Origin of the sequence: Marinitenerispora sediminis (assembly GCF_003336425.1) — a bacterium.
GTDB lineage: Bacteria > Actinomycetota > Actinomycetes > Streptosporangiales > Streptosporangiaceae > Marinitenerispora > Marinitenerispora sediminis.
The window spans coordinates 1-57,671 of the sequence record NZ_QEIO01000002.1; the positions used below are offsets into that span (position 1 = coordinate 1).

Genomic DNA, 57,671 nt, shown 5'->3' on the forward strand with positions numbered 1-57,671 from the left:
CCGCCCGCCCACCCCACGCGTAACCCGCCTGTGCCTGGAGGAACCAGTGCCCGATTCCGCGCCCCGACGCCGACTGCTACCGCTCATCTCGCACGCCGGCGGGAGATCCCGAACCACCTGCCGTTTCCGCTGCGGTGACGCCTGCTTCCACGAGGCGCCCAACACGAGCGCCAACGAGTACTTCGGCGATGTCTTCACCGCCGCGCTGTCGCGCCGCAACGTCCTGCGCGCCGGGGCGGTCAGCGCCGGTGCCTCCGCCCTCGCGTTCGGGGTCGGAGCCGCCCCCGCGACCGCGGCTCCGCGCAACCCCCGCCTGGGCTTCACCTCCGTGGCGCCCAACACCGCCGACGCCGTGACCGTTCCGCAGGGCTACGACCACCGCGTCGTCGTCCGCTGGGGCGACCCCGTCGTCCCGGGCGCGCCTGAGTTCGACTTCGCCGGCCAGACCGCCGAGGCCCAGGAGCGCCAGTTCGGCTACAACTGCGACTACGTCTCGTTCGTCGAACTGGACAACGGGCGCGGCCTGCTGTGGGTCAACCACGAGTACACCAACGAGAACATCATGTTCGCCGGATACAGCGACGGCGCCGCCGCCGACCTGGAGCAGATCCGGATCTCGATGGCCGCGCACGGCGGGTCGATCGTGGAGATCGAGCGGGTCGGCCGCACCGGGGCGTGGAAGCTCGTCACCTCCGGACGGCGCCGCTACAACCGGCGCATCACCGCGTCGACCCCGATGCGGCTGACCGGACCGGCCGCCGGCGACGCGCTGCTGCGTACCGCGGCCGACCCCGAGGGCACCGAGGTGCTCGGCATGCTGAACAACTGCTCCGGCGGCATGACCCCGTGGGGCACGGTCCTCACCTGCGAGGAGAACTTCAACCAGTACTTCGTCGGCGGCGAGGGCGCTCCCGAGGACGTCAAGCCCAAGCTGCGCCGGTACGGCATCGCCGTCCAGGGCGACACCCGCGCCGGCAACCGGCGGTTCGACCGGGTGGACGAGCGCTTCGACCTGTCCAAGCACCCCAACGAGGCGAACCGGTTCGGCTACGTGGTCGAGATCGACCCCCTCGACCCCGACTACCAGCCGCGCAAGCGCACCATGCTCGGCCGGTTCAAGCACGAGGCGGCCAACACGAGGATCACCGCCGACGGCCGGGTGGCCGTGTACATGGGCGACGACGAGCGGTTCGACTACATCTACAAGTTCGTCAGCGAGAAGCGGTACCGCAAGGGCTCCCGCCGGCACAACGACACGCTGCTGGACTCCGGCACCCTCTACGTCGCGAAGCTGACCGGCAACAGCCCGGCCGAGGAGATCGACGGCTCCGGCGCGCTCCCCGAGGACGGCGAGTTCGACGGCTCCGGTACCTGGATCCCGCTGTGCGACGCCACCACCTCCTACGTCGACGGCTTCACCGTCGCGGAGGTGCTGGTGCACACGCGCCTCGCCGCCGACGCCGTGGGCGCCACCAAGATGGACCGCCCCGAGGACTTCGAGGCCAGCCCGGTCACCGGCAAGGTGTACTGCGCACTGACCAACAACTCCAGCCGCACCCCCGAGCAGGCCGACGAGGCCAACCCGCGCGCGAACAACCGGTACGGCCACATCCTGGAGATCACCGAGCGGCGCAACGACGCCGGCGCCACCGCCTTCGGCTGGAAGGTGCCGGTCGTCTGCGGCGACCCGGAGGACCCGAGCACCTACTTCTCCGGCTACGACAAGTCCAAGGTGGCGGCGATCTCCTCGCCGGACAACCTCACCTTCGACGCGAGCGGCAACCTGTGGATCGCCACGGACGGCCAGCCCGGCACGCTCGACCACAACGACGCGCTGCACGCCGTCCCGGTCGAGGGGAAGTACCGCGGCGAGCTGAAGACCTTCGCCACGGTGCCCTACGGCGCCGAGTGCTGCGGTCCGTTCATCACCGAGGACCAGAAGACGGTGTTCATCGCCCCGCAGCACCCCGGCGAGGACGGCACCGTGGAGCAGCCGCAGAGCACCTGGCCGAACGGCGACTTCCCGCGCCCGTCGGTGGTGTCCATCTGGCACACCCGCGGCCGCAAGATCGGATCGTGACCCCGGTCTGACCGCACTCCTGGTCCCGGCGCCGCCCGCGGCGCCGGGACCTCGTCGTCGGGGGCCCTCGCCGGCCTCAGTGCCGCTGCGCGGCGAGTCCGCCCGCCATGAGCAGGAACGCCCCTCCGGTCGCCTGGTCGAACCGGCGGCGCACCCGGGCGGTGAGCCGCAGCGCCGACAGCCGGCCGCCGGCATAGGCGTAACCCAGCGCCGCGGCGAACTCCACGGCGAGGTAGCCGGCCGCCAGCGCGAGCAGCTGCGGGAGCAACGGGCGGGCCGGGTCAGCGAACTGCGGGAGGAACGCGGCGAAGACCAGCATCGCCTTGGGGTTCGTCATCGCGACGAGGAACTCCTCGCGGACCAGCCGGGCCCTGCCGCGGTGCCGTCGCCGTTGCGACGGGGACGCCGCCGCCTCCTCCTCGTCGGGCGTGCGCGGGGCTCGCGCGCCCCACAGCGTCCGCAGGCCCAGCACGAGCAGGTACCCCACCCCGCACCACTTGAGCGCGGTGAAGGCGGTCTCGGACGCGAGCAGCAGCGCACCGAGCCCGGTGGCGGTCGCGGCGGCGAGCAGCGCGAACGCCGTGAACCGCCCGGCCAGCCCGACCACGGCGTCCCGGGCACCCTGCTGCAGCGCGGTGCGCAGCGAGAGCAGGTTGTTGGCGCCGGGTGAGACGGCCACCAGCGAGGCGGCGGCGAGGAAGGCGGCCCACTGCTCCACGGACATACCCCGATCGTAGGCGGCGGCGGAGCGGCCGCGCGACCGTGCGTAGCATCCATGGCGCGGGGGCGATCGGCGCCTCCGGCGACGGCAGGAGGACAGCGGTATGGCAGCGACGGTACGCCCGGCCCGGCAGCAGGACGCACAGGCGATGGACGAGCTGTTCCGTGCCGCCGCACTCGCCGCGTGGTCGCATTTCATGCCGGAGGAGGAACTGCGCGCCGAACCGCCGCGCCCCGAGGTCTACCGCCAGGCCGTGCGGGCGCCGGAGGTCACCGTCCTCGTCGCCGAGGAGGGCGGCCGCGTGCGCGGCTTCGCCGTCACCCGGGAGAGCCGGGACCCCGACGGCGGCCGCGGGGTCGGCGAGCTGCACATGTGCTACGCCCACCCGGAGGCGTGGGGGACCGGGGTCGCCTCCGCCCTCATGGCCGAGGCGCTGGCGCACCTGCGTGCGTGCGGCCACCGCACCGCCACGCTGTGGGCCGCCGAGCCGAACCACCGCGCCCGCGCCTTCTACCGGCGCTGGGGATGGCAGCCCGACGGCGCCCGCCGGTCCAAGACCCGGTTGGGCGCCACGTTCACGGAGTACCGGTACCGGCACGGGCTCGGCGCCGAGCCGGAGGGAGGCCCCGGTAGCGCGGCCGGATGAGCCGGGCTCACCCCCCGCGCAGGTGGCCGGTCTCGCGCAGGTAGCGGAGCAGTTCGGCGGCGGCCTCCTCCGGGGCGGCCGCCACGGTCCGCCGCGGCGGGCGGCCGGCCGGCGAGGTGGTGACGGCGATCGCCCGGCGCAGCGCGTCGCCGGAGGGGTCGGGACCCGGGAGCGGACGCGGTCCGGGGCGGAACGGCTCCGCGCGCTGCGGGAACCCGGAGACACCCGTGCGCGGCGCCGGGGCCAGCGCGGTCTCCACCCGGCCGTCGGTGCTCTCCAGCAGCGCGGGCAGCGGCGCGCGGCGCAGCTCCGCCGTTCCCGCCTCGACCGACATCACCGCGGGGAGCGGGACCCGCAGCACCTCGCGGTGTCCGCGGTCCAGCCGGCGCACCGCGTGCAGCTCCCCGCGCTCGCCGGGCCGGGCCGCGCCGTCGGCGGCCGCCGAGACCGCCACCAGGCCGAGCGCCTGCGCGGCGCCGAGCTCCTCGGCCAGGAAGGCCGGCACCGCGCCGCTGCCCCGGTCGAGGCTCGCGTCGCCGCACACGACGAGCTCGGCCGGCGCGGGGCCGTCCGGGCCGACCACGGAGGCGAGGGCCGCCGCGACCGTCGCGCTCGACGCGGACCCGTGCGGGCCCGCGGTCGGCAGCTCGACGCGCACCGCGCGCGCGGCACCGACCGTGAGCGCCTCGCGCAGCACCGCCTCGGCGGCCGGCGGGCCGACGCTCACCGCCGCCACCTCGCCGCCGCGGGCCTCCGCGATCCGCAGCGCGGTCTCCAGCGCGGCCTGGTCGGCGGGGGAGACACCGAGCGTGTGCGCGTCGCGGCGGTGGCTCTCGCGGACCACCCCGGTCAGGGGGTCGACGTCGGGACGCAGGTCGACCAGTTTCAGCGCGGCGGCGACACGCACCGCAACCTCCTCGGGCGTGGGTTCGGCGGAGACACGGGGCGGGGCGTCAGGACCAGCGCAGTACCACGCCGTGGCCGCCGCGCGGGTAGGACCAGGTGATCGCGTCCCCGCCCGCGCCCTCGCAGACCAGCCGGCACAGCCCGCACTCGAAGCACTGCTCGTGGTTGAACACGATGCCGCCGTCGGCCGTCGGAGTGAACAGGTCGGCGGGGCAGGCGGTCACGCAGGGCTGGCCCGGGCAGGCCTGGCAGGCGGCGGTGTCCACCACGATGTGGGGCTCGTCCTGCACCCGGAACTCCACCGTGGCCATGCGGTCGCCGAAGGCGTACTCCGACCACTCCGGCCGCCGGCCGGCGGCCGGGTCGGCGCTGCCGCGTCCCGGACGGAGCGGAGCGTCCCCGCGGCCGCCGGCGTCGCGCTCCGGCCGCGCGCCCGCCTCCCTCCGGGCGCTCCGGCGGATACGGCGGCGGCGCAGGCGGTCCAGCATCGACATCGTCATGGCTATCCGAAACTCCTCAGCAGCTGCCATCCGTCGCGTGCGAGGTCGCGCATCCGGGCGCCGTGCGCGGCGGCGACCTCCCGCAGTACCGTGGTGACGCCCGGCTTGGGCCGCGGGTTGTCCACGGTGAGCAGCCGCTCCGCTGCGTCGCAGGCCAGTCGCGGATAGCGACGCATCCGCTCCGAACGCATGAGGTGCGGCACGTCCCGGAAGCGGTGCAGGTCACCCAGGACGAACGACGACTCCAGCCGCGAGCGGTACCCCGCGAGAGCGGCCGCGCCGGTGTCGCCGGCGCGCACGGCCGCGGCGGCCGCCTCACCCGCCGCGATCCCGGACCCGATCGCGAAGTTCACGCCCTCCAGCCACGGCCCGGCGGTGAGGACCAGGCCGGCGGCGTCGCCGCAGACCAGGATTCCGGGCCCCGCCAGGCGGGGCAGCACGGCCCGGCTGCCGTCCGGCACGAGGTGCGCGGCGTACTCTTTCAGCTCGGCGCCGCGCAGGTAGGGTGCGATCGCCGGGTGGGCCTTGACCTCCGCGATCAGCTCCTCCGGCCGGATCCGGCTCCGCGCCAGATCGGCGGCCGGCACCAGCACGCCGACCGAGACGGTGTCCAGAGCGGTGTGCAGGAACGCCGACGCGGGCACATCCGCGGTGCAGCCGAGCACCTCCATGGCGGCGCCCTCCCGGCCGGTCAGCCCGAACCGCCGGTCGATCTCGTCGCGGGGGAGCGCGAGCACCTCCTTCGCCCCGAGGGCGAAGTCCTCGGCCGAACCGCTCGGGCGCAGGCCGGCCTCCCGCGCCAGCAGCGAGTTGGCCCCGTCGCAGGCGATCACCACGCCCGCCTCGACCTCTCCGCCCTCGCGGTCCGTCCGCACCCCGCGGACCGAGCCGTCCGGGCCGCGCAGCAGGGCCGTCGCGGTCGTGGAGCAGACCAGCCGCGCGCCGGCGCGCTCGGCGACCCCGGCCAGCCAGGAGTCGAACTCCGACCGGTAGGCGATCGCCCCGTTGTAGGGCGGTTCGGCCCACGCGCCGTTGCGGTAGTCCACCGACAGCGCCTGCGCGCCGGTCGCCATCATCAGCGAGCGGCGGGTGACCCACCGCTGGATCGGGGCCTGCTCCCACCACCGGGGGACCAGGTCGTCGAGGACCCGGCCGTAGATCACGCCGCCGTGCACGTTCTTGGCACCCGGGAACGGCCCGCGCTCCAGCAGAAGTACCGACGCCCCGGCCTGCGCGGCGGTGAGAGCGGCCGCCGACCCGGCCGGCCCCGCGCCGACCACCACCACGTCGAAGCGCGTCACGCGCCGCTCCCTTCCTCGCCTCGTCCTCAGCCGTTCAGCCGTCCCCGACGGCGTCCGCGGCCGTCCCCGGCGCGGCTTCGTCCCGCAGCATCCGCGCCAGCGCGGCCAGCAGTCCAGGCGCGTCCGTGACCAGCCCGAGGTCGGCCGCCGCCATCATCGGCGAGCCGGGATCCCGGTCCACGGCCACCACGTGCGCCGGGTCCCCGGTGCCCGCGAGGTAGCGGGGCGCGCCGGAAACCCCGACCGCGATGTGCAGCTCCGGGCTCACCCTAACGCCGGTCGCGCCGACCCGGCGCTCCGGAGCGACCAGACCGGCCTCGGCGGCGGCGCGGGTCCCGCCCACCGCCGCGCCGAGTGCCCGCGCGACCTCGGACAGCGCCGCGAACGCCGCCGCGCCGCCGTCCGGACCGCCCAGCAGACCCGCACCGCCGACGACCACGCGCTCGGCCTCGGAGAGGTCCGCGGCACCCGGCTCCGGGACGCGGACGGCGACCACCCGCGCCTCCCCGGGGTCCCGCGCGGCACCCGCCGGACCGATCCGGCGGACCGAGCACCGGGCTTCGGGGCGCACCGGGGCGGCACCGCCCACCCCCGGCCGCAGCGTCACCACGGCGGGCCCGGTGATCCCCACCCGGACCGCTCGGCGGTCCCCGTCGCGCGGCAGCACCGCATACCCCGGCCCGACCCGGACCGCGCCCGCCAGCAGCGGCCGCCCGAGGCGGGCCGCCAGCCGGGGCGCGAGGTCGCGGCCGTCCGGACACGCCGGCAGCAGCACCAGGTCCGCCGCCGCGCATGCCCCGGCGACGGCGCGCGCCCACCGGCCCGGCTGGAACTCCGGGCTCTCCCACACCAGGAGCAGCCGGGCGGAGCCGCGCAGCTCGGCCGCCGCGTCCTCCGCCCCGCCGCCCGCGAGCAGCGCCACGCCGCCGGCCTCGGCGACGGCCTCGGCGCCGCCCGGTGGCAGCGTCGCGTCCCGCACCGGCACCACCGCCATCGTCCTGCCCCGGTCCGCGGTCACAGCCGTCCTCCGATCCGCTCACCGTCCGCCACGGCCGCGTCCACGCGGCGCGGCGCCACGCAGTCGCCGGCCCGCAGCACCCGCACGGCCGGCCCGCCGGGGGACCGGAGCCGCCGGTACAGCTCGTCCCGGGGCGCCTGCGGCAGCGCGCAGACCATCCAGTCCACCGTGCGGGTCGCGCCCGTTCCGGTCGGCTCGTGCTCCAGCGACACCGCCACCGGGCCCCCGGTGCCCTCCGCGACCGCCCCCGTGACGCGGTGCTCGCACGTCTCCGCGATGCCCCGGGCCGCCGCGCGGATCGACCAGCCCTCCAGGTCGAGGGTTCCCGCGAGCTCCCGACCGACCAGCGGCGCCGGCGTGACGATCTCCACGGAGCAGCCGCGTTCGGCGAGGAACTCGGCGGCGCCCGTGGCCTCGTGGAAGCCGAGCCCGTCCACCACCAGCACCGACCCCGACGGGCGGACGGCCCCCGACAGCACGTCGCGCACGTCCACCACCCGCCGCAGCCCGCCCGCCCACGCGGGCCGCTCCGGGCGGGCGCCGGTCGCCACCACGAGCACGTCAGGCGCGGCCAGCCGCACGAGGCCCGCGTCCACCGCGGTGCCGTAGTCGACCACCACCCCGCGTCGCCGGCACTCGGCCAGCTGGTTGCGGACGAGTTCGCCGAACTCCGCGCGCCCGGGCGCCGCCGCGGCCAGCCGCACCTGGCCGCCCGCGGCGTCCGCGGCCTCGCACACCCGGACCCGGTGCCCCGCGCGGGCGGCGGCGATGGCCGCCTGCAGGCCGGCCGGCCCGGCACCGGCCACCAGGACGTCGCGCGGCCGCGGCCCGGGCGCCGCGACGCGGGCGCGGCGCGGCCACCGGCCCGAGCCCGGACGGCCACCCTGGATCGCCGACGCGGCGGCCGGCGCCGGGTCGGGCTCGGACTCCCGGCCGACCCGCGGGTTCTCGGCGCAGGCCAGCCGGCCCTCGCCCGAGGGACCGCCGACGCCGGGGACGCAGCCCTGGTTGCAGGACAGGCAGCCGCGGATCGCCTCCGGGAACCCGGCGCGGGCCTTGGCGGCGAACTCGGGGTCGGCGATCTGGCCGCGCACCACGCTCACCAGGTCGCAGTGGCCGTCGGCGAGTGCGCGGTCCGCCTGCAGCGGGTCGGTGAACCGGCCCTCGCCGATCACCGGCAGGTCCACGGCGCGCCGCACCGCGTTGGCGAGGTGCAGCGCGTAGCCGGCCGGGATGTGCATGGACGCCTGCGACACGTGGCGGGTCGCCGCCGTCCCCAGGGCGGTGCCGAGGTAGTCGACCTTGCCGGTGGCCTGCAGGACGCGCGCCAGCTCGACCGCGTCGGCGAGGGTGCTCCCGCCGTCGAGGAGCTCGTCGCCGCACAGCCGGACGCCCAGGACGCGGGCGGGCCCGATGCGGCCGCGCACCTCGCCGATCAGCTCCAGGAGCAGCCGCGCGCGGTTGGCGAGCGGCCCGCCGTAGCGGTCGTCGCGCCGGTTGGTCGCCGGCGACAGGAACGCGGCGACGATCGAGGGGTGCGCGCACTGCAGCTCCACCCCGTCGAAGCCGCCCTCGACGCTGAGCTCCGCCGCCCGCGCGTAGCCGTCGATGATGGCCGAGATCTCGTGCCGCTCCACGGCCTTGGGGACCGTCCGCGCGACCGGGTCGGCCACCGGGGACGCCGCCCACGCCGGCCGCCGGACGTAGGGGGCGGCGGCGGGCACCACGATGTGCGCCAGCTGCACCAGGACCGGCACCCCGGCACGGTGCACCGACTCGGTGATGGCGCGGTAGCCGCGCAGTACCTCGGGCCGGTACCCCTGCACCAGCCGCTCGTGGTGGCCGTCGGTGGGATGGGTCGCGTGCGCCTCGGTGATGACCAGCCCGGCGCCGCCGCGCGCCCGCGCCGCGTAGTAGGCGGTGTGCCGTGCGCTCGGCAGGCCGTCCTCGGCGAAGTCGGTGCGGTGCGCGCCGAACACCACCCGGTTGGCCACCGTGACCGGGCCGACGCGCAGCGGCCGGAACAGGTGGGAGTAGCGCCCGGCGACGGTCATCCGGCCACCTCCGCGTCGTCGAGGTCGAGCGCCGCGCGCCGGCCGTCGAGGACCGCCTCGTACACCCCGCGCGGTGCCACCGCGTCCCCGGCGCGGGTGAACCCGAGCCGGGGTCCGCGCCACAGTTCGTCGGCGGGGAGCCGGAACCCGCAGTCGACGAGCACGTCGGCGCGGACCTCGGACGTGCCGCCGGCGTACACGTGCGTCACCGCCACCACCCCGTCGCCCGCCGCGTGCGGCCGGGACCGCCGCACCACGGTCACACCGGCCCGGGCCAACCGGGCGGAGGCGGCCGCCTGGTCGCCGGTGTGCGCCAGCCGCGCGCCCGCCTGGTGGTCCGGCGTGATGAGCGTGACCTCGCGGCCTGCGGCTGCCAGTGCCTCCGCCACGCTCACCGCGACCGGCCCGCCCACCGGGTCGTGGACCGCGACCGGCCCGGCGGGGACGCCGCGCCGCAGGGCCTCGGCGGCGTCCAGCACCACGACGCCGGACCGCACCGGGAAGTCGATCCGGCCGGGCAGCCCGCCGGTGCACAGCACGACCGCGCCGCCGGTGGCCAGCCGCGCGTCGATATCGGAGGGCCCGGCCCGGTGGCCGGTGTCGATGCGCACGCCCAGGCGGACGCACTCGGCCGCGAACCAGTCGGCGAGCAGGGCCAGCCGCTCCCGTCCGGCCCCCGCCGCGGCGACGCGGAGCATGCCGCCGGTCCGCTGGGCGGCCTCCACGACCCGCACCCGGTGCCCGGCCGCGGCGGCGACCCGCGCGGCCTCCAGCCCGGCCGGCCCGCCGCCGATCACCAGCACGTCCCGCGGTCGGGCGGCGGGCGCGGTCTCCGGCGGGTCCTCGGTCTCGTAGCCGCTGCGCGGATCGGCCAGGCAGGAGACCACCGGGCTGCCCGGACGCCGCACCTGGCAGGCCGCGTTGCACAGCACGCAGGGCCGGACACGCTCCGGGGTTCCGGCGGCGAGCTTGCCGCCCAGTTCGGCATCGGCGATCTGTGCGCGGGTCATCTCCACCAGCTGGGCGGTGCCCTCGGTGACGAGCCCCTCGGCCGTCTCCGGATCGACGATCGACCCCTGCGCGCACACCGCCACCTCCCGCGGCAGCCACGAGCGCATCCGGCGGGCCGGCGTCGAGGCGAAGCCGGGGGCGGTGTGCCCGTCGGGACGGTCGGCGTCCGGGGCGAACGTGGAGCCGCGCACCACCGTCACGTAGTCCAGCCCGGAGCGGGCGGCGAGCTCGGCCGCGAGCCGGGCCGCGGCCTCCGGAACGAGCCCGCCGGGCGCCAGCTCGTCGCAGCTGAGCCGGAGCCCCACCACGGCGTGCCGCCCCACCTCCGAGCGCACGGCACCGAGGATCTCGTGGGCGAAACGGGCGCGGTGCCGCCCGCCGTAGCCGTCGTCGCGCAGGTTGGTCAGGCCGGAGAGGAACTGCCGGACGAGCGCGCGCGGTCCGGCGTCGACCTCCACGCCGTCCAGTCCGGACCGCACCGCGAGCCGGGCGGCCGCCGCGAACGCCGCCACGGTCGCGGCGATGTCCTCGGCGTCCATCTCCACCGGGACCTCGCCGCCCACGGGGCCGCTCACCCGCGACGGCGCCCAGAGCGCGGGACCATCCCCGCTCACCCCCTGCTGCCCGCTGTGGCCCAGCGCGCCCAGCACCAGCGTCCCGCTGCCGTGGCAGGCGTCGGCGATCGCCGACCACCCGGCGCCGCATTCGGCCGCCAGGGGGGCGCGTTCGTAGGGCCGGTCGTTCGGGAGCACGGAGGCGGTCTCGGTGACCACGATCCCGGCGCCGCCGGCGGCGCGTCGCCGGTAGTAGGCGACGTGCCGCTCCGACAGCGCGCGGCCGCGTCCGAGGTTCGTCGCGTGCGGTCCGAAGACCAGGCGGTTGCGCGCGGTCGTCCCGCAGGCGAACCGCAGCGGGGACAGGAGCTGCATCTGGGGGAGGGGTCCCTTCTGGTCGTGCGCGGCCGGCGGCGCGGTCCGGGACGAGCGCCGCCGTCCATGATGTCGGTTGCGTACCGGTCGCGCGATCCGGCCGCGGGGGTGCCGGGTGCGGCGGGAACGGCTGCGCCCCCGGCGGTTCCGAACCCGGGCCCGCCGCCGCCCGAAACCCCGCGGACGGATAACCGGTGTTACAAATTGGCGGGAATGAATACCGTCCGCTGAAACATCTCTGCCGAAAAGGCGATACGTGCCGCCTTTGGGCGGCCCTCGGGCGGATTCGATTGGGCGGGCACCGAAAACCGGTGCCCCGTGCGGTGCGGACAAACCTGGGAGCGCTTTCTCCGCAACGCGAAGCGCGTTCCGTCGGGATTTGATTGCTTACGGTTACCCTTGTCGGCGAAGGTTTCCGCCCTGGACAATGGGGCTCGTGACGGTTTCTTGACACCGAAGTAACCAGGAGGTGTCTCGCCGTCCTCCAGACTCGTTGGCATTCGGCGCGCCACCCCGTGCGCCGAGGCAAACACGTTTCGGTTGTCGCGGGGAGCCGATCCTCCGCGGTGGCGCGAGACGAGCACTCGCCGGGGAGGCGGGTTCGTCACGCCCCCGGGTCGGGAACCTCCGACGACCGCAGCGACCGCAAGCCGCCCAGGCGTGAGGTGGGAGGCCCCTCGTGGGGATGTTCCTGGCCAGGAGACTGCTCAACTACGTGGTCCTGATCTTCCTGGCGTCCAGTTTCGCCTACCTTCTGGCGGCCACCACCCTGGATCCGCGCTCGAACTACGAGCAGCTGGACCCCCGGCCGTCCCAGGAGTCGATCGAGGCCCGCCTCGACGAGCTCAACCTCAACGACAGCACCCCGCTGGCGGAACGCTACGTGACGTGGGTCGGCGGGGTCGCCACCGGCGACTTCGGCCTCACCATCCAGGGGCGCAGCGTCAACGAGGAGATCGCCCGCAAGGCCGGCGTCACCCTGCGGCTCATCGTGGTGGGCACCGTGATCGGGTGCACGGTCGGGGTCGCCATCGGCGCCTACGCGGCCGTCCGGCAGTACCGGTCGTTCGACCGGGTCTCCACGGGCGCCGCCTTCCTCGTCCTGGCGATCCCCACCGTCGTCATCGCCGTCTCGCTGCAGGTCAGCGCGGTCGCGATCAACCAGGCCGCCGGAGTGCAGATCTTCCAGTACGGCGGCGAGTACACCGCGGGCCTCGACGCCGGCTTCTGGGGGACACTCGGCGACCGGCTGCAGCACATGGTGCTGCCCACCCTGACGCTCGCCATCGCCCAGTTCGCCGCCTTCAGCCGCTACCAGCGCAACATGATGCTGGACGTGCTCGGCGCCGACTTCGTCCGGACCGCCATGGCCAAGGGACTGACCCGGCGGGCCGCACTGCTCAAGCACGCGCTGCGTACCGCGCTCATCCCGACGGTCACCTACTTCACGTTCACCTTCGGCATCCTGCTGGCCGGCACCACCTTCACCGAGAAGATCTACGGCTGGAACGGGATGGGCGCCTGGGTGGTCGACTCGATCTTCACCAACGACGTGCACGCCGTGGCCGCCGTCTCCTGCTTCATGGCGGTGTGCGTGATGGCCGCGTCCTTCCTGTCGGACCTGCTCTACGCCTGGCTGGACCCGCGGGTGCGAGTGAGCTGAGCATGCCGACGACCGCGCTCCCGCTCCCGCCCCCGCTCCCTCCGAGCGTCCACCACACCCCGCTGGAGAAGACCCCATGAGCATGTCCGCCGAGCGTGCCGCCGTGGTGACCGGTCCCGGTCCCGAGGGCGGCGACGAGACGCGGGTGCCCGGCCGCTGGTCCGCCGTCGGGCGGCAGATGCTGCGCACCCGCCGCGTCGTCCTGGGGATCGGCCTCATCGCGGGCCTCGCGGCCGTCTCCTGGATCGGCCCCCTGGTCAGCCCGTGGGAGTTCGGCGATCGCGACTTCGCCGCGTTCCTGCAGCCCCCCTCGCCCGACCACTGGTTCGGCACCGACAACACCGGGCGCGACATCTTCACCATCACCATGGTGGGGATGCAGAAGTCGCTGATCATCGGCCTGCTCGCCGCGGTCATCACCACGGTCCTGGCCGCCATCGTCGGCTCGTTCGCCGGCTACTTCCTCGGCGCCACCGACAAGGTGCTGATGTGGATCACCGACCTCGCGCTGGTGCTGCCCAGCTTCCTCATCCTCGCTATCCTGTACCCCGCGCTGCGCGGCCAGGGCTGGCTGATCTTCGTGCTGCTGCTGGCCGCCTTCGCCTGGATGGTCACCGCGAAGATGGTGCGCGGCATGACGATCTCGCTCAAGGAGCGGGAGTACGTCCTGGCCGCCCGCTACATGGGGGTGCCCGCCTGGAAGATCATCTTCCGGCACATCATCCCCAACATGTCCTCCCTGCTCATCGTGGACGCCACCATCAACGTCAGCTCGGCCATCATCGCCGAGACGAGCCTGTCCTACTTCGGATTCGGCGTGCAGGCGCCCGACGTCTCGCTCGGCTCGCTGATCGCCCTGGGCGCCCGGCAGGCCGTCACCCACCCGTGGACCTTCGTCTTCTGCACCGGACTGCTCGTCATCCTCGTGCTCGCTGTCAACCTCGTCGGCGACGGCCTGCGCGACGCCCTTGACCCCCAGTCCAAGTCGCGCCGGATCTAGAGGGACCGAAACCATGACCAGCACCGAGACGCAGCCGGCCGGCCCCGACGCCGGATCCGCCCCCGACGCGCCCGTCCTGGAGGTCACCGACCTGCACGTGACCTTCCCGGCCGCCGGTCAGGGACGCGACGTGCACGCGGTCCGCGGGGTCAGCTACCAGCTGCGGCGCGGCGAGATCCTCGGCATCGTGGGCGAGTCCGGATCGGGCAAGTCGGTGTCCTCGCTCGCCGCCATGGGCCTGCTGCCGGAGTACGCCGAGGTCACCGGCTCGGTGCGGCTGCACGGCCGGGAGCTGCTCGGCCTCGACGACCGGCAGCTGGCCAAGGTCCGCGGCCGCACGATCTCCATGGTCTTCCAGGACCCGCTGTCCGCGCTGACACCGGTCTACACCGTCGGCGACCAGCTCGCCGAAGCCGTCCGCGTGCACAATCCGGACCTCCCCAAGGCGCAGGCGGCCGCCCGCGCCGTCGAACTGCTCAGGCTCGTCGGCATCCCCAACGCCGAGCAGCGCTACCGGGCCTTCCCGCACGAGTTCTCCGGCGGCATGCGCCAGCGCGTCATGATCGCCATGGCGATGGCCAACGACCCCGACGTCATCATCTGCGACGAGCCCACCACCGCGCTCGACGTCACCATCCAGGCGCAGATCCTGGAGGTCCTCAAGACCGCGCAGCGCGAGACCGGCGCCGCGATCGTGATGATCACGCACGACCTGGGGGTCGTCGCCGGGTTCGTCGACCGGGTGCTCGTCATGTACGCGGGCCGGCCGGTCGAGCTCGGCACGGTGGACGACGTCTACTACCGCACCCGGATGCCCTACACCATGGGCCTGCTCGGCTCCGTGCCGCGGCTGGACTTCCAGGACAAGGCGCCCCTGGTCCCCATCAAGGGCACCCCGCCGTCGCTGAGCGACCTGCCCCCCGGCTGCCCGTTCGCCCCCCGCTGCCCGCTCGTGCGCGAGGAGTGCACCACCGGCGAGCCCCCGCTGGTCCGGGTCGGCGCCGAGACCCACCAGGCGGCGTGCGTGCGCGCCGCCGAGATCGAGGCCAACGAATGGACGGCCGCCGACATCTACCCCGTTCCCGAGATCCCCGAGGATGCCGCGGCCGGCACCCCCCGCGAGGACCGCGAAGTGGTCCTGGAGGTCGACGACCTGATCAAGCACCACCCCTTGATGAAGGGGGCCGTCTTCAAACGGCGGGTCGGCACCGTCTACGCGGTCGACGGCATCAGCTTCGACATCCGCGAGCGCGAGACGCTCGGCCTCGTGGGCGAGTCCGGGTGCGGGAAGTCCACCACGCTCATGGAGATCCTCAGCCTCAACGCCCCCCAGCGCGGCCGGGTGGTGGTGCTGGGCCGGGAGTCCGGGAGACTCGGCTGGCGCGACCGCTTCGCGGTCCGGCGCGAGGTCCAGGTGGTGTTCCAGGACCCGATGTCCTCCCTCGACCCCCGCATGCCGGTGTTCGACATCATCGCCGAGCCGCTGCGCACCCACGGCCACCCCCGCGAAGCGCTCCGCTCCCGGGTCCACGAGCTCCTGCGCCTGGTCGGGCTGGAGCCCGCGCACGCCACCCGCTACCCGGCCGAGTTCTCCGGCGGGCAGCGGCAGCGCATCGGGATCGCCCGGGCACTGGCCCTGGAGCCGCGGCTGCTCGTCCTGGACGAGCCGGTCTCGGCGCTCGACGTGTCCATCCAGGCGGGCGTCATCAACCTGCTCGACGAGCTGAAGGCCCGGCTGGGACTCTCCTACCTGTTCGTCGCCCACGACCTGTCCGTGATCCGGCACCTCGCCGACCGGGTCGCCGTCATGTACCTCGGCAGGATCGTCGAGATCGGGGACGTCGACGCCATCTACGGCGCTCCGGCGCACCCCTACACGCAGGCCCTGCTGTCCGCCATCCCCATCCCCGATCCCGAGAAGGAGCGCTCGCGGACGCACATCGTCCTGGAGGGCGACCTCCCCAACCCCGCGAACCCGCCGTCCGGCTGCCGCTTCCGCACCCGGTGCCAGAAGTTCCGGCAGCTCGGCGACGACGAGCGGCAGCGCTGCCTGGACGAGGAGCCGGCCGTCATCCCGCTGGCCGGCGCGGCCGACCACGGGGCGGCCTGCCACTACGCCGAGGAGCGCGAACTCCTCTGACCGGGGCCGCGCGCACCCCTGCGATCCCCCATCCCCGCGACAACCACAGAAGGAGATTTCCATGACCATCAGAAGGGGGGCCGCGCTCGCGGCCCCGGCACTGGCACTGGTGCTGGTGGCCAGTGCGTGCAGCGGCGGTGGCGGCGAGGAGGGCGGGGGCGAGTCCCAGGAGACGCTCGCCGACATCCCCGCGATCGACGTCAACGAGGTCGCCCGCGAGGACATCGAGGACGGCGGCGACTTCCACTGGGGCATCAACGAGTACCCCACCCAGTTCAACATGTCGCACCCCGACGGCAACCTGGGCAACGTCCGGGACATCGTCGAGGCGGTCCTGCCCGTCGCCCACGTGTACGACGAGACCGGTGCCGCCTCGCCGAACCCGGCGTACCTGGAGTCCAGCGAGGTCAGCGAGGACGGCCTCACCGTCACCTTCCGGCTGAACCCGGACGCCGAGTGGTCCACCGGGGAGCCGATCACCTGGGAGGACTACGCCGAGCAGGTCGAGACCGTCGGCGGCGCACGCGAGGGCGACTTCCTGGTGGGCAGCCCGGACGGCTACGAGCTGATCGACGAGGTCGAGCGCGGCGAGAACGACCACGAGGTGATCTTCCACTTCGCCAACCCCTACGGTGACTGGCCGAAGCTCTTCGCGCCGCTGTACCCGAAGGAGTACATGACGGATCCCGACGAGTTCAACGAGGGCTACGTCAGCGAGATCCCGGTGACCGCGGGCCCCTTCGGCGACGTCGAGTTCGACGACACCGCCCAGACCATCATCCTCAACAAGGACGAGGACTGGTGGGGCGAGCCGGCCAAGCTGGACCGCATCATCTTCCACGGCTACGAGAACGACGCCTTGGCCCAGGTGTACAACAACGACGAGATCGACGGCTACTACCTGGGAACCGACGTCGCCGGCTACGAGCTGCTCCGCGACAAGGAGGGCTCCCGGATGACCCGGGCGGTCAACAACGGCTACCGGTTCATCCAGTTCAACGGCTCCAGCCCCAAGCTGGAGGACGTCCAGGTCCGGCGCGCCCTCACGCACGCCATCGACCGCGAGGCGCTCGCCCAGGCCACGATGGGACCGATCGACTGGCCGACCGACCCCACGGTGAACCGGCTGCTGCGCTCCAGCCAGACCGGTTTCCAGGACAACAGCGAGGGCCTGGCCGAGTACGACCCGGAGCTGGCCGCGCAGATGCTGGACGAGGCCGGGTGGACCCAGCCCGAGGAAGGCGCCACCCGCGTCAACGAGGACGGCGAGGAGCTGGAACTGCGCTGGGTGATCTCCTCCGGCCTGCAGACGATGCAGGACGAGGCCGAGATCGCGCAGGCGATGCTCAGCGAGATCGGCGTCGCGGTCAACATCGAGTCCGTGCCCAACACCGAGTACTTCACCGGGTACATCATCCCCGGCAACTACGAGGCGGCGGCGTTCGTGCTCACCGGCTCCAACCCGTACGCGAGTGACTCCGGGGAGAACTACGGCGGCCCGTTCGGCGAGACCGAGGACGGCGAGCCCGACTGGGGCAACAACACCGGCAAGGTGTCGACCCAGGAGATCAACGACAAGTTCGACGAGCTCCAGCAGGAGGTCGACCCCGAGCGCTACGCCGAGATCGCCAACGAGATCGACCGGCTGATCTGGGAGAACGCGCAGAACATTCCGTTCTTCCAGCGGCCGGGGCGCTACGTCGTCAACGAGAACATCGCCAACTGGGGCGAGACCGGCCTGGCCTCGATGCGCTACGAGGACATCGGCTGGGTCCAGCAGGGGTCCTGACCGGCTGATCCGCCCGCACCCGCGCCCCCGCCGACCCGGTCGGCGGGGGCGCGGCGCTGTCCGCGGCCTCGGCGACTGGGCCGCCCTGGGTCCCAGGGCCCAGGCCGGGGCCCGATCACACCCCGGCAAAGATGGGACCGCCATTGAACCGGCGGGCCCTGTTCGCCCGGAGCGCCGGATCCGTACCGTCACCTGGTGACGAAGGCGAGGTTCCGTCGGCACGGCGCGGGCGGCGCCGACCGGGCCGCCGGCATGCTCGAGTATGTCGCGGTCGTCCTCCTGACCGCCATGCTGCTGGCCGCCGTCGTCCTCGCCGTCCCCGGAACCGTCACCGGCGCCCTCGAACGCGCCGTCTGCGCGGCGCTCGGCCTCGACGACTGCGACCGCTCCCGCCGGGCCGCCGACGAGCGCTACGAGCCCGAACGCTGCCTGCGGTCCCGCGCCACCGAGGTCGCCGGCGGGGAGGTCGAGGTGATCGTCAGCGTGGGTGAGCAGGTCTCCTTCGTCACCGAGCGGTTCTCCGACGGCCGCACCCAGCTCACCCTCGTTGACAGCTCCCGGCTGGAGGCGTCGCTCGGCCTGGGCGGCGGGGTCAACCTGGGGAAGGCGCTGCGGCTCGGCGCCAGCCTCGACGTCACCGGATCGGTGAGCCTGCCCAACGGCAGCACGTGGATCCTGGGCTCCCCGGAGGAGGCCCAGCGGCTGCGGGAGGACCTGCGCACCCGGCAGAAGATCGACGCCACCCGGCGGATCAGCCCGCTCATCGGCTGGGGCGTCGACAAGATCTGGGGACCCGACATCCCTCCGCCCGACATCACCCGCCAGGGCGTGGAGAGCAGCCTGGGGGCCGAGGCCAGGACCGGGGCCGGACTGGGGAACGAGGACGACGACCGCCCGGGGAAGGGCAGCGGACGCGGCATCGAGGGCTGGGACATCAGCCCGCAGCTGCACGCGCACGGTGCCGTCGGAGTCACCGCGGTGCTCAGCCGGGCCGAGAACCGGCGCGACGGCACCGTCATGACCGTCTACGAGCTGGGTGGTACCGCCCAGGTCGGCGCGCACTGGGTCGTGGACCGGGTGCGGCCGACCGTCGGCCGGTCCGGGACCATGACCGTCGTCCAGGACACCGAGGGACGGGTGGTGTCACTGCTGCTGGCCCAGACCGCGCGCACCCCGGACGGACCGACGGTCACCACGACCCACCTGAAGGTGGACACCGACGAGAAGCGCCGGATGGTGGCGGAGTGGCTGGGGCTGGTCGCCGACGACCAGGTCATCCCGCTGACCTGGGACTCCATGGCCCCCACCGAACTGGCGCCGGACGCCTCGCCCTTCGAGCGGTGGGTCTTCGAGGAGGGGCGCACCACGCGCGCCCGGTACGACTACGACAACGACGTCCGCGACGTGTCGGCCAGCCTCAAGGTGGGGGTGAGCCTCGGTCTCGGCGGAACATGGGGCGGCGAGTCGCTCGACATCGTGGAGGCCGAGTACCTCGGGGCTCCCCGGGACGGCGTCCGGAGCTACACCGAATACGGCAGGTGTGCCTAGCGGGAGGCGGAATGGATCTGGTCCGGGCCGTGGCGGCGGGGCTCGTCGCGTGGTTCGTCCTCAACACGGCCGCCTCGATCGCGGTCGTGGAGTACGCGACGCTGGAGCAGTTGCAGAGCTACGCCGGCGCGGTCGCGTGGTACGGCGCCACCGGCTCCGCGGCAGGTCTCCTGACGGCGGCCGCCGGCTCCCTCGCCCACCGCCGCCCCGAACGCGCCCGGCCGGGTCGGAACGCCGTCGCCGCGCTCACGGCGCCGGTCGCGGGCACCATCGGCAATGCCCTCCTACTGGCCGGCACCCCCGGTGCGCGGTGGCCGGAGTTCGCCACCTGGTCGCTGATCGCCCTCGCCGGCGCGGTCGCCGGCTGGGCGCTCACCCGCCGGCTCCGGCGCCGGGCGGTGTGACCCCTCCGCTCGGGTGCCTGGGGGCGGGCTCCGCGCGCCGTGGCCCGCGTGCTCCCTCGGAGCACAGCACCCGCCGCGGCGGGTGCGCGCACCGGGCCCGCGGTCCGCCGCTACCCCTGCGGCACCCGGCCGGCGCCGACCCAGCGGCTCTCCCAGTAGGAGTTGCCGAGGACCTGGACCACCTGCACCGGATTCCCGGCGTGCACCATCTGGCCGTTGCCGATGTACATGCCCACGTGGGTGGGCGGCGGGCCCGGGATCGTCTGGAAGAAGATGAGGTCGCCGGGCTGCAGGTCCGCCCGGTCCACTGGGGCGAGCGCGGAGTGCTGGGGCCAGGTCGTGCGCGGGATCTGCACCCCCGCCGCCCGCCACGCCGCCTGCGTGAGGGCGGAGCAGTCCCACGAGTTCGGTCCGGTGGCCCCCCAGCCGTACGGTTTGCCCTGCTGGCTGAGCGCGAACTGGATGGCGACGCGCGCGTCGCCCTCGCCGAGGACTTCGCCGTCGTAGTAGCCGGCGAAGTCGTACTCGTAGATGTCCGGTTCCTCGGGCCGGTCGTGCTCGGTCCAGGTCTCGCCTCCGCACTCGGGACCCTCGACCAGGCACACCATCTCGCGCACCCCGTCGTGGAACATGCCGCCCAGCGGGGTCTGCGCCACGCTGGTGATGATCACGGCGGCGAGGGACAGCAGGACGGCGCTCTCGACGAACGAGGCACCGCGGTCATCACCGGGTGGCGTCCGGGGGGTTCCGAACTGGTGCCTGGCCACCGCATGCTCCTTCTGGTACGGGGGACGGCCGCGGCTCAACCGACGGGGACGTCCGCGATCGGCAGGAAGCCGGGGATCTCCACAGTCACGGTGTCGGTGTCCTCAGAGAGTTGGTAGGAGGCCCAGTAGGTGTTCTGGGTGCCGGGGTGAGTGGTCAACTGGAACTTCGACGGTACGTAGTCGGAGCCGGCGCAGAGACAGTCCTGGTCGGCGTCGATGTAGGGGTGGTATCGGATTCCGTGCTCCTCGTCGATGAGCACCAGTCCGCTGCCCAGTGTGGAACCGGGATACAGGTAGGTCCGATTGCCGAAGTCCTGCAGGCGGATCCTGGTGTCCGATTCGTTGTGCAGCGTCCACACCAGTTGGGTGTACTCGCCAGTGGTGGAGCGGTCGAGCGCGTTTACCTCGATTGTCGCTCCGTCCCATGCGGAGGTGCTCGCGACGCTGGTGCCGAGGCCGGTGGAAGTCGATTCTCCAGCCGAAGTCGTTTCGTCGGCGTGGGACGCGGAGACCAGGGTCAGTCCCAACAACAGGGTTGTGAGCGTGGCCGTCGCCGACCGGAGCGCTGATCTGCGCAAATGCATGAGGCCTCTACTTCGCGAACGTGATCGTGACGCGGCGGTTCTTCTCGCGCCCCTCGTCAGTGCGGTTGTCACCAACAGGGTCGGCCGAGCCGTGCCCGGCCACCTCGTAGCCGAGCCCCTCACGGGTTACCAGTTCCCGGAGTCTTTCCTCCACGCTGGCGGCCCGGTCCTCGGATAGGGGTTTATTGATGCGGTCGTTGCCGGTGTTGTCGGTATAACCGTCGATTTCGACCGTGGATGCTGAGGCGTTGTCGATCTCCTCCGCCACCTGGCGAAGTACGTCGTCCGCCTCTGGTGTGAGGTCCGACTCGTTGAGTTCGAAGAGGACGTCGGACGAAAGCAGGATCGTGGTCTCGTCCCCGGAATCCGTGCGGGCAGTACCGCCTTCGATGTCGTCCTGGTACGCCCTGATGTCAAGCACCCGCGGCTCCGCCACTGGCGCGTCGGCGATCGCCGAGTCGGGTGCCTCGGCCTCGGTGACGGGGATGTCCAGGAAGTCAGGCGTGACCGGGGTGGTGACCGACATGCTCTCAATGTCCTCTGGAGGGGAGGGGAAGGCCACCCAGATGTCGATGCTGCCTCCCGGCCCCAGGTTCTCATCACCTCGCCAGGAGGAACAGTGGCAGGTCTCCTCGTCGGTGAGCTTCAGCGGCATGTACCGCTGATTGTTCTGCATGTCGATCAGGGACACGCCGTCGGGCGTGCTGAGCTGGCCGCCGAGCTCGGCCAAGCTGAGGCGGACAGTGGCCGGCTCGTCACCCTCGTTGGTGATCGCCATGCTCAGCACGAGCATGGCGTCGCTGTAGCGCTCGAGGGCGCGAATGTCGAAACGCAGCCCGGACCCCTCCGCGCTCGCGCTGTACTGAGAGGTAGCGATGGGTTCCCCTGACTCTGGGGACGACGCCTGGCTGCTCTCCTCGTCCCCGTTCCCGGTAAGGGATTCAGCGTCGCCGCGAGAGTCGGCGTCAGGCTGTCCAACACAGGAGGAAAGTAACACCGTGCTCACGACGATGGAGCCGAGCACTCGCATCGCGTGGAGAAAAGGAGGGGGGCTCCATCTGTTCACGACGCAACCTTCCACTGGGATACATACAGCCGGCCAGCCTAACGAACCCGGGTGAATGGGTCCATAGCATCTGGAGGATCGTGGCCGACCTGACAAGGGGCGGGAGAATGCCGAAGATTCCTGAAGTGAAGAGGGAAGGATAAAACGGTCTCCGGTGAGAACATGCCGTGGGTGGTCACCTGATTTATGCTGGCGAATTTAGTGAGTCATCCGTTGTTCCCTGCTTCGTCCGAATCTGTTTCGTCGCTTTCCTCGGCTTCCTCGTCATCTTCGGCGTCGTCGCCCGCGTCGACCGGGCTGCCGAGTGGGCGGTAGAGGTACTGTCCCTCCTCCGCCACCAGTCGGATGGTGATCAGTGAACGCGCCTGCGCATAGCTGGTGATGGCCTGGCCGTCGCACTCCACACCCCCGATGCTGAAGTCGGAGCCGAAGGCGTAGGAGCAGTCGGGGAGGACCATCTCGGCGATCGCCGCCGCGTTGCCCACGTATCGGGATGGCGAATCGGTCTCCTCGTCGCCCGAGCAGACGATCTCCGACCAGTGCACGCTTCGGTCCTCTTGGAGCTCCTGCTGGCAGTATGCGCCCCGCACCTCGACGCGGACGATGTTCCCGACCTGGCCGAGGTTGTCGTCGCTGGCCCGGATGTCATCCAGGATCGCACCGTTCGCCCGCGCGTACCGCTCGGCTGCTGTGCGGCCGACCGCCGCGTCGTAGAACGAGGCGATCGGGATGGTGCCCTCGGCCAGCTGCCGCGCGGCGGCGTCCCGCGCCGACCCCACGGCGGCGAGCGCGGCGGCGTCGGCGGCGGTCTGGGCCTGGGTGCGCAGATCGTTGGCGTTGCCCAACCGGGCGAACAGCAGCGCCAGCGCGAACAGGGACAGCGTGAGGCCGACGAGCAGGAACAGGCTGGCCTGTCCCCGCTCGTCAGCGGTCGGTCGCGGCACGGTTCTCATCCGGAAGCACTCACCAGTGAGGGGGCTGTCTCGAGAACGGGCGGGGTCACGGGGCGCTGTCGTCGCCGGATGTCGCGCCGGTGCCCAGGATGTCGTCGACCTGTGCCGTGAGCGCGTCCGCAATGGTCTGGCCGATGTTAGTCGCGAGGACCGCCGCCGCGATCGCGGCGATGAGGACGATCACCGCGGCGTACTCGACGTAGTTCCCCCGGTCGTCCCCTCTGCGCATCACGGCTCTGCGACCGGCGAGGGCGATCCGGGCCTTGGCGTATCCCCAGATCAACGGGTTCTGCATGGGAGGACTCCTGTGAGGAATGAGGGGCGTGTGAGGCGACGGTGTTCAATCTAGAAAAAATCGAGGCCGGGTGCATAGGGCCTTGGGACCCAATTATCGCTCAGTTGAGGCCCAATGTCGGGCGGAGTGTCCAAACGGGTGATGTCCCTGGTCGGAGGTGGGGGCGGTGGGGTCCGGGTGGCCATTCCAGCGCGCGATCGCGGCCGAGCGGGAGGTCACCTTGAGTTTTCGGAATATTCGATTGATATGGTTTTTCACGGTTTTCTCGGAAAGAAACATCTCCTGGGCGATCGCCGAGTTGGACAGCCCCCGCGCCGCGGCGGCCAGTACCTGCGCCTCGCGTTCGGTCAGCCCCAGGTCCTCGGCCGACGCCGGGCCCGGCCGCGGCGGGGGAGCGGCCCGCATGGAGGCGAGGACCGCCGCGGCGGCGACGGGCGACAGCGGGCTTCCGCGGCCGTGCACGACGTCGCGCAGCGCACGGCCCAGTTCCGCCACCGTGAAGTGCCCGTGCACGAGGTAGCCCGTGGCCCCGCGGCGCAGCGCGGTGTGTACGGTCTCGGGGTCCTCGGTGTGGGTCAGCATGACCACCTTCGATAGCGCGCTCAGCTCCTCGACCGCACTCACGCCGTCGCGTCCGGGCATCCGGACGTCCAGCAGCACGACGTCCGGGCGCAGCTCCCGCGCGCGGGCGATCGCCTCGTCACCGTCGCCGGCCTCACCTATCACCACGATGTCGTCGGCCGTCTCCAGCAGCGAGATCAGGCCGGCGCGCACGACGATGTTGTCGTCCACCGCGAGCACGGTCAGCGGGGCGGGGCCTGGCGTGGGGGTCACTGTGCGTCCTCTCAGGGCTGGGGGAGGCCTGCGCAAGCGGGACCTGGAGGGTGATGCGGGTGCCCGCCCCCGGAGCGGAGTCGACGGTCAGGGTCCCACCGGCGCAGCGGGCCCGCTCCGCCATCCCGATCAGGCCGTAGTGGCCGGGCGGAGAGATCACCTCGCTGACACCGTCGGCGCCCTCGGTACGCGTCCGGAGGACGAAGCCGGTGCCGTCGTCCGCGATCCGCAGCAGCAGCCGCTCGCCGCCGGGCCCGTCCGGGGCGGGCCCGGCGGGCCCCAGGCTCACGGCGACCGCGTGCGCGGCAGCGTGCCGCCTGATGTTGGTGAGCGCTTCGCGCAGGATCGCGACGGTCTCCAGCCGGGCGGCCACCAGCAGCGGCAGATCGCAGTCGGGGCGGTCGTAGGTCACCCGGATCCCGGTCTCCTCGGACCACTCCCGCAGCACGGTGCCGACGGCCTCCGCCAGCGGGATGGCCGCCGAGTCGTCCCGGAGGTCGGCGATCAGTTCCCGCGCCTCGCGCGCCGCGATCTCGGCGGCCTTCGCCACCTGCGCCGCGGTCGCCGCTGCGCGCTCCGGGTCCTTGCGCAGCCACAGCGGGAGCGCCTGCGCCGCCATGGCGGCGCCGCGCAGGGTCTTGGCGACCGAGTCGTGCATGTCGCGGGCCAGCCGCGCGCGCTCCTCCGCCGCCGCGGCGGCGCGTTCGGCCGCTCTGCGCAACTCCTGTTCGGCGGCGAGCTCCATGAAGATCAGCCGCAGCCGGATCCCCATGAAACCGGCGACCGGGTAGAGCAGCGGGTGGATGACGAACAACTGCAGCCCGATGCCCTCCACCGGCGCCGCCGGCAGGGTGAGGTGCGACACCAGGGCGATGGTGTAGCCGAGCATCTGCAGCCCCGCCACCGCCGCCACTCGCCGCCAGGCGAACAGCACTCCGGCGATGGCGCTGGTCAGCACCGTGGCGACGAAGAAGGCCCCCGAGGGGCCGTCGACGGCCAGGATTCCGGCCGCGATGAAGATGTCCGCGCCCACCAGCCACGGCGCGCGCAGCAGGTACGGCGTCAGCCGCCGCCAGTACCGGCCGAGGATGCCGGACAGCATCGCGTACAGCACCAGGACCAGCACGGCCGACAGCGACGACCGGTCGGCGGGCAGCAGCAGGAGCGCCACCGCGGTGAGCAGGAACCGCAGCTGCATGAGCAGCCGGGCGACCCCCGCGAGGCGGTCCGCGGCCGTGGTGACGTGTGCGCCGCTCATGCCGTCAGCCGAAGATGCCGGACAGGTCGATGTCGGACCCGAAGAAGAGCCCGCCGCCGATGAGCAGCAGCAGCCCCGGCAGCATCGTGGCCGCGGTGACCGCGGTCACCCGGGGGTTGAGCTTCTGCGCGCGTCGGCGCAGGTACTGGGCGTCCGCACGGCGCATGTCCAGGCTGATGGTGTTCAGGGCCTGGCCCAGCGGCGCGCCCAGCTCCTCGGCCTGCTGCAGCGCGGAGACGAACCTGCCGAGCGCCTCGTTGGAGTTGCGGCGGCGCAGTGCCTGGAACGCCTCGCGGCGGCTGGTGCCGAGCTCCATCTGCCGCAGCGCGAGCCGGAACTCGTCGGCCAGCACCCCCGGCATGGAGTCCGCCACCCGCACCAGGGCCTGCCGGAACGCCAGACCGGAGCCGACCGTCACCGCGAGCACGTCGAGGAAGTCCGGCAGCTGCCGCTGGATCTCGTCCTGGCGCTGCTGCGCGGCCAGGTACAGCGAGAGGTCGGTGAGACCCACGAAAGCCAGCACGACCACCGAGAACAGCGCGTTGTCGTTGGCCAGCATCAGCAGCGCGAGGGTGCCGTACAGCAGCACCTCCCCGATCTTGCGCTGCACGTAGCGCGTCACCGTGAGCCCCTTCGGCCGGCCGGCCGCGTCGATGCGGCGCCGGACGGCCGCGCGCTGCGCGTCCCCCAGCCACTCCAGCACCGCCGCGCCGAACGGGCGGCCGATCAGCTCAGTGATGCGGTGCAGGATGAAGAGCCGCTCGCCCTTCTGCCGCGACGGCGCGATCGTCAGGTCCGCCGCGACCTCGCTCTCCCGCGTGGCCAGGTGGAATCCCCAGACCGCGAGCACGACGCAGAGCGCCCCGGCCGACCCCAGCGCCAGGATGAGCGGGAAGGTGAGCGTGATGTTCATGGGCCCTCTCAGACGTCGCCCGACGGAGCGGACTTCAGAAGTCGATCCGCGCCATGCGGCGGATCACGACGAAACCGGTGACGAACAGCGACAGGGCCAGCGCGAGGATCACCAGCCCGAAGGGGCTCTCGACCATGGCCTCCACGGTGCCGGGCATCATCGCGTTGAGCAGGAAGAGCGCGCCGACGCCCATGACGAGCAGCGCCCAGGCGGTCGACGTGGTCTCGTTGAGGATGGTCCTGACCTCGCGCCGGGTCTCCTTCCGGCTCTCCAGCGTGTCGGAGATGGTGCGCAGCGCGGTGACCAGTGCGCCGCCGGACCGGGCCGACACCAGCAGCGTGGAGACGAGCACCCCGATCTCGCGGGACGGCATGCGCTGGCGCAGGTCCTCGATCGCGGCCTCGAACGACTGGCCCAGCCGCATCGACTCCACCACCCGGCGCAGCTCCGCCCCGGCCGGGTCGTCGAGCTCGTCCGCCGCCATGTCGATGGCCGTGGGCAGCGCCAGGCCGGCCGATGTGGCATTGGACAGCACCCGCGCGAGTTCCGGCAGCTGGGCCGTGAACGCCTCCGTGCGGCGTTCCTCCTGCCTGCGCAGGTAGGCGAGGAACAGGAAGGCGACCAGGCCGGCCGACAGCAGCCCGAAGAGCGGGGCGAGGATCTGCCAGACGAACACGATGGCCGCCACGATGGCGCCCAGTAGCAGCAGCAGGAACGTGGACACCCGCACCCGCACCCCCGACCGGGCCAGCCGGCGGTACACCGCCCGGCCGAACTCGGTGCGGCGCAGCGCGACGTCCAGCCGCGCCAGCGGGCTGTTGGCCCGCCGCTCGACCTCGGCGAGCACGCTGCGCGACGCGAGCAGCCGCCGCTGCGCGACACCGTCCACGAAGACGACGATGCCCCACACCGCGAAGGCCAGCATCACGGCGGACAGCAGCAGGATCACGACCGGGTAGGTCACAGCGGGCCTCCGGCGGGGGAGTGGAAGGTGTCGACCGCCTGCGGGGCCGACTCCGGAGCGGCGACGCCGAACGACGCCGGAACCGACTCGCCCGCGTTGTAGATCCGCGCGGCGACGTGCCGCGGCAGCGGGAACCGCAGGAAGTCCCCGGTGACCGCGCGGCCGAGGTCCACGCGGTGCGTCTCGAAGCGCAGCAGCGGCTGCAACCGGAACTCCTCCCGCCGGGCCGAGGCGACCACCGCCACCTCCGACACCCGGCGGCTGCCGTCGGCGTAGCGCGCCAGGTGCACGATGACGTCGATGGCCGCGTTGATCTGGTCGCGGATCGCCTCGAAGGGGATCTTGACCTCGCTCATGGAGGCGAGGGTGAGCAGCCGGTGCACCGCGTCGTCGGCCGAGTTGGCGTGCACCGTGGCCAGGGAGCCGTCATGGCCGGTGTTCATCGCCTGCAGCATGTCGAGGGTCTCGGCTCCGCGGACCTCCCCGACGATGATGCGGTCCGGGCGCATGCGCAGCGAGTTGCGCACCAGGTCGCGGATGGAGATGTGCCCGGCCCCCTCGATGTTGGGGGGCCGCGACTCCAGCCGGATGACGTGCTCCTGCTGGAGCTGCAGCTCGGCCGAGTCCTCGATGGTGACGATGCGCTCCGCCGCCGGCACGAAGGCCGAGAGCGCGTTGAGGAACGTCGTCTTCCCGGTGCCGGTGCCGCCCGAGACGATGACGTTGAACCGGGCCCGCACCAGGGCGGCCAGCAGGACGCCGGTGGCCTCGTCGAGGCTGCCGTTGCCGACCAGCTGCTCGATCGTGAACGGTTTGGGGAACCGCCGGATCGTGATGACCGGCCCCGAGAGGGAGAGCGGGGGGATGATGACGTTCACCCGCTCGCCGGTGGGCAGCCGGGCGTCGACCATGGGGCTGGACTCGTCCACCCGGCGGTTCACCTGCGAGACGATGCGGTCGATCGTCTGGTACAGCTGCTCCTCGCTGGCGAAGGCGGTGTCGATACGCTCCACCCGGCCGCGCCGCTCGATGTAGACGTTGTCCGGTCCGTTCACCATGATCTCGGTGATGCTCTCGTCGGCGAGCAGCGGCTCCAGCACGCCCAGGCCCAGTGCCTCGTCCACCACCCGGCGCACCATGTTGCCGCGCTCGCGGTCGGACAGCACGGGCCCCTCGCGCGAGATGAGGTGCCCGACGACCTTCTCCAGCCGGATGCGGCGCTGCTCCAGGCTGAGCATCGCGAGGTCGTCGAGGTTGATCTCGGTGAGCAGCCGCTGCCGCCAGTGGGCGACGCCGCCGCGCTCCGCCTGCTGCCCGGCGAGGCGGTCCTCGTCGAGCCGGTCCTTCAGTCCCATGGGTGCCTGCCTGCGAGAGAGGGGAGTCGGCGGCCGTGCGGCCGTCCGGCGTCAGGGCATGTCGGCACGCCGCACCACCGTGACGTCGAGGTCGGCGATCCGGAAGACGATGGGGAGCTCAATGCGCACCTCCGTGTAGTAGCCGGCGTCGTCCCGGGGACCCGCGGTGACCACGGCGCCGTCCAGCCAGGACGGCAGCGCCTGCTGTGCCGTGCTCACCGCGGCGGCGGGGCCCGCGCCCCCGGCGCCCGCCGCGCGCGCCCCGGCGCGCGCGGCGTTCTCGGCCTGCTCGACGGCCACGAAGGAAACGAAGACCTCGACCGCGAGGGCGGTCACGAGCAGGAACAGCGGGAAGTAGGCGGCGAACTCCAGTAGCTGCGAGCCGCCGTCGCCGCGGGGCCGGCCCCGGGCGCGCACAGGTGGCACAGCGACCCTCATCGCGTCACCTCTCCGGAATGATCAGCGCCTCGCTGCTGATGTCCCACGGGCTGTCCACACCCGGGATCACCGCGGGCGTGGCGATGGTGACCCGCACGAACGACCGCCCCTCGCGCTGCACGACCGCGACGTCCAGGGTGTCCTCGCCGTCCCAGGGCGCCCGGACCCGCTTGACCGCCTCCTCGCGGATGGCGGCGGGGTCGTCGGGGGTGATGGCCGCCTGCCGCGCCCCCTCGTTGGCGGCGTGGCCGGCGTACATCCCGGTGAGGCCGACCAGCAGGACCTGCCACGCGATGAGCAGGGCGAGTCCGAGGAACGGCAGCACCGCCGCGAACTCCACGATGAGCGAGCCGGAGTCGCTCCGGGCGTGGCGGGACGGGCGGCCCCGGGCCGGCGTGGCGACGGTGGCGGGGTTCTCCCCGGCGCCGGCGAGCGCGGCGTCGGTGGCGGCGTCGTCGGGTGCGGGGACGGTGAGCATCCCCAGCTCGCCGGCGAGCCGGCCGAACGCCTTGAGGAGGGACTCGTCGGTCAGCCGGTCGGGGGCGCCGGTGTTGGACGCCTCCTCCAGCGCCCGGTAGGCGGCGGGGACGGGGGTGCGCAGCATGCTGCCGCCGAGCAGCTTGCGCGCGAAGTCCGGCTGGATCTCGTTGCGCCGGCTGTGCCGCATGAGCAGCGTCGTGACGTTCTCGGAAGCGCGGATCTGCAGGCGGTTCCACATGGCGATCAGCCGCTGCGCGCCGCGCAGCGCCGGGAGGTCGGGGTTGACCAGCACGACGGCGGTGTCGGACAGCTCCACGGCCATCGCGGTGGCCTCGGTCATGGCCGAGCCGCAGTCGACGATCACGAGGTCGAACCGGGAGCGCAGCGCGCCGAGGATCTGCCGGGAGGCCCGGGCCGTGACGTCCTCGCCGCGCTCGCCCTCGACCGGGGCCAGCAGGATGTGCAGGCCGTCCGGGTGGACGTACAGGGTGTCGGCCAGCATGGCCGCGCTGATGTCGTCGGCGGCCTCGACCAGGTCGACGATGCTGCGCCGGTGCTTGAGGTCGAAGTAGCCCGGGATGTCGCCGGTCTGCAGGTCGAGGTCGACGAGGCACACCACCCGGCCGGCCCGGGCGGCGATCCGCGCGAGGTGGATCGCGGTCGTGGTGGTGCCGACCCCGCCCTTGGCACCGGTGAAGGTGATGATGGAGCCGCGCCGGCCGGTCACCGGGACGTCGAGCGACGCGGCCTCCAGGTGCCGGCGCAGCGTGCGGGACCACTCCGCGGCGGTGGTGACCCGCGCGCTGAGCTGCTCGATGGTGGCGTCGGCCTGCAGCAGCCCGCGGGCCCCGGCCTCCATCGCGTTGGTGAAGGTGTCGGGTTCGACCTCGTTGACGATGAGGATGACCGCGAGCTGGGGGTGGTTGCGTGAGATGTCGCGGACGAGGTCGAGCACCGGCAGCGGCCCGAGGTCCTCGTGGATGAGCACGACGTCCAGGCCGGGCAGCTTGCCCACGGTGTCGCTCACCTCGCGCGAGGTGCGGTGCACGCTCACGACCTCGGCGTCGCTGAGCTCCTCGAAGCGGGCGGTCAGGGCCTGCTCCAGCGCCGCGGTGGGTGCGGCGATCATCACCTGGTAGGTCATCGGGCGCCCTCGCTGCCGCCCCGCTCCAGCAGCTCGGCCTGGTCGGCGGAGCAGAACTGGAGGTCGCCCGGGTCGCCGGAGCCCTCGGGGCTCACCAGCGCGAGCCGGAGCTTGTCGGCGAAGCCCTCCGCGTAGGTGAGGCGCAGCGTCTCCTCCGGGTCCAGCCGGAAGGTGACCGGCACGACGGAGTTGGTGCCGCCGGTCTGCGCGTCGATCTCGGAGCCGATCTCGCCCACCTCCAGCACCTCGACGTCGGTGAGCACCCGGACGGCGCACGCGCTCTGCTGGTCGTTGGGCTGGTAGGCGGCGTAGATGTCGACCCGCGACTGGCGGTCGACCTTGCCGGCGACGCCGGTCTCGGCGTTGATCATGATCGCGATCTCCCGCTCGCCCTCGTCCAGCTCCGGCGCGTCCACGACCATGCTCTTCTGCAGCAGGGTGCCGGAGTCCAGGAAGGTCGCGGAGACCGGTTGCCGGCCCAGCCGGCCGAGCGCCTCGTCGAGGTCGGCGCCGGTGAGGAAGACGTTGTCGTCGAAGAACCGCGCCGGGACCGCGAACTCCTCCACCTGGTCCTCGGAGATCGGCTGGTACGGCGGCACGTCCTCGGTGAGGCGCAGCGCGACGCGGTAGGTGCCCATCTCGTTCTGCAGCGTGTTGGCGTAGGACACGATGGTGAACAGGACCGCGATGGCGCCGATCCCGGCGACGATCATCAGCAGCACGCCGCGTCGCTGACGGGGGTTCATGACGTTCCGTTTCTACTCGGGCGGGAGCGAGGGGGCGGCCGGGTCAGCGGGCCGTGGGACGGAAGGCGGGCGGCCCGAGGCCGGGGGCGGCGTTCGGGCCGGTCGAGGGGTCCGCCGCGGGCGGAGCGGCCGGTTCGACGCGGGCGCGCTCCGGCAGAGGCGCGGCGGGAGCGGGCAGCTCGCCCGCCCGCGCGTAGGAGGGCGGCCGCCCGACCGGAGGGCGGTTGGCGGCCCCGCAGAACGGGCAGCGCGGGGCGGCGACGGGTTCGCGGCACCAGGCGCAGGTGGTCGGCCGGATGCTGCGCACCGGATGCGACAGCGCCTCCTGGTGGGCGCTGAAGGCCACGAACTCGACGTAGCGCGACGACCCCCAGTACCGCGCGCCCAGCGGTTGCGGCGGCAGCGGCCGGGTGCTGACGGCCCGCACCAGGGGAAGGAAGCGGGAGTCGAACGCCGCGGCCTCGGGGTCGCCCGCCGCGGAGACGAGCATCTGCACCGGGTCGACCGGGTGGAAGGGCGGCGCGGGGGTCGGTCTTCCACCGCGCACCCGCGCGACGTGCCGGGTCGGCGCGCAGAATGCCAGGAACGCAGACTTGGGGGAATAGGACGCGATGTGCTGCCCGACCGAAATGGGGAGTGTCGACAGGTTGCTGACGCCTTTCAGCCAGGCGCCGGCCAGGACGTGCCGGGGGAGTTCGTCGGCGAGCGCCGCGACCAGCCCGGCGGGAAGGTAGGGAGCGAGATAGGCGAGCTGGTCTGCGAGCAGCGAGAACGCCAGCGGGGAGAGGTCCACTGCAATGCCGGCGACGTGGTCGGTGCGCAGGGCCCCGCGCGCGAACTGAATGGCGCGTTCCGGATGGTCCGCACGCCATTTCGGATAGAGCGCCACCACTTTTCGGTCTTGAGCCGTATGATGTGCGGCGAAGTCCAGGAAGTCCGCGCACCGGGTGGCGAGATCATCGCCCGCCAGGGGGAAGCGCTGTGCCTGGGCGGCACCGAGGTGGCCGGTGCTCGGGATGTCCGCGAGCAGCGCGACGACACTGGGTGACCTCGGACGGTCGGTGGACACGGTGCATGCTCCCTGGGGGTGCGGCGCGGGGCGCCGACTCTGACGGGGGCCGGCGCGGCCCTATGGGGACGTATCGTAACGAGGCGCCCTGCGATCCCTCTACCGGGGACGATTCACTTGTCGCCACTCAACGCTCTGATACACGGTGCGTTATTGCGGGTGGAAAAAGCAAGACGTCCACAGGCCAAAATGCACCTGAATGTCATGTGATGGCCGGATTGAGGCGGGGTTCACTTCGACGTCGTGCCTGATACGCCCTCCTTTTCGCCGCGAAATGCGGCGGCGTCCCGATCGCGGACCGGAACGCCCCGCGCGGCCGCGCGACGCGGGCGCGCCGCCAGCGCCCGCCAGGGGCCGGCGAGGCCGCGCCCGGCACACGCGCTCCGGGCCGGACGCGACGCCGGTCAGGCCTCGCCGGCCGCGCGGGCGTTCTCCGCCTCGTCCAGCGTCGCCGACCAGCTGGCGAGCAGCTTCAGCCCGTCCTGTGACGCCGACCCCTGCTCGGCCGTGTAGACGAAGAGCGACAGTCCGGTGTCGGCGGCGAGCTCCATCGCCTCGAACGCCAGGTCCAGGTCCCCGACGACCGGATGGCGCAGGCGTTTGACGCCGGTGGTGTGGGCGTGCACGTTATGGGCGGCCCACAGGCCGCGGAAGGCCTCGCTGCGCGTCGACAGCTCCCCGACGAGATCGGACAGCTCCCGGTCGTAGGGATCCCGTCCCGCCTCCGAGCGCAGCAGCGCCACGGTGTCGTGTGCCGCCTTGTCCCAGTCCCGGTAGAACCTCGTCGCGCGCTGGTCGAGGAAGATGAAGCGGGCGTAGTTGGCCGGCCGGGGCAGGGCGATATCCATGTCGGAGTACAGGGCGCGCCCCAGCCGGTTGGTGGCGAGGACGTCCAGCCGCCGGTTCTGCACCACCGCGGGAGCGCCTGTCATGGCCTCCAGGACGCGCAGGACGCCCGGCCGGACCTCCTCCCGCCGCCGCGCCGTCCGGCGGCGCGTGCGGGCCCTGGGGCTGGCGGCGCGCGCGAGGTCGAACAGGTGCGCGGACTCCACCTCGTTCAGCTGCAGCGCGCGGGCGAGCGCCTCCAGCACGCTCTCGGAGACCCCGCTCGCGTTGCCCCGCTCCAGGCGCGTGTAGTAGTCGACGCTGACCCCCGCGAGCAGCGCGACCTCCTCCCGGCGCAGTCCGGGAACGCGTCGGTTGCGGCCGTAGGACGGCAGGCCCGCCTGCTGGGGCGTGATCCTCGCCCGCCGCGTGACCAGGAACTCGCGGATCTCGTTTCGGCTGTCCACGTCCCCAGGCTATGTTCACGCCGCGCCGCGGAGGGAGGTCCTGCCGCTACCCCTCGGCGGGGGTTCCGCGGCGGGAGCCCCCGCCGGGCGGGCGCGGCCACCGGACAGGACGTCGGCACCCGGACACGGGTCGCTGTCCGGGCCGCGGCCCGGGACCCCACGAAGTACGGACGCGGGCCGCAGAGGATGCGTCGGCGCTCCGCACGGATCCGCAGGTCGCGGCGGTGCCGGCCGGTGCGCCGGCCAGGGGAGCGAGAGCGGTCGCCCGGATAGGTGATCATCACCCCCGCCGACGCGTTAGGCTCCCGTATCCCGCGATTCAGCGTGGCGGGCCCGTCGGCTCCGTGCGGCAACGGAGGGACGACGGGACCGAGACGAAGGCCACGCTTCCCCAACGAGACGGTCGCGGGGTGGGGCATCGGTGCCGACCCACCGCATGCCGAGCCGACCTGCCGCGGGCGGAGGACAACGACGTGCCCCGCGAGCGGGAGCGGAGCCCCTTCCCTACTCAGCAAGAGACGAGATGCCATGTCGGATGTCGAGTCGAGCCCCGAACTTAATGGTGAGAACGCGGCCGCCGAGATCACCTACGACGAGCAGTTCTACCCGGCACGTCCCAAGCGGCTCCCGACCGCGCGGCGCGTCGCGCGCGCGAACGGCACCGGGCCGCGCACGGGGGAGCCGGTGGGGTCGAACCCGGACTACGTCGAATGGCTCAAGGACCGGTCGATGCTCGCCGACGCGAACGTGATCGCCAGGCAGCTCTCCGGGAAGAGCACCATGTGGCAGAACCCCTTCGCGCATCCGAACCCCCGCGGCGCCATCGACCAGGCCGCCGTGTGGTTCACGTCCTACCCCCTCTCGCTCATGACCGCCCCGGGCCGCTCCTACCTCGCGACCCTCGGCGACCCGGAACTCTGGAAGGCGTTCGCCGACATCGGCATCAACGCGGTCCACACCGGCCCCGTCAAGGAGGCGGGCGGACTCGACGGCTGGTCCGCCACGCCGAGCGTCGACGGGCACTTCGACCGGGTCGGCATGGAGATCGACCCGCTGTTCGGCACCGAGGAGGAGTTCCGCCGCCTGTGCGCCACCGCCAAGTGGTACGGAGGCGTGATCATCGACGACCTCATCCCCGGCCACACCGGCAAGGGCGCCGACTTCCGCCTCGCGGAGATGGCCGTCGGCGACTACCCCGGCATCTACCACATGATCGAGATCGCCGAGCAGGACTGGGACCTCCTCCCCGAGGTGCCGCCCGGGCGCACGTCGGTCAACCTCGACCCCGACACCGAGCAGGCGCTGGAGAAGGCCGGCTACATCATCGGGCGGCTGCAGCGCGTCATCTTCTACGAGCCCGGGGTCAAGGAGACCAACTGGAGCGCGACCAGCGCCGTGCTCGGCCCGGACGGCGTGACGCGCCGCTGGGTCTACCTGCACTACTTCAAGGCCGGCCAGCCGACGGTCAACTGGATCGACCCGTCGTTCGCGGGCATGCGCCTCGTCATCGGGGACGCCTGCCACTCGCTGGCCGACCTGGGCTCCGGCGCGCTGCGCCTGGACGCCAACGGCTTCCTCGGCGTCGAGAAGTCCGCCGAGGGCCTGCCCGCGTGGTCGGAGGGGCACCCGCTGTCGGAGGCGGCCAACCAGTTCATCGCGAGCATCGTCCGCAAGATGGGCGGCTTCACCTTCCAGGAGCTGAACCTGTCCCTGGAGGACATCCGGATGACGTCGGAGGTCGGCGCCGACCTCTCCTACGACTTCGTGAACCGGCCCGCATACCACCACGCGCTGGTCACCGGCGACACGGAGTTCCTCCGCCTCACCGTGCGATTGGCGCACGAGGTCGGGGTCGACCCCGTCTCCCTCGTGCACGCCCTGCAGAACCACGACGAGCTCACCCACGAACTCGTCCACTTCTCCGGGATGCACGCCAACGACACGTTCACCTACCACGGCGCGGACGTGACCGGCCACGACCTCGCCGCCCGCATCCAGCGGGAGCTCACCGAGGGGCTCACCGGGGAGCGCGCTCCCTACAACCTGCCGTTCACCGCCAACGGCGTCGCCTGCACCACCGTCTCGGTCGTGGCCGCGGCGCTGGGGCTGCGGGACCTGTCCGACCTGTCGGAGGACGAGGTCGAGGCGATCGTCCGGGCGCACCTGCTGCTGGCCATGTTCAACGCCCTCCAGCCGGGGGTCTTCGCCATCTCCGGCTGGGACCTGTGCGGGACGCTGACCCTCGACCCCGCGGAGGTGGCGGCGCTCATCGAGGAGGGCGACACCCGGTGGATCCACCGCGGCGCCCACGACCTGATGGGGGTGAACCCGGCGGCCACCCGCTCCGAGAACGGCATGCCGCGGGCGGTCAGCCTCTACGGGACGCTCCCGGAGCAGCTCGCCGATCCGCGCTCATTCGCGTCCCGGCTGAAGGCCGTCATCGAGGTCCGCACCCGCGGCGGCATCGCGACCGCCCGGCAGATCGACGTGCCGGACGTGCCGCACGAGGCCATGCTCGTCATGGTCCACGAGCTCCCCTCGGAGGACCTGCAGGTGACGGTGCTGAACTTCTCAGCCGAGCCGGTCACCGGCGTCGTGCGCTCCGAGCACCTGCGCCCCGGGGCCGACGTCAGCTCGATGTTCACCGGGGACTCCGTCGGCACCGTCGACGCCCAGCACGGGTTCACCCTCGCCCTCGAACCCTTCGAGGGCACGTCGCTGATCATCACCGACCCCGCGCCCGGCGGCGGGGCCGCCAAGTAGCCGGCCGCCGGCGGGGGCCCGCTCCCGCCGGCACGGACCCGTCCGCGGAGCCGGAACGCGGAGGGCGCCCCGGGTCTCCCCCGAGGCGCCCTGCCGGTCGGCACCGCCGCGTGGTCAGCCCTTCCGGGCGTCGACCAGGTCCGGCTCCCGCCAGTTCGGCTCGGCGAAGTACTTCCGGGTCTCGGCGATGATCACGCCGGAGAGCACGAGGAGGCCGATGAGGTTGGGCACCGCCATGAGCCCGTTGGCGGCGTCGCTGAACGCCCACACGAGGTTCAGCTCCGTGGTCGCCCCGATGTAGACCACGATGACGAACACGATGCGGAACGGGATGACCGCGGCACGGCCGACGAGGAAGTCCAGGCAGCGCTCGCCGTAGTAGGACCAGCCCACCAGGGTGGTGAAGGCGAAGAACATCAGGCTGATCGCGACGATGTAGCCGCCCACCGGGGCAAGCGCCGGGGAGATGCTGCCGAAAGCCTCGCTCATCGCCCAGTTGGTCATCAGCGCGCCGTCGCCGGCCTGGGCCTCGGTGCGCCAGGCGCCGGTGATGATGATGACCAGGCCCGTCATCGTGACCACGATGATCGTGTCGATGAAGGTCTGGGTCATGGAGACCATGGCCTGGCGGACGGGCTGGGCCGTCTTGGCCGCCGCCGCGGCGATGCCGCCGGTGCCCAGACCGGACTCGTTGGAGAACATCCCGCGTGCCATGCCCTGCTGCATAGCGATGATGAACACCGACCCGGCGAACCCGCCGACCGCGGCGGTCCCGCTGAAGGCGTCGGTGAACACCAGGAGGAGGGCCCCCGGGATGTCCGTGACGTAGACGGCGAGGACGAGCAGGGAGGCGAGCACGTAAAGGATGATCATGACCGGCACGACGCCGGACGCGAACCGGCCGATGCTCTTGATCCCGCCCAGGATCACCGCGGCGACGAGGGCGACCATGACGATCCCCGAGATCCAGGTCGGCACGCCGAACGTGTTGTCGAGCTGGCCGGCGACGGCGTTGGCCTGCGTCATGTTGCCGATGCCGAACGAGGCGACCGCGCCGAAGAGCGCGAAGAGGAAGCCGAGCACCAGGCCGATCTTGGCGCCGGCGCCGGTGCTGCCGAACTTCTCGGCGAAGCCGTGGCGCAGGTAGAACATCGGGCCGCCGCTCATCTCGCCCTTGGAGTCGGGGCGGCGGTACTTCACGCCGAGCAGGGCCTCGCTGTACTTGGTGGCCATGCCCAGGACGCCGGTGACCCACATCCAGAACAGGGCGCCCGGGCCGCCGACGCCGATGGCCAGGGCGGCACCGGCGATGTTGCCGACCCCGACCGTGGCGGCCAGCGCCGTACTGAGGGCCTGGTAGTGGGAGATGTCCCCTTCGGCCTTCGCCCCGTCCTTGTCCGATTCGGTGCGGCGGATCAGGGCGAGCCACAGAGCGTGGCCGAGCACGCGGAACTGGAGTCCGCGGAGCCTGATGGTGAGGTAGACCCCCACGACCAGGAGGAGCGGGATGAGGAAGAACGGTCCCCAGATGAAGGCGACGACGGCGTCCAGTACAGCTTGGAAGGAATCGGTCATGTGCTGAGAGCTCCCTGTCCGCTGCTCACTCGCGGAAGCGGACATGGTGGGTCGGTGGCCGGCGCGTCCGCAACGGACGGCCAGTCGCACACGAACGGCCCGTGTGCACGCACAGCGTTCCATAAGAGCGTTACGCCGAAATCACATTCAATCGTCACCATGGGCACTTAAAGAACAGATCGGTAGAGAAGTAGCGCTATCGGTCGGCTGTTCTCCCGTGCCCGCCCATAGCGGCGCGAGTGGCGGCCGCGGACCGAGGTCGTGGACGCGCCGGCGCCTGCGCGGGCCCTCGCCGCATGGAGCGAAGCCGCAGCCCGGGGCCGGCCCACCGGGCAGCGGGAGCGGCGGGGGCGGACCGCGCGCCGTGCGCGGCACGGACCTGAAGATCCGCGGGGAACGCCCGCCGTACCGGGGAATTCGGCCGCGGTGCGCCGTGCTCCCCCGGATCCGGGCGCGGCGGCGCGGCCGGTGGATACCCACTCCGCCCTCCGCACGGGCGGCCCTCGCGCGCAAAGCGCTATTCCGATAAAGGCGGCGGCGCCATTCACGTTCCGGGAGGTATCCCGGCGTTCCGCCGAGCCGCCGCATCCCCGAGTCGTCGCCGCCTGGCGTCCGCGGACGGTTCCGCGCCGCGGTCAGCGCACCACCTCGACGTTCGCCATCATCCCGCGGTCCTCGTGGTTGAGGATGTGGCAGTGCACCGGGAACACGCCGACGAAGTCCCGGAACCGGGTGCGGATCACAACCTCGCCGCGCACGGGGAGCTGGACGGTGTCCTGGCGGCCGCGCGCGTCGTAGGGGCGTCCGTTGACGCTGATCACCTGGAACGGGTTGATGTGGATATGGAAGGCGTGCTCTTCGTCGGAGTCGTTGCGGACCGTCCACTCCTCCGTCGTGCCGAGCCGGACCCGGATGTCGACGCGCTCGGGGTCGAACTCCCGCCCGTTGACGAAGAACCGGTTCTTCCGCTTGTCCTGGGAGAAGGTGACGGTGCGGCGGCGGTCCACCGGTGCCGCGCGCAGATCGTCGAAGGGGGCGAGCAGCGTCGGAAGCCGCGCGGGCGGCAGTGCGGCACCCTCGGAGACCACGGTCGCCAGGACGGCCTGCGGGTAGCGGTCGCCGGCGGGGCCGGTGGTGTAGGCGAGGGTGCGCAGTCCGGTGCGGCCGGGCGGTCCGCCCTGGACGAGCACGTCGTAGCGGCTGGCGGGAGGCATCAGCAGCCGGTCGCGCTGCCACACGCGGTGCAGTGGGTTGCCGTCCTGGGCGATGACGTGGAAGCGGGTGCCGGGGAGTTCGACCTGGTAGGTGATGTTGGCGCTCATGTTGGCCAGCCGCCACAGCTGGGTCTCGCCGGGCCGGATGCGCAGAGTGGGGTTGACGAGTCCGTTGACGGTCCGGGTGGTGGGGGCGTTGCTGTCGATGTTGTCGGTGGGGATCGCCCCGTCGCGGACCTGGAAGTCCTTGAGCGCGACGAGGCGCTCGGGGAGCCCGCGCAGCGGGGGCGGCAGGTAGCGGTCCAGGCCCTCGACCACGATGGCGCCGGCGAGCCCGGCGAACACCTGCCCCTCGGCCTGCGGGTGGGCATGGGAGTGGTACCAGTACGTTCCCGGGGGCTGGCCCTCGGGGAACCGGTAGGAGTACCGCCACTTCTCGCCTGGCAGGATGCGGACGGCCATGTTGTCGGCGTGTCCCTCCGGGGAGACGTGCAGGCCGTGCGTGTGCAGGTTCGTCGCGCTGGACGCCTGGTTGACGAGGGTGATGTCGAGCCGGTCGCCTGGACGGACGCGCAGCGTGGGCGGCATGAAGCGGCCGTCGTAGACGAGCGCCGCGACCTTGCGCGCCCCCAAGCGCACCCGTTCCTCTTGGACGGTCAACCGGACGTCGAGGCGGCCGTCCTCGCTTACGAGTTCCGGAGGCTGCACGAGTTCCGGACCGCGGGCGGCGGGTGCACCCTCAGCCGCGGGGCGCGCCGGCCCGATGAGCACGCAGCTCAGCAGCAGGGCGGTAACGGTGGCGGTCCATCTCAGCGGAACTGCTGGCGCGGCGGTCATCGCGGTCTCCTGTGCCGGCGGACGGTCCGGCTGCTGCGGGGCCGGTCGGTGTGCACGCCCCCGCTACCGACGACGCCGGCCGGCTATCCACGGTCGGCGTACGCATGCGGTATCGAAGTGGTCATCACTCGCCCGCGCACGGCGGGTCGGCGCTCCTCGTCCGGCCCGGCACGGGCCGCCCCAGTCCGCGCCGGCGCGACCCCCAAGACGCCGCGTGCGGGCCGCGGCGGTGGCATGCGCCGGTGGAACCGCGCACGGCGGCGGTGGGACAGCGGACGCGGGCCGGAGCGCGGGGCGAGGGAGCGCCGGACCCCGACGGGTCCGGCCGCGGTGGGGGACGGCTAGCCAGCGCCCGGCACGCCGTCCCACGGCCGACCCAGGAACCGGGCTCTCCTCCGCGCGCCCGTCGCCTGCCCGCAGGGACCGGGCCGCACGACGTTGGCAGCGGCGGCAGCGCGCCGCGCCCGGACCCGGCCATCGGTACGCGCTCCCGCGTCCGCGGCGGCTCCTCCGCCGGTCTGAGGTAGTGCGGCCGCGGCCCGCCGGAGGCGGGGTGCGCGGTCGTCCGCCACCGTGGGCGCGCCGTGCCTTCGACGGGCGACCGGATGCGGTCCCGGGCCCGTCCGGGCCCCCGCCGCCAGCCCACCGGGGCACCGGTGCCGGTGGCGGGGCGGGCCGGCCGTCCGGGGCACGGGGCGTGCGGACCCCGTCGGGGACCAGCACGGAGCCCCACGCCGTGACCTTGGTCCCCGCGTGGGCGGGGCCGCGGCGGGCAGAGGGACATGACCGCGACGGCGGGGTGGTCCCGCGCCGGCCCGCCGCCTTCCCGCCGTCGCCCGGCACGTATCTGGAAGCCAGGTGAGCACCCATGACCGTCCGCATCGACTCCGGTCCCGTGCACGCACTGCTGACCGACGGCAGCATCGTCCGCATCCGGCCGGCCGCCGTCGGGGACGCGGCGGCGGTGCACCGCCTGCACCAGGCGCTGTCCGCGGAGAACCGGCGGCTGCGCTTCTTCGTCCCCGGGCCGCGGGTGCCCGGCCACGTGGCCGAACGGCTCTGCCGCCCTCCTGACCCCGCGCACGCGGCACTGGTCGCCCTCCTCGCGGGCGAGATCGTCGGGATCGCCGGATACGAGCGGGACAACGGGGCGGCGACCGCCGAGATCTCGCTGGCGGTCGCCGAGCACGTGCACGGCCGAGGCGTGGGCACGCTGCTCCTGGAGCACCTGGCCTCGCTCGCCCGGCGCGGTGGAGTGGCGGCCCTGACCGCGGAGGTCCTCCTCGACAACCACGCCATGCTGCGGGTGTTCGCCGACGCCGGCCTGCCGCTGCGGCGGCACCTGGACATGGGCGTGGTCGAGGTCGAACTCCCGCTCACCATGGACGACCGGTACCTGTCGGCGGTGGAGGAGCGGGAGAGCCGTGCGGGACTCGCCAGCATGCACCGCCTGCTGCGGCCCTCGTCGCTGGCCGTCGTCGGCGGCACCCGCCGTGCGGTGTCGGTCGGCAACGCCGTGGTCCGCAACATCCTCGAAGGCGGCTACACTGGCCGCGTCCACCTGGTGCACCCGGGGGAGGCCGACGTCGCCGGCATCGCGGCGCACCCGTCCGCGGCCGATCTCCCCGAACCTCCCGACCTCGTGGTGGTCGCCGTCCCGGCGGAGGCCGTCCCGGACGTGGCGCGCGCCTGCGGCGAACGCGGGGCCGGGGCGCTGGCCGTCCTCTCCGCCGGTCTGGCAGCCTCCGCGCGGCGCGAGCTGCTGGAGATCTGCCGCGCGTACGAGATGCGGCTCCTCGGGCCGAACTGCTTCGGCCTCGCCAACCTGGACCCGGACGTGCGGCTGCACGCGACGTTCGCGGCACGCCGGCCCCGGCCGGGGCACGCCTGCGTCATCACGCAGTCAGGAGGGGTCGGCATCACCCTCATGGAGCACCTGTCCCGGCTCGGGATCGGCGTCTCGACCTTCGCCTCCGTCGGCGACCGGCTCGACGTGAGCAGCAACGACCTGCTGGCCTGGGCGGAGGCCGACGCCGGCACCCGCATGGCCGTGGTGCACGTGGAATCGTTCGGGAATCCGCGCAAGTTCTCCCGGATCGCCCGCCGCATCAGCCGGAAGCTGCCGGTCCTGGCCATGCTCTCCGGGCGCTCCGCCGCGGGGCGCCGCGCGGCCCGGACCCACACGGGCGGGGCCGCCGTGGCGGAGCTGACCGGCGCCGCGCTGTTCCGGCAGGCCGGCGTCTCACCCGTGCGGAGTGTGACCGAGATGGTGGAGACGGCCGCGGTGCTCGCCCACCAGCCGCTGCCGGCCGGCCCCCGGGTGGCTGTGGTGACCAACACGGCCGGCACCGGCGTCCTGGTCGCCGACGCCTGCGAGGCCGAGGAGCTGGAGGTCCCGACCCTCGGTACCGACCTGCGGCGCAAGCTGGCCGGCGACCTGCCTCCGGGCGGATCGTGCGCCAACCCGGTCGACACCACCCCGCAGGTCCGGACCGAGCAGCTGCGGTGCTGCGTGCGCGCCCTCGCGGAGTCGCCGGAGGTGGACGCGATCATCCTGGTCCTCGTCCCGACCGCGCTCGCCGACCTGGCACCGACCCTGTGCGCCGATACCGGCGGCAAGCCGATCCTCGCGGTGGCGCCCGAACAGCCCGAGGCGGTCACCGTGCTGCCCGGCGGTGACCGCGGGGTCCCCACCTTCAGCGCCCCGGAGGAGGCCGCCGCGGCGCTCGGCCAGGCGTGGGCCCGGACCCGCTGGCTGGCCCGCCCGGCCGGAACGGTCCCCGTGTTCCCCGACGCCGCCGTCGGCCGCGCCCGGGAGGAGGTGCGGGAGTTCCTCCGGACCCGGCCGGTCGGCGGGTGGCTACCGCTGGACGCGGCGCTTCGGGTGGCGGAGTGCTACGGGATCCGCACCGCCCCGTGGCGGCGCGCGCGTTCGGCGGAGGAGGCGGTGGCGGCCCTGGACGTCCTGGGGGGACGGGTCGCGGTGAAGGGGGACGTCGCCGGTCTGGCCCACCGGAGGGCGGCGGGTGCGCTGCGCCTGGACCTGGACCGGCCGGAGGAGGTGCGGGCGGCCTATCGCGCGTGCGCCGAGCGCTTCCCGACCGTGGTCGTCCAGGCCATGGCGGCACGCGAGTTCGACACGCGCCTCGGCATCATCCACCAGCCGGTCTTCGGGCCGCTCGTGCTGTTCGGGCTGGGCGGCAGCTACGCCGACGCCCTCGACACGCGCTCAGCCCGGCTGACCCCGCTCACCGACGTCGACGCCGCGGAGCTCGTCCGCGAGGTCCGGGCGGTCGCCGCTCTCGGCGCGGAGGGCGGTGACAGGCGGATGGACGTGCCGGCCGTCCAAGAGGTCGCCGCCCGGCTGTCCCAGCTCGCCGGCGACCTGCCCGAGGTCGCCGAGATGGACCTCAACCCGGTCTCCGTGGGCGAGCACGGCGCGCTCGCCCTGGACGCGCGGGTGCGGGTGAGCCAGCGCCCGGACGAGGACCCCTATCTCCGGGCGCTCCCGCCGTTCTAGCGCGGCCCGGTGAAGAGTACGTCCGGCACCGGGCGCCGGGCGTCGGCTTCCCGACTCCGGCCGCCTACGCCAGCACGCGGGACGGGCTGGCGGCAGGAACGCGTCTGGTGCCGTCCACCTCCACGCTGCTCCCGGCCGCCCGCGCGGTGGTCGCCGCGACCGCCGCGCGGGCGGGGACGCGGCCGGCACGGCCCCGCCGTCCGCGCCGGGGCCGGGTCACGACGTTCTGGCCCGCTGCGTGACGACGATGCAGGCGAGCACGATGACGGCGGTCAGGGGGACGGCGGGGCTGAGCTGCTCCCCGAGCAGGAGCACCGCCCACACGAGCGTCAGCAGCGGCTGGGCGAGCTGGAGCTGGCTCGCCCGCGCCACACCGATCAGCGCCATGCCCTGGTACCACACGACGAACCCCCCGAACTGCGAGATGCCGGCGATGTAGGCCATTCCGACGAGGGCCTTCGCCGTGAGGTCGACCGGCTCCTGGGTCAGCGCCCATGCGGACACGACGAGGTTGACTGGCGCCGCGAGCACGACGCCCCAGGCGATGACGCGCCAGCCCGGCATGTGCGCCGAGAGCCGTCCGCCTTCGGCGTAGCCGGCCGCGCAGACGATGAGGGCGCCGAAGAGGTAGAGGTCGGCGACCGTCGGCTGTCCGCGGTTCTGCGCGAGGGAGAACACGATGACGGTGGCCGCGCCGGTCCCGGCGGCGGCCCAGAACACCTTCGAGGGACGGCGCCGGGTGAGCAGGGCGGAGATCGTCGCCGTGGCCATCGGCAGTGCACCGATGACGACCGCCGAATGCGCCGTGGTCGAGGTCTGCAGGGCGAGTGTCGTGAGCAGGGGGAACCCGATCGCGCACCCGCCCGCGACAACGGCCAGGGCCGGCCAGTCGGCGCGGGCCGGGAGCGGTGCCCGCGTCACGAGGAGCGCCGCGAGGGCGATGGCGGCGGCGAGGACGCCGCGGACCCCGGTGGCGCTCCACGGGCCGAACCCGTCGAGCGCCCACACGGTACCCGGGAAGCTGAAGGAGAACCCCACGACGCCGAGCGCGGCGAGGACGGTGCCGTTCGACAGTGGCGATACTCGCCTGCGGACGATAGCGCTACGATCCACATCCATGACCGACGGTAGCAGTTCGCGGAAACTGGCCAGCGTCCTGGCGCGGGAGATCGAGGCGCTACCCGCCGGGAGCCGCATCGCGACGCACCGGGAGCTCGTGCGCCGCTTCGGCGTCAGCGCTACCACCGTCTCGCAGGCGCTGGCCCTCCTCACGCAGCGCGGGCTCATCACCTCCCGCCCCGGCGCCGGGACCTACCGCACCGAGGCGCGGCCCCTGCGGCGCGCCGGAGACACCTCGTGGCAGGAGGCGGCCCTCGAACTCACCAACCGCATCGGCTCGGCGGCCGGCGGCGCGCGCGGCTTCAAACCGCCCGCGCTCCTGGGAACGCTCTCGACATCGGGACCGGACGTCGTGGACCTCAACGGCGGCTACCTCCACCCCGAACTTCAGCCGCTCAGCGCGCTGGGCACCGCGCTGTCCCGCGCCGCCCGCCGCTCGGAGGCATGGGACCGCCCGCCCGTCGGCGGGGTCCCCGAACTGCGCGACTGGTTCGCCTCCGACATCGGCGGCGGCCTGGGCCGGCACGACGTCCTCGTCTGCGGTGGCGGCCAGAGCGCCCTGGCGACCGCGCTGCGCGCCCTCGGCCAGCCGGGCGACCCGGTCGTCATCGAGTCGCCGACCTACCCGGGGACGATCGCGGCCGCCCATGCCGCGGGCCTGCGGACGATTCCGGTCCCGCTCGACGGCGAAGGCCTCCGCCCCGACTACCTCGACGAGGCACTGGCGCGAACCCGGGCGCGCGTCGTCATCGTCCAGCCGCTGTTCCAGAACCCCACCGGAACGAGTCTCCCGGTGGGCCGGCAGCACGAGGTCCGCGGTATCGCCCGCGGCCACGGGGCCTTCGTCATCGAGGACGACTTCGCCCGCCACATGGCGCATGCCGACGCCGGGCCGGTCCCGCCGCCCATGATCGCCGACGACCCCGACGGCACCGTCGTCCACATCCGGTCGCTGACCAAGGCGACGTCGCCGAACCTGCGCGTCGCCGCCCTCGCGGCCCGCGGCCCGGTCACCGCGAGGTTGCGCGCCGCCCACGTCATCGACACGATGTTCGTGCCCGCGCCCCTGCAGTACACGGCGCTCGAGGTGGTGACCGCGTCCGGGTGGAAGCGCGCCCTCGCCACGCTGGGTTCGGCCCTGGAGCACCGGCGCAGGGTCGCCGTCGACGCCGTTTCGGCGACGTTCGGCCCGCACGTCCTCGCGGTCCGCCCACGCGGCGGCTACCACCTCTGGGTGTCGCTGCCGGGCCACCTGGACGGCGGGCAACTCGCCGCCACCGCACCGGCGAACGGGGTCGCCCTCACCCCCGGCGACAACTTCTACCCCACCGACAGCAGCGCCCCGCACGTACGGCTCAGCTACGTGGCGGCGCCATCGGCCGCGGACGTCGACGACGCCATCCGCCGCCTGGCACCGCTCCTCACCGAACCGTGAGCCCGCCGCTTCCGCCCGACACCGGAGACCGCCCGCGCCGCCCGCGCCGCCCGCGGCCGCGGCCTCGGCCCCGCGACGCGCCTCCCTAGCGGTCCAGCCGTCCGGCCAGGGCGCGTGCGAAACGCAGCGCGCCGCCCTCGGCGAAAGGCAGGCTGAGCGACGGCTCGCACAGTTCCATCTCGAGTACCACCGGTGTGCCGTCATCGGCGCGGACGAGATCGACGCGCCCGTAGAGCAGCGGGCGGTCGAGGCCCAGGTGCGAGGCCGCGGCGTCGAACACGGCCTGGGCCACGGCGCGCTCGCCCTCGTCGGCGTCCCGCGCCTTGCGCACGTCCTGCGTCGGTGCGCTCACCGTGCCGTCCGGGAGGAGCAGCGCGCTCTTGCGGATGGCGTGGCTGTAGACACCGTCGAAATAGATCATGTCGGTCTCGCCGTCGCGGTCGATCGACTCCAGATAGGGCTGCAGGATGACGCGGTCGCCCCTTCCCAGCAGCCGGGCGATGTGCCCGGCCGCCTCGGCGTCCCGGTGCCGGCCGTAGCGCTGGACGTCCTTCGAGTAGGCGCCGACCGTCGGTTTCACCACGATCTCCGCGGCCTGGGGATGGGCGGTGCGGAACTCCCGCACGGCCGTCAGCGGGTCGGTACCGGGTCCGACGATCCGGCTCGGGACGACCGGCACGCCGTACGCGGCGAGGTCGGCCAGGTAGAGCTTGTCGAGACTCCAGCGCACCACCGGCATGGGATTGAACAGCTGCGTCGAGGCGGCGACGCGCTCGCCCCAGGCGAGGAATTCCGGCAGCCGCTCCACGTAGGTCCAGGGAGAGCGCAGCAGAACGGTGCCGAAACGCCCCCAGTCGACGCTCGGGTCGTCCCAGTCGCACACCTCGGCTGTGAGGCCGACCGCTCGGCATGCGTCGAGCAGGAGCGGCATGTCGTAGTCGATCGGAAGGCTGTCCGCGTCGGTGACCAAGGCGAGGGCGCCCATAGAGCACGTCCAATACTGGAGTGGGGAGCAGGCTGCGGCCGAGTCGGGTGTCGGGTACCGGCTACGGGTTCCTCCCGCCGTACGGGAGCGGCGGCTCACGGACTCGCCGCGGTGTCGCGTGTCCGCGGTCCGGTGTGCCGTAGTCATAAGGACGTTCCGTGCCGCCGGCGGCACCGGAGTGGCTCACCACGGCAGGACCTCGCCCATGTGCACGTAGCTGCCGCTGGGGCCGTCGTCGCCGAGCAGGGCCATGCGGACGCTGGTCCGGGCGCCGTCGGAGGCGTCCTGCGCGCCCGCACCGTCGTTGAGGTCGGTCCTGGTGTAGCCGGGGTGGACGGCGTTCACCTTGATCGGGGTGCCGCGCAGTTCGTACGCCAGGTGCACGGTCCAGGAGTTCACCGCGCTCTTGGAGGCGCTGTAGGCCGGGAGCGACTTGAACATGGGGTCGTAGGTGTAGGAGTCCGGGTCGCTGTGCATGGTCAGCGAGGCGAGCAGGCTGGAGACGTTGACGATGCGGCCCGCCGCGGACCTGCGGAGCAGCGGCAGGAAGGCCGTGGTCACCGCGACGACGCCGAACAGGTTGGTCTCGAACGTCTCCCGCCAGCGCCGCAGCGGCTGCTCCGACGGATGCCTGCCGTACTCCTCCGTCCGGATCCCGGCGTTGTTCACGAGGATGTCGAGGCGGCCGTACCTGCTCGCGACGTCCGCGGTCGCGGCGGAGACGCTGTCCGGGTCCGTGACGTCGAGCACCCCGGCTTCGACGTCGAGACCGCCGCTCCGCAGCGCCGTCGCCGCCGCGGCGGCCGCCGCGCGGTCGCGGCCGGTCAGCAGGACGCGGACTCCGCTCTCGGCGAGCTGGCGGGCGATCTCGAACCCGATGCCGCGGTTGGCGCCGGTGACGAGGGCGATGCTGGCGGGGGGTCCGGACACATCAGACTCGCTCTCTACGAAGACGGGGAGCGGCCGCGGGGGCCGCTCTCCTACCAACCCACGGACAGGAACTTCGCCACCGGGGGGCCGAACCGGCCGGTGTCCACCAGGAAGGCGTCGTGGCCCTCCTGCGATTCCAGCGCCAGGAACTGGACGTCGGCACCGCTGGCGCTCAGGCCCTCGGCGATCTCCCGCTGCTGGTGCAGCGGGAACAGGATGTCGCTCCGCACGCCGATCACCAGCGCCTTCTCCAGGCGCAGCCGGGAGAGTGCCTCGCCGGCGGTGCTCCCGCACGACTCGCCGAGATCGAAGCGGTCCATGCTCCGGCTGAGGTAGAGGTAGCTGTTGGGATCGAAGCGGCGGACGAAGCGCTGGGCGTGGAACTCCAGATAGCCCTCCACCGCGAATTCGGGCCCGAACGGCTCCGCGGCCCCCGGACGCCCCGGATCCAGGCGCGCCCGGCCGAAGCGGTGTTCCCATTCCTGGGCCGAGCGGTACGTCGTCATGCCCAGTTTGCGGGCCGTGAGCATTCCGCGTTCCGGATAGCGCTCCTCGTCGTAGCGGCCCTGGTTCCAGTTCGGATCGGAGCGGACCGCCTCGCGCTGCAAGGAGCGGATGGCGATCGAGAACGGCAGTGAGTTGGCCGCTCCGGAGATGTTGATGTGGCTGCGTGCCAGACCGGGGTGCCGGGCGAGCAGGGCCAGCGCGCTCATCCCGCCCATGGAGGCGCCGATCACGCTGGCCAGGCGTTCGACACCCAGCGCGCGCACGGTGCGGGCCGCCGCGTCGGCGATGTCCTCGATCGACAGCTCCGGGAAATCCAGCCGGTACGGCTGGCCCGTGTCCGGATCTGGCGAAGCCGGCCCGGTCGAGCCCTTGCAGCTGCCGAGCGAGTTCACGCAGATCACGTGCCAGCGGTCCGTGTCGATCGGCTTGCCCGGTCCGAGCATGGGCTCCCACCAGCCGGGCGCGGGGTCGTCCGGGTGCGAGGCCGCGTGCGCGTCCGGTGAGAGGCCGGTGAGGAGGAGAACGGCGTTGTCGCGTGCCGCGTTCAGCCGCCCGAAGGTCTCATAGGCGATGCGGGCGCCGTACAGCGCGCCGCCGCGCTTCATCGGAAAGCCGGCCGGCAGGTCGGCGAAGCACGTTGCTGGCGGGATGAATTCCCTCATTCACCTGCTCCCGGTGTCGCGTGCGTAGGCGGGGGCGCGGATCGGCTGGACTCAGGTGCCATGGGGGCCGGCGTCGAGCGAGTCCAGCCACTCGTCGTCCGACCCGTCGTTCACGTCCTCGAGCAGGAACGTGGACAGGTAGCGCTCACCGGTGTCCGGCAGCATCGCGAGCAGCACCGCGCCCTCCGGCGCGCTCTCTGCGACGCGCAGCGCCGTCGCCAGGGTCGCGCCGGCCGAAATACCGGTGAATATGCCCTCCTCGGCGGCCAGCCGGCGGGCGGTGTCCCGCCCCACCACTTCGTTGACGGTCACGAGTTCGTCGATGACGCTCCGGTCGAGCACCCCGGGCACGAAGTCGGGCGCCCACCCCTGGATCCGGTGCACGTTCCACTCCTTGCCGGACAGCACGGCGGCGGTCTCCGGTTCGGCGACGACGATGCGCACCTCGGGCCGGGCCAGCTTCAGCATCTGCCCGACCCCGGTCAGGGTGCCGCTGGTGCCGAAGCCGGTGACGAAGTAGTCCAGCCGCTTTCCGGCGAAGTCGCCGAGGATCTCCGCTGCCGTGGTCTCGCGGTGGTAGGCGGGGTTCGCGGGATTGTCGAACTGGTTGGCCCGGAACCAGCCGTGTTTGGCCGCCAGTTCGTCCGCGATGCGGTTCCCGCCGCTGCTGCCCTCGGCGCCGGGGAAGAGGATGACCTTGCCGCCGTAGGCGCGGATGAGCTTGCGCCGCTCCACCGAGTAGGTATCGGACATCACCGCCACGAACTTGTAGCCGCGCGCCGCCGCCACCATCGCCAACGCGATGCCGACGTTGCCCGATGTGCACTCCGCGATCGTGTCACCGGGCTTCAGCAGCCCCTTCGCCTCGGCGTCGAGGACGACGGAGAGCGCGAGCCGGTCCTTCACCGAGCCGCCGGGGTTGAACGACTCCGCCTTCACATAGACGGTGACGTGCTCGGGTGCGAGCCGGTGCAGTCTGACGATGGGCGTGCGGCCGATCGTGTCCAGGATGCTGTCGTGGATGGGCATGAGGACCGTCCTTCGCTGGAGAATGCGGCAGAGGGGGTCGGCCGGCGGGTCCGCTCGGTACCGTCCGGCCGGAGGCGGATGCGGCGGAGAGGCGTACGGCTGGAACCGGAAGCCGGGCCTTCGCTGCCGAGCGCCCGGGGGCGCCTGGGAGTGGCACGGGGCTATCCGGCGCGCGCCGGCTCGAACACGGGGGCGACCATGTCGAGAATGGCGGAGACCGCCTTCCGGCTGCTCCCGTCGTCTGCCGGTGCGTTGAACTCCGCCAGTTCGACGCCGAGGAGGCGCTCCGGGGGGACCGATTCGAACAGGGCGCGGATCTGGGCCTCGGACATGCCGTCCGGGACCTGGTAGTCGGCCGGTACCGACGAACCCGGATCGAGGACGTCCCAGTCGACATGGATCCACACGGGCGACCCGTTGACGGCGTCCGCGACGTTCTCCGGAGTCGCCTCCGCCGGAGGGATGACCCGGACGCCGGCCTTCCGCAGCAGTTCGTGTTCGGCGCCGTCGATGTCGCGTGCCCCCACGAGGACGGCCTGCTCGGGCCGCAGGCCGGCACCGTGGCCGCTGTCCCAGAGCCCGCACGCGGCCGCGAGCACCATGCCGCCGAGATAACCGGTCTCCGTCGTGTCCGGCGTGTTGAAGTCGCCGTGCGCGTCGACGTAGAGCACCACGGCGTCCGGATGCTCGCGGGCCACGACCGGCAGTGAGGCGAGACTGGCCGAACAGGTGTTGGCGATCATCGCCGTGCGGTTGCCGCCCTGGACGCTCGCCGCGACGGCCCGCCCCAGTTGCACGAGTGTCTCCCTCGCCTGGGGGAGGCTGACGCTCCAATCGTCGTCGGCGGGTGGTGCCGCCTTTCCGACGTATCGGCCGGTCAGGCCGTAGCGGTGTTCCAGGGCCCGTGCGGTCTGCGCCGCGCCCTCGATCATCCGTGCCGCCCGGTCGGCTACCCGGCCCTGGGAAACAATGAGATCGATCATCGGCTGGAGTTCCCTCCTCGTTTCGCGAGCGGTACCGCCGGCCGCCCCGCCTCGCCGCGTGCGGACGGGCGGCGCCGAGCGGGTCGGCCTAGGGTTTCCGAAACCTGAAAGGACACCGGTCCGTCCTCTCGACGTTGTCCTCCACCAGGCCGTACTGCTGCCACTCGGGTGCGCCGGTGCCGTAGGTGCCCAGTTGGAGGGCGTGCGGGCTGCCGTCGTAGCGCTCGATCCGCCTGCGGATGTTCGAGCGGACGTTGCGGCCGCTCGGCGTGTCGCCGGCGAAGACGTCGAACCGCTCGCGGGGGTTGATGACCAGGACGAAGTGCGTGCCGAGATTGCGGCTGCGCCGAACGCGGTGCGCCGGGCTGCTCATGTTGCAGAAGAGCGGCATGCCGTTGAAGGACATGGACCAGGAGTCGGAGCCGGGGTCCCTGCCGACGCCCTCCGGCCAGGGCTCGGGGTCCATCTCGTGCAGTTCCTGAAGGACCCTCCAGCCGAAGGCGTGGTACTCCTCGACGGAGCGCGCCGCCACGGCGTCCAGGGAGAACGCCGCGGCCAGCGGGTAGGCGGTGTCCAGCCTGCCGTCCCACTCCCTGGACAGCTCGACGTACTCTTCGAGGCCGCCCGCCAGGTGCTCGATGCCGCTTCTTTCGCCGTTCTCCACGAAGATCAGCTTCAGGAGCCGCTTCCGGAACGCGTTCCTGGAGAAGACGCACGGAAAACCGGGGTCGGTGAGCCGGGCCTCTATGTCGTTGAAAGCGTCGCGGTGCCATCCCGTTCCGTCGTCGCCGATGTGTGTCTGGGAAATCAGTTTCGGTTTCTTGGTCATCCAGTTCAACTGGGGCGTCCATTCCTCGCCGGAGGGCTGCCCGTCGTTTCGCGCACCGCAATTCCGACTCCTCTTCTTCGGGTTCGAAGAGATGGGCCGGCGGGGCGGCAGAGGTGCCGGATCGTGTTATCGAGGACTGTCGTGCCGCGTGGCGAAGACTGCTGGGGAGTATGGCGGGACTGGTCCCGTGCGGGCATTGTCGATCCCGGTAGGGCGCATATAGAGTGCCCGTTCCTCCGCGTGCGCGTGCTGCGACCACGCGGCGTACCCCGTGCGCGGAGCGGGCTGCGGCGACCTGTGGATCCGGACCGGACTCCGGTGCGTGTGCGCGCCGGATTCCGCGGGAACTCCGCGGTACGGCGGCGGATCGTGCGTGGCGGAGCGGTCGGCTCCGGCCCCCGGTTCTGTGCTCGGTGGTCTTTCCGCCGCGGCGATGGGCCGGGCTGGAAGAGTTCGGAAATGCGGTCGGTGGAGATGCGGACTGACAGGTGTGGTGCGGCGACTATCAGAGGTGGAGATGGGTGGGTATAGGGAGGTACGAGTTATTCGACCACGGGCCAGAATACGCCGAGATGTCCCGTGTGTGGCTTCTCACCTCTGGCCGCATCCGGTCAATGGGGGCGGCCGTGCAGGTCCGGAGTGCTTTCGAAGATCCATTCCGCCGACCGTCCGGGTCTTTCCGGTCACCGACGCGGAGCCGGTGCCATGCGGGGTTTCTCGTTTCTGCCGTGAATTGGTGAAGTGGCGGAAATCCGGAACCCGCTCGGTCCCGGCGGGGCCCTCCCGGCCCGGGACGGCGCGCGAGGGCCGGGACGCGCGGGACAGCGTCGGAGCCCGCCCGCCCTGCGCTACGGGGCCCGGGAGCGTCGTCGGAGACCGGTCCCGGAGGAACCCGCGACGATCGGGAGCCGGCCACCCGGCCCGCTCTCGCGGAGGATCGCCCCAGCAGAGGCCCCCTGGGCCCGGTCGCGGCTCCGGTCCGGCGCTCACGGTGTGCCGGAAGCCGGGAGAATGGCGGCATGCGTAGCGAACTATTCGATCAGGTACGAGAGTCCGATCAGCCGGGAATGAGCCTCCAGAACCATCAGATGCTCCGGGTGAGCTTCGACGGGGAGTTCTTCGCCCGGCAGGGCGCCATGGTCGCCTACCAGGGCGAGGTGGACTTCGCCTACCAGGGGGCCGGCGGAATCGGCAAGCTGTTCAAGAAGGCGTTCACCGGCGAGGGCCTGCCGCTGATGAAGGTCTCCGGGCGCGGCGAGGTCTTCCTGGCGCGCGACGCCTGGGACGTGCACATCATCGATCTCGACGGCGACTCCGTCACGGTCAGCGGGGAGAACGTGCTGGCGTTCGAGTCCGGGGTGAGCTGGGACATCAAGCGTGTCGAAGGCGCGGGGGTCGCCTCCGGAGGGCTGTTCAACACGGTGTTCACCGGGCACGGGCGGATCGCGATCGCCTGCCACGGCATGCCCGTGCTGCTCAACGTCGACCAGCCCACCTACGTCGACACCGACGCCGCGGTCGCCTGGTCCTCCACCCTGCACACCGGTGTGCGGCGCACGGTCAAGGCCGGGGCGCTCATCGGCCGCGGCAGCGGCGAGGCCGTGCAGCTGGTGTTCCAAGGCCAGGGGTTCGTCCTGGTGCAGGCGTCCGAAGGCCCGCCGGTCCCCGCCCAGGCGGCCGGCTGACCCCGGGGGCCGGCCCTCCACCGCCGCCCGCCGGCGGCCGCATCGCGGCCCCGCCCTCCGACCGCGCGATGCCGGCGGCCGGCACCTCCGCGGTCGGCGCGGGGCCAGCGCCCGGGAGTCACCCGATGATTTCGCAGACCCCCGCCCGCGTTCAGACGAGTTCGGCGAGGAGGGGGATCTGGTCGGGGTCGGCGAGAGCCGAGCCGACCGCCACCATCCGCGCTCCCGCGTCGAGGTACTCCCGCGCGTTGCGGGCGTCCATACCGCCGGTGGCCACGATCCGCACCTCGGGGAAGGGGCCGTGCAGAGCGCGGAACCACGCCGTGCCGAGCGATGTCGCGGGGAACGCCTTCACCCAGTGGCCGCCCGCTCGCAGCACGCCCTGGACGTCGCTCGGGGTCGCAACACCGGGGAGGTGGGGCATCCCCTCCGCCTCCGAGGCGGCCATGACCTCCGCGTCGAAACCCGGCGCGACCGTGAAGGCGGCCCCGGCCTCGGCCACGGCACGGACCTGGCCGGGGGAGATCACCGTGCCCGCGCCGACGGGACGGCCGCGTTCGGCCCCGGCCCGCACGGTCGCGCGCAGCGCCTCCAGTCCGCGGGCGTCGCGGGCGGGCACCTCGATCGCGGTGATGCCCATGTCCCAGGCGCGCTCGGCCAGCTCGACCGTGGTCTCCACGGGCATGCCCCGCAGGATCGCCAGCACGCGGTGCCCCGCGAACAGGCCGTCCAGGCCCTCGTCACTCATGTCCCTCTCCTCTCACCGCGGCCACAGCCGCCGAAGCGTGGTCGGTCCACCGGTCGTCGGGGACCTCCAAGAGTTCCTCCACCTCCCGCGCCGGGGGCGGATCAGCGAGGTCTCCCACCACCCGCAGGACGCGTCCGGCGCACAGGTGCCCCAGCCGCAGGCGCCTCCGGCCGTCGAGGCCGCGCAGACGCCCCGCCAGGTACCCGGCGGCGAACGCGTCCCCGGCTCCCACCGGCTCGACCACCTCCACCGACGGCGCCGGCACGTACTCCTCGCCGCCGCCGTGGAACTCGGTGGCGCCGTGTTCGGCGTCCTTGACCACGAGGCGGTCCACATCGGGCAGGAGCGACCGCACGTCGCGGGCGGTGGCGGTGCCCCACAGCTCCTCGGCCTCGTCCCTGCCGACGAAGACGATGTCGGCGAGCCGGGCCAGCTCCAGGAGGCGGGGTGCCGCCTCCCTCCGTCTCCAGAGCCGGGGCCGGTGGTTGACGTCGAAGCTCACCGTCAGGCTGGGGTCGGCCAGCAGGCTCTCGGTGAGCGCGTCGCAGCCGGGGGAGAGCGCGGGGGTGACACCCGACAGGTGCACGATGCCGGCCGCCCGGACGTGGGGGTGCCCGGCCAGTTCGGGGCCGAGGGCCGAGGCCGCCGACCCCGCGCGGTAGTAGTGGACCGCGCTCCCCGTGGGCGAGGGGTCCTTGGCGAACAGGGCCGTGGGCCGGTCGGGGTCGATCCGCACACCGGATACGTCCACCCCCCGTTCCCGCAGGCTCCGCACGACCACCCGCCCGAAGGGGTCGTCGCCCACACTGCTGAGCCAGGCGGCCCGGTGCCCGAGTGCCGCCAGGGCGCACGCCACGTTGGACTCGGCACCCGCGATGCCCATGGACAGCAGCGGGGCCCGGTCCAGGGGGACCGGCTCGGTCGCGGTGAGCAGCAGCATGGTCTCACCGACACAGGTGACCTGCGGTGTCACGGGTGTCCTCCGAAGGGCTGGGCCGCCGGGGCGGAGACGTCCACGGGGATCGAGAAGAGGGCGCCGTCGCAGGGCCCGGCGTGGCCGAGGCCGATCGCGGCGGAGGCGACGAACAGCCGGGGCTCCGGGGTGTCGACGACGCACACGCTCGTGGGCTGGGCGGCGGGCAGCCGCACCACGCGCTCCAGGGCCCCGCCGGGGTCGTAGCGGTGCACCCTCCCGGCCCCCCAGACGGCGACCCACAGGTGCCCCTCCGCGTCGACCTGCATCCCGTCGGGGCTGCCCTCCCCGACCCGGGCGAAGACGGTTCGCGCGCCGGGTTCTCCGCCGGGGGACACCTCGTAGGCGTCGATCCGGCCCTCGGCGCTGTCGGCGAGGTACATGCGGGCGCCGTCCGCGGTGAAGGCGGGGCCGTTGGGAACGGTGTAGCCCTCGATGACCCGGGTGACCGTGCCGTCGGGGTCGGTGCGGTAGACGGAGCCGGCTCCGGGGGTGCCGTCGTAGGCCATCGACCCCGCCCAGAACCTCCCCCGCGGATCACAGCAGCCGTCGTTCATCCTCATCGGGGCGGCCGCGCCGGCCTCGGGCCGGGCCAGCCACCGCGGGGAGCTGTCCCCGCCGAGCAGCGCCACTCCCGTGCCCGCCGCCGCGACGTACTCCCCCGGCCGCCCCAGGACGGGGGCGACCGCGCCCAGGGGGACGTGGAGGGTGGCGAGCACCTCGGCCGGGCCCGGGACGAGGGGGTCGAGTCCGAGGAGCCTGCCGGTGAGGATGTCCACCATGAGCAGGTCCCGGCCCTGCCAGCGCAGGCCCTCCCCCAGTTCGAAGCGGTCCGTGCTCCACGGTTCGCACAGCATGCGCGTCACTCCTTCTTCCTCACCACTCCGCGAAGGATCCGTCCTGGTGGCTCCACACCGGTGCCCTCCAGCGGTGGCCCTTCCGGTCCGCCCTGCGCACGGCGTCCTCGTCCACGCTCACGCCCAGCCCCGGGGCCTCGGGGCGGCGGATGTGCCCGTCGGGGAAGGCGAAGACACCGGGGTCCAGGACGTAGTCGAGAAGTTCGGCGTCCCGGTTGTAGTGGATGCCGATGCTCTGCTCCTGGATGAGGAAGTTGGGCGTGGCGAAGGCGATCTGGAGGCTGGCGGCCAGGGCCAGCGGGCCGAGCGGGCAGTGCGGGGCGAGGAGGGCGTCGTAGGTCTCGGCGAGGGAGGCGATCCTGCGCACCTCGGAGATCCCGCCCGCGTGGGAGAGGTCGGGCTGGGCGACCGCCACGCCCGCCTGGAGCGCGGGGAGGAAGTCGGTCCGGCTGAACAGGCGCTCCCCGGTGGCGATGGGCACCGGGCTGCACCGCACGACCTCTTCGAGCAGGTGCCCGTACTCGGGCAGCACGGGCTCCTCCACGAACATGGGGCGCAGAGGCTCCAGCAGGGGCAGGACCCGGCGAGCGGTGGCCGCGTTGAAGCGGCCGTGGAAGTCCACGGCCACGTCCCGGTCCGGCCCCAGCACCTCGCGCACCCTCGCCAGCCGCTCCACGACGCCGTCGATCTCGCGGACAGTGGCCGAACGCCCCATCACCCCGGACGCGTTCATCTTCACGGCGGTCAGCCCGGACTCCACGCGGGCGGCGACCGCGTCCGCCAGTTCGGCCGGGTCGTCGCCGCCGACCCAGCCGTACACGCGCACCCGGTCGCGGACGGGGCCGCCGAGGAGCTGGTGCACGGGGACGCCCAGACGCTTGCCCGCGATGTCCCACAGCGCCTGGTCGAGCCCGGCGACGGCGCTGGACAGCACCGGCCCTCCCCGGTAGAAGGAGGCCTTGGTGAGGCGCTGCCAGTGGTGCTCGATCGGAGTGGGGTCCTGGCCCAGCAGGAGTTCGGACAGTTCCGCGACCGCGGCCCGCACGGTCTCCGCCCGCCCCTCCACCACGGGCTCGCCCCAGCCGACGACTCCGTCGTCGGTCTCCACCCGGCACATCAGCCACCGGGGCGGGACCAGGAAGGTCTCGATGC

General features: G+C 73.0%; 47 protein-coding genes (1 of these 47 running past the window's edge). 12 read left to right on the forward strand and 35 right to left on the reverse strand.

The window, feature by feature from the left end; all coding sequences use genetic code 11:
• Positions 1–46: 46 nt before the first annotated feature.
• A complete protein-coding gene (locus DEF28_RS00495; RefSeq protein ID WP_114396019.1) occupies positions 47–2,080 on the forward strand; it encodes a PhoX family protein in 2,034 nt (677 codons plus the stop codon).
• Between the two features lie 76 nt (positions 2,081–2,156).
• Here DEF28_RS00495 and DEF28_RS00500 read toward each other — a convergent pair whose 3' ends face one another.
• A complete protein-coding gene (locus DEF28_RS00500) occupies positions 2,157–2,804 on the reverse strand; it encodes a LysE family translocator (RefSeq protein ID WP_114396018.1) in 648 nt (215 codons plus the stop codon).
• Positions 2,805–2,904: 100 nt separating this feature from the next.
• Between DEF28_RS00500 and DEF28_RS00505 the strand changes: the two genes are divergently transcribed.
• Complete coding sequence (locus DEF28_RS00505) at positions 2,905–3,447, forward strand: GNAT family N-acetyltransferase (RefSeq protein ID WP_114396017.1); 543 nt, start codon at positions 2,905–2,907, stop codon at positions 3,445–3,447.
• 7 nt (positions 3,448–3,454) lie between these two features.
• Here the strand turns inward: DEF28_RS00505 and DEF28_RS00510 are convergent, their stop codons facing one another.
• Genes DEF28_RS00510 through DEF28_RS00535 form a run of 6 tightly spaced genes read right to left on the reverse strand, consistent with a single transcriptional unit; the run spans position 3,455 to position 11,166 of the window.
• Complete coding sequence (locus DEF28_RS00510) at positions 3,455–4,354, reverse strand: mycofactocin-associated electron transfer flavoprotein beta subunit (RefSeq protein WP_114396016.1); 900 nt, start codon at positions 4,352–4,354, stop codon at positions 3,455–3,457.
• Positions 4,355–4,400: 46 nt separating this feature from the next.
• Positions 4,401–4,853: a ferredoxin family protein gene (locus tag DEF28_RS27905; protein WP_199493059.1), complete on the reverse strand. Its 453-nt coding sequence runs from the start codon at positions 4,851–4,853 to the stop codon at positions 4,401–4,403.
• A gap of 2 nt (positions 4,854–4,855) precedes the next feature.
• Positions 4,856–6,154 carry an FAD-dependent oxidoreductase gene (locus DEF28_RS00520; RefSeq protein ID WP_267900192.1) on the reverse strand — a complete coding sequence of 433 codons (1,299 nt, stop codon included), beginning with the start codon at positions 6,152–6,154 and terminating at the stop codon, positions 4,856–4,858.
• A gap of 34 nt (positions 6,155–6,188) precedes the next feature.
• Entirely contained in the window at positions 6,189–7,172 is a 984-nt protein-coding gene (locus DEF28_RS00525) for a mycofactocin-associated electron transfer flavoprotein alpha subunit (protein ID WP_199493060.1), read from the reverse strand.
• Positions 7,169–9,226 carry an oxidoreductase gene (locus DEF28_RS00530; RefSeq protein WP_114396014.1) on the reverse strand — a complete coding sequence of 686 codons (2,058 nt, stop codon included), beginning with the start codon at positions 9,224–9,226 and terminating at the stop codon, positions 7,169–7,171. The genes DEF28_RS00525 and DEF28_RS00530 overlap by 4 nt, the downstream gene beginning before the upstream one ends.
• Positions 9,223–11,166: a mycofactocin system FadH/OYE family oxidoreductase 1 gene (locus DEF28_RS00535; protein WP_114396013.1), complete on the reverse strand. Its 1,944-nt coding sequence runs from the start codon at positions 11,164–11,166 to the stop codon at positions 9,223–9,225. Before DEF28_RS00535 ends, DEF28_RS00530 begins: the two co-directional genes overlap by 4 nt.
• 679 nt (positions 11,167–11,845) lie before the next feature.
• On the opposite strand from DEF28_RS00535, the gene DEF28_RS00540 reads away from it, so the two are divergent.
• The 6 genes from DEF28_RS00540 to DEF28_RS00565 all read left to right on the forward strand — a co-directional run bounded on the left by DEF28_RS00540 (position 11,846) and on the right by DEF28_RS00565 (position 19,710).
• Positions 11,846–12,829, forward strand: a complete 984-nt coding sequence (locus DEF28_RS00540) for an ABC transporter permease (RefSeq protein WP_114396012.1) — start codon at positions 11,846–11,848, stop codon at positions 12,827–12,829.
• Positions 12,830–12,905: 76 nt separating this feature from the next.
• Complete coding sequence (locus tag DEF28_RS00545) at positions 12,906–13,829, forward strand: ABC transporter permease (RefSeq protein ID WP_114396011.1); 924 nt, start codon at positions 12,906–12,908, stop codon at positions 13,827–13,829.
• Positions 13,830–13,842: 13 nt separating this feature from the next.
• Complete coding sequence (locus DEF28_RS00550; RefSeq protein ID WP_114396010.1) at positions 13,843–15,969, forward strand: ABC transporter ATP-binding protein; 2,127 nt, start codon at positions 13,843–13,845, stop codon at positions 15,967–15,969.
• A gap of 61 nt (positions 15,970–16,030) precedes the next feature.
• Positions 16,031–17,758 carry an ABC transporter family substrate-binding protein gene (locus DEF28_RS00555; protein ID WP_114396009.1) on the forward strand — a complete coding sequence of 576 codons (1,728 nt, stop codon included), beginning with the start codon at positions 16,031–16,033 and terminating at the stop codon, positions 17,756–17,758.
• 195 nt (positions 17,759–17,953) lie between these two features.
• Complete coding sequence (locus DEF28_RS00560) at positions 17,954–19,306, forward strand: hypothetical protein (RefSeq protein WP_233515002.1); 1,353 nt, start codon at positions 17,954–17,956, stop codon at positions 19,304–19,306.
• Between the two features lie 11 nt (positions 19,307–19,317).
• On the forward strand, positions 19,318–19,710 hold the full coding sequence (locus DEF28_RS00565) for a hypothetical protein (protein ID WP_114396008.1): 393 nt from the start codon (positions 19,318–19,320) through the stop codon (positions 19,708–19,710).
• A gap of 110 nt (positions 19,711–19,820) precedes the next feature.
• On the opposite strand, the gene DEF28_RS00570 is transcribed toward DEF28_RS00565, so the two are convergent.
• From DEF28_RS00570 to DEF28_RS00645, 15 genes are all read right to left on the reverse strand, one after another.
• Positions 19,821–20,477 carry a C40 family peptidase gene (locus DEF28_RS00570; RefSeq protein WP_233515003.1) on the reverse strand — a complete coding sequence of 219 codons (657 nt, stop codon included), beginning with the start codon at positions 20,475–20,477 and terminating at the stop codon, positions 19,821–19,823.
• Between the two features lie 35 nt (positions 20,478–20,512).
• Positions 20,513–21,004, reverse strand: coding sequence for a hypothetical protein (locus tag DEF28_RS00575; RefSeq protein ID WP_147280050.1), 492 nt, complete (start codon positions 21,002–21,004; stop codon positions 20,513–20,515).
• A gap of 64 nt (positions 21,005–21,068) precedes the next feature.
• Positions 21,069–21,854, reverse strand: coding sequence for an OmpA family protein (locus DEF28_RS00580; RefSeq protein ID WP_233515004.1), 786 nt, complete (start codon positions 21,852–21,854; stop codon positions 21,069–21,071).
• Positions 21,855–22,333: 479 nt separating this feature from the next.
• Positions 22,334–23,071, reverse strand: a complete 738-nt coding sequence (locus tag DEF28_RS00585) for a pilus assembly protein TadG-related protein (protein ID WP_233515005.1) — start codon at positions 23,069–23,071, stop codon at positions 22,334–22,336.
• 55 nt (positions 23,072–23,126) lie between these two features.
• Entirely contained in the window at positions 23,127–23,375 is a 249-nt protein-coding gene (locus tag DEF28_RS00590; RefSeq protein WP_114396005.1) for a hypothetical protein, read from the reverse strand.
• Between the two features lie 93 nt (positions 23,376–23,468).
• A complete protein-coding gene (locus DEF28_RS00595; protein ID WP_233515006.1) occupies positions 23,469–24,167 on the reverse strand; it encodes a LuxR C-terminal-related transcriptional regulator in 699 nt (232 codons plus the stop codon).
• Positions 24,091–25,467: a sensor histidine kinase gene (locus DEF28_RS00600; RefSeq protein ID WP_199493061.1), complete on the reverse strand. Its 1,377-nt coding sequence runs from the start codon at positions 25,465–25,467 to the stop codon at positions 24,091–24,093. Before DEF28_RS00600 ends, DEF28_RS00595 begins: the two co-directional genes overlap by 77 nt.
• A 4-nt stretch (positions 25,468–25,471) precedes the next feature.
• Positions 25,472–26,380, reverse strand: a complete 909-nt coding sequence (locus DEF28_RS00605; protein WP_114396003.1) for a DUF5936 domain-containing protein — start codon at positions 26,378–26,380, stop codon at positions 25,472–25,474.
• 34 nt (positions 26,381–26,414) lie between these two features.
• A complete protein-coding gene (locus DEF28_RS00610; protein ID WP_233515007.1) occupies positions 26,415–27,344 on the reverse strand; it encodes a type II secretion system F family protein in 930 nt (309 codons plus the stop codon).
• The gene (locus tag DEF28_RS00615) at positions 27,341–28,699 is read right to left on the reverse strand and encodes a CpaF family protein (protein ID WP_114396002.1); all 1,359 of its coding nucleotides are present in this window, start codon (positions 28,697–28,699) and stop codon (positions 27,341–27,343) included. Before DEF28_RS00615 ends, DEF28_RS00610 begins: the two co-directional genes overlap by 4 nt.
• 51 nt (positions 28,700–28,750) lie before the next feature.
• Positions 28,751–29,137: a TadE/TadG family type IV pilus assembly protein gene (locus tag DEF28_RS00620; protein WP_114396001.1), complete on the reverse strand. Its 387-nt coding sequence runs from the start codon at positions 29,135–29,137 to the stop codon at positions 28,751–28,753.
• A gap of 4 nt (positions 29,138–29,141) precedes the next feature.
• Positions 29,142–30,761 (reverse strand): AAA family ATPase, encoded by a 1,620-nt coding sequence (locus DEF28_RS00625; RefSeq protein ID WP_114396000.1) that lies wholly within the window; start codon positions 30,759–30,761, stop codon positions 29,142–29,144.
• Complete coding sequence (cpaB, locus tag DEF28_RS00630; RefSeq protein WP_114395999.1) at positions 30,758–31,507, reverse strand: Flp pilus assembly protein CpaB; 750 nt, start codon at positions 31,505–31,507, stop codon at positions 30,758–30,760. Before cpaB ends, DEF28_RS00625 begins: the two co-directional genes overlap by 4 nt.
• A 43-nt stretch (positions 31,508–31,550) precedes the next feature.
• Entirely contained in the window at positions 31,551–32,576 is a 1,026-nt protein-coding gene (locus DEF28_RS00635; protein ID WP_147280049.1) for a hypothetical protein, read from the reverse strand.
• A 404-nt stretch (positions 32,577–32,980) separates the two neighbouring features.
• Complete coding sequence (locus DEF28_RS00645) at positions 32,981–33,868, reverse strand: helix-turn-helix domain-containing protein (RefSeq protein WP_114395997.1); 888 nt, start codon at positions 33,866–33,868, stop codon at positions 32,981–32,983.
• Between the two features lie 528 nt (positions 33,869–34,396).
• On the opposite strand from DEF28_RS00645, the gene treS reads away from it, so the two are divergent.
• Positions 34,397–36,631: a maltose alpha-D-glucosyltransferase gene (treS, locus tag DEF28_RS00650; RefSeq protein ID WP_114395996.1), complete on the forward strand. Its 2,235-nt coding sequence runs from the start codon at positions 34,397–34,399 to the stop codon at positions 36,629–36,631.
• Between the two features lie 114 nt (positions 36,632–36,745).
• Here treS and DEF28_RS00655 read toward each other — a convergent pair whose 3' ends face one another.
• Together DEF28_RS00655 and DEF28_RS00660 are read right to left on the reverse strand one after the other, a co-directional pair.
• Positions 36,746–38,206, reverse strand: a complete 1,461-nt coding sequence (locus tag DEF28_RS00655; RefSeq protein WP_114395995.1) for an alanine/glycine:cation symporter family protein — start codon at positions 38,204–38,206, stop codon at positions 36,746–36,748.
• A gap of 635 nt (positions 38,207–38,841) precedes the next feature.
• Positions 38,842–40,257 carry a multicopper oxidase family protein gene (locus tag DEF28_RS00660; RefSeq protein WP_114395994.1) on the reverse strand — a complete coding sequence of 472 codons (1,416 nt, stop codon included), beginning with the start codon at positions 40,255–40,257 and terminating at the stop codon, positions 38,842–38,844.
• 868 nt (positions 40,258–41,125) lie between these two features.
• Between DEF28_RS00660 and DEF28_RS00665 the strand changes: the two genes are divergently transcribed.
• The gene (locus DEF28_RS00665; RefSeq protein ID WP_114395993.1) at positions 41,126–43,777 is read left to right on the forward strand and encodes a bifunctional acetate--CoA ligase family protein/GNAT family N-acetyltransferase; all 2,652 of its coding nucleotides are present in this window, start codon (positions 41,126–41,128) and stop codon (positions 43,775–43,777) included.
• 216 nt (positions 43,778–43,993) lie between these two features.
• Here DEF28_RS00665 and DEF28_RS00670 read toward each other — a convergent pair whose 3' ends face one another.
• Positions 43,994–44,896, reverse strand: a complete 903-nt coding sequence (locus DEF28_RS00670) for a DMT family transporter (RefSeq protein WP_114395992.1) — start codon at positions 44,894–44,896, stop codon at positions 43,994–43,996.
• Here DEF28_RS00670 and DEF28_RS00675 point away from each other — a divergent pair.
• The gene (locus tag DEF28_RS00675) at positions 44,895–46,331 is read left to right on the forward strand and encodes an aminotransferase-like domain-containing protein (protein WP_114395991.1); all 1,437 of its coding nucleotides are present in this window, start codon (positions 44,895–44,897) and stop codon (positions 46,329–46,331) included. The genes DEF28_RS00670 and DEF28_RS00675 overlap by 2 nt on opposite strands.
• Before the next feature lie 85 nt (positions 46,332–46,416).
• On the opposite strand, the gene DEF28_RS00680 is transcribed toward DEF28_RS00675, so the two are convergent.
• From DEF28_RS00680 to DEF28_RS00705, 6 genes are all read right to left on the reverse strand, one after another.
• The gene (locus DEF28_RS00680; RefSeq protein WP_114395990.1) at positions 46,417–47,316 is read right to left on the reverse strand and encodes an ATP-grasp domain-containing protein; all 900 of its coding nucleotides are present in this window, start codon (positions 47,314–47,316) and stop codon (positions 46,417–46,419) included.
• Between the two features lie 183 nt (positions 47,317–47,499).
• Positions 47,500–48,246, reverse strand: coding sequence for an SDR family oxidoreductase (locus DEF28_RS00685; RefSeq protein ID WP_181874186.1), 747 nt, complete (start codon positions 48,244–48,246; stop codon positions 47,500–47,502).
• Positions 48,247–48,296: 50 nt separating this feature from the next.
• On the reverse strand, positions 48,297–49,415 hold the full coding sequence (gene metX, locus DEF28_RS00690; RefSeq protein WP_114395989.1) for a homoserine O-acetyltransferase MetX: 1,119 nt from the start codon (positions 49,413–49,415) through the stop codon (positions 48,297–48,299).
• A 51-nt stretch (positions 49,416–49,466) separates the two neighbouring features.
• Positions 49,467–50,444, reverse strand: coding sequence for a cysteine synthase A (gene cysK, locus DEF28_RS00695; protein ID WP_114395988.1), 978 nt, complete (start codon positions 50,442–50,444; stop codon positions 49,467–49,469).
• 161 nt (positions 50,445–50,605) lie between these two features.
• Positions 50,606–51,427, reverse strand: a complete 822-nt coding sequence (locus tag DEF28_RS00700) for an arginase family protein (protein ID WP_114395987.1) — start codon at positions 51,425–51,427, stop codon at positions 50,606–50,608.
• Positions 51,428–51,515: 88 nt separating this feature from the next.
• On the reverse strand, positions 51,516–52,256 hold the full coding sequence (locus tag DEF28_RS00705; protein WP_114395986.1) for a YqcI/YcgG family protein: 741 nt from the start codon (positions 52,254–52,256) through the stop codon (positions 51,516–51,518).
• 1,019 nt (positions 52,257–53,275) lie between these two features.
• Here DEF28_RS00705 and DEF28_RS00710 point away from each other — a divergent pair.
• The gene (locus DEF28_RS00710) at positions 53,276–53,941 is read left to right on the forward strand and encodes an AIM24 family protein (RefSeq protein ID WP_114395985.1); all 666 of its coding nucleotides are present in this window, start codon (positions 53,276–53,278) and stop codon (positions 53,939–53,941) included.
• A gap of 151 nt (positions 53,942–54,092) precedes the next feature.
• Here DEF28_RS00710 and DEF28_RS00715 read toward each other — a convergent pair whose 3' ends face one another.
• The 4 genes in view from DEF28_RS00715 to dgoD are tightly spaced (at most 19 nt apart) and all read right to left on the reverse strand, a layout consistent with a single transcriptional unit that may run on beyond the window.
• Positions 54,093–54,689 carry a bifunctional 4-hydroxy-2-oxoglutarate aldolase/2-dehydro-3-deoxy-phosphogluconate aldolase gene (locus DEF28_RS00715; protein ID WP_114395984.1) on the reverse strand — a complete coding sequence of 199 codons (597 nt, stop codon included), beginning with the start codon at positions 54,687–54,689 and terminating at the stop codon, positions 54,093–54,095.
• Positions 54,682–55,662: a sugar kinase gene (locus DEF28_RS00720; protein ID WP_114395983.1), complete on the reverse strand. Its 981-nt coding sequence runs from the start codon at positions 55,660–55,662 to the stop codon at positions 54,682–54,684. Before DEF28_RS00720 ends, DEF28_RS00715 begins: the two co-directional genes overlap by 8 nt.
• Entirely contained in the window at positions 55,659–56,519 is an 861-nt protein-coding gene (locus tag DEF28_RS00725) for an SMP-30/gluconolactonase/LRE family protein (protein ID WP_114395982.1), read from the reverse strand. Before DEF28_RS00725 ends, DEF28_RS00720 begins: the two co-directional genes overlap by 4 nt.
• A gap of 19 nt (positions 56,520–56,538) precedes the next feature.
• Positions 56,539–57,671, reverse strand: the 3' portion of a protein-coding gene (gene dgoD / locus DEF28_RS00730; protein WP_114395981.1) for a galactonate dehydratase. The gene runs 13 nt beyond the window's last position; the window shows 1,133 of its 1,146 coding nt (coding positions 14–1,146); its start codon lies beyond the right edge, outside the window — the gene reads right to left on this strand; it ends in the stop codon at positions 56,539–56,541.

Coding starts and splice junctions, on each gene's coding strand:
- DEF28_RS00500 (WP_114396018.1), bottom strand. CDS start 2,804: ATGTCCGTGGAGCAGTGGGCCGCCTTCCTCGCCGCCGCCTCGCTGGTG.
- DEF28_RS00505 (WP_114396017.1), top strand. CDS start 2,905: ATGGCAGCGACGGTACGCCCGGCCCGGCAGCAGGACGCACAGGCGATG.
- DEF28_RS27905 (WP_199493059.1), bottom strand. CDS start 4,853: ATGACGATGTCGATGCTGGACCGCCTGCGCCGCCGCCGTATCCGCCGG.
- DEF28_RS00530 (WP_114396014.1), bottom strand. CDS start 9,226: ATGACCGTCGCCGGGCGCTACTCCCACCTGTTCCGGCCGCTGCGCGTC.
- DEF28_RS00535 (WP_114396013.1), bottom strand. CDS start 11,166: ATGCAGCTCCTGTCCCCGCTGCGGTTCGCCTGCGGGACGACCGCGCGC.
- DEF28_RS00545 (WP_114396011.1), top strand. CDS start 12,906: ATGAGCATGTCCGCCGAGCGTGCCGCCGTGGTGACCGGTCCCGGTCCC.
- DEF28_RS00550 (WP_114396010.1), top strand. CDS start 13,843: ATGACCAGCACCGAGACGCAGCCGGCCGGCCCCGACGCCGGATCCGCC.
- DEF28_RS00555 (WP_114396009.1), top strand. CDS start 16,031: ATGACCATCAGAAGGGGGGCCGCGCTCGCGGCCCCGGCACTGGCACTG.
- DEF28_RS00565 (WP_114396008.1), top strand. CDS start 19,318: ATGGATCTGGTCCGGGCCGTGGCGGCGGGGCTCGTCGCGTGGTTCGTC.
- DEF28_RS00580 (WP_233515004.1), bottom strand. CDS start 21,854: ATGCTCGTGCTGAGCATGGCGATCACCAACGAGGGTGACGAGCCGGCC.
- DEF28_RS00590 (WP_114396005.1), bottom strand. CDS start 23,375: ATGCAGAACCCGTTGATCTGGGGATACGCCAAGGCCCGGATCGCCCTC.
- DEF28_RS00600 (WP_199493061.1), bottom strand. CDS start 25,467: ATGAGCGGCGCACACGTCACCACGGCCGCGGACCGCCTCGCGGGGGTC.
- DEF28_RS00605 (WP_114396003.1), bottom strand. CDS start 26,380: ATGAACATCACGCTCACCTTCCCGCTCATCCTGGCGCTGGGGTCGGCC.
- DEF28_RS00615 (WP_114396002.1), bottom strand. CDS start 28,699: ATGGGACTGAAGGACCGGCTCGACGAGGACCGCCTCGCCGGGCAGCAG.
- DEF28_RS00620 (WP_114396001.1), bottom strand. CDS start 29,137: ATGAGGGTCGCTGTGCCACCTGTGCGCGCCCGGGGCCGGCCCCGCGGC.
- DEF28_RS00625 (WP_114396000.1), bottom strand. CDS start 30,761: ATGACCTACCAGGTGATGATCGCCGCACCCACCGCGGCGCTGGAGCAG.
- cpaB (WP_114395999.1), bottom strand. CDS start 31,507: ATGAACCCCCGTCAGCGACGCGGCGTGCTGCTGATGATCGTCGCCGGG.
- treS (WP_114395996.1), top strand. CDS start 34,397: ATGTCGGATGTCGAGTCGAGCCCCGAACTTAATGGTGAGAACGCGGCC.
- DEF28_RS00655 (WP_114395995.1), bottom strand. CDS start 38,206: ATGACCGATTCCTTCCAAGCTGTACTGGACGCCGTCGTCGCCTTCATC.
- DEF28_RS00660 (WP_114395994.1), bottom strand. CDS start 40,257: ATGACCGCCGCGCCAGCAGTTCCGCTGAGATGGACCGCCACCGTTACC.
- DEF28_RS00665 (WP_114395993.1), top strand. CDS start 41,126: ATGACCGTCCGCATCGACTCCGGTCCCGTGCACGCACTGCTGACCGAC.
- DEF28_RS00675 (WP_114395991.1), top strand. CDS start 44,895: ATGACCGACGGTAGCAGTTCGCGGAAACTGGCCAGCGTCCTGGCGCGG.
- DEF28_RS00670 (WP_114395992.1), bottom strand. CDS start 44,896: ATGGATGTGGATCGTAGCGCTATCGTCCGCAGGCGAGTATCGCCACTG.
- DEF28_RS00680 (WP_114395990.1), bottom strand. CDS start 47,316: ATGGGCGCCCTCGCCTTGGTCACCGACGCGGACAGCCTTCCGATCGAC.
- metX (WP_114395989.1), bottom strand. CDS start 49,415: ATGAGGGAATTCATCCCGCCAGCAACGTGCTTCGCCGACCTGCCGGCC.
- cysK (WP_114395988.1), bottom strand. CDS start 50,444: ATGCCCATCCACGACAGCATCCTGGACACGATCGGCCGCACGCCCATC.
- DEF28_RS00700 (WP_114395987.1), bottom strand. CDS start 51,427: ATGATCGATCTCATTGTTTCCCAGGGCCGGGTAGCCGACCGGGCGGCA.
- DEF28_RS00705 (WP_114395986.1), bottom strand. CDS start 52,256: ATGACCAAGAAACCGAAACTGATTTCCCAGACACACATCGGCGACGAC.
- DEF28_RS00710 (WP_114395985.1), top strand. CDS start 53,276: ATGCGTAGCGAACTATTCGATCAGGTACGAGAGTCCGATCAGCCGGGA.
- DEF28_RS00715 (WP_114395984.1), bottom strand. CDS start 54,689: ATGAGTGACGAGGGCCTGGACGGCCTGTTCGCGGGGCACCGCGTGCTG.
- DEF28_RS00725 (WP_114395982.1), bottom strand. CDS start 56,519: ATGCTGTGCGAACCGTGGAGCACGGACCGCTTCGAACTGGGGGAGGGC.